Consider the following 55866-nt stretch of genomic DNA (forward strand, 5'->3'; position numbering starts at 1 on the left):
GCGTGATGAACCCCTGGAGGCTGCGCCTGCTGAGCCAGCTGGACACGCTGGGCACCGTCCGCGCGGTCGCCCAGGCCGCCAACCTGAGCCCGTCCAGCGTCTCCCAGCAGCTGGCGGCCCTGGAGGCCGAGACCCGCACCCAGCTCCTGGAGCGGACCGGGCGGCGGGTGCGGCTCACCTCGGCCGGGCTGATCCTGGCGCGGCGGGCGCGGGCGATCCTGGACCAGATGGAGGGCGTGGAGGCGGAGCTGCGCGGGTTCGGCGAGGAACCGGCCGGGCTGGTGCGCCTGGGATGCTTCCAGAGCGCGATCCACACCATGGCGGTGCCGGCGGTGAGCCGGCTGGCCCGCGCGCACCCGCACCTGGACATCGAGCTGCTGCAGCTGGAGCCGCACGAGAGCATGCCGGCCCTGCGCGTCGGCGACGTGGACATCATCATCACCACCACCGACTTCGACGCCCTGCCGCTGGGCCCCGACCTCGACCTCGTGCCGCTGGCCACCGACCCGGTCCTGCTGGTGCTCCCGCCCGGACACCCCGCCGCCGGGCGCGGCGCCGTGGACCTCGCGGCGCTGGCCGACGAGCCGTGGACGTTCGACATGCCGCAGACCTACATGGCCAACCTCGCGCTGCGGCTGTGCCGCCAGGCCGGGTTCGAACCGCGGGTGGTGGGCCGGTTCGGCAACTACATGATGACCCTGCAGCACGTGGAGGCCGGCCTGTCGATCGCGCTGCTGCCGGGACTCGCGGTGGACCGGCGCTACCGCGTCGCCACCCGGGAGCTGCCGGCCGCAGTGACGCGCACGATCACGGCGGCGATCCGCCGCGGCTCACCGCCGCGCGCCGCGGTGCGCGCCGTGCTGGACGCGCTGCGCCGCCATCCCGAGCTGCCGCTGCCCGACGCCGGGTGACCGCCGGGCCGCCCGCCCCTCGTACGGGGCGGGGCTCAGTGCGGCCGGTGGCCGGTGCGGGACTCGGCCGCCTTCTTCAGGTCCGCCAGCCAGCCCTCCAGGCCCTGGCCGAGGAGCTCGGTGGCGGCGGGCACGTGCGCGTCGACCTGCGGGCCGGTGTGGGTCTCCTCGGTGCGCACCAGGACACCGCCCTTGACCCGGGTGAAGTTCCAGACGTGGACGCCGTCGATGCGCAGCCCCTCCCCCACCGCCGGGCCGGTCCAGCGGATGCAGGAGCCGTGCACGAGCTGGCGGACGGTGGAGGTGATGTCCAGCCGGGTGGCGGGGCTCGCGGGGTTGGGCGGCACCGGGGTCGCCCACCGGAATGCCGAGCCCGCCCGTAGCGGACCGTGCCCCAGGCGCTCGACGTCCTGGACGTGGGCCTGCCAGGACGGCCAGCGCTCCACGTCGGCCTGCAGCTTCCACACGGTGTCCGGCGAGGCGCGGATCAGGGTCTGGGTGCGGTAGCGGACCCGGGCGTCGGGGTCGACGCCCTGGCCGCGGCAGGTGAGGGACCCGCCGGGGTGCGGGGCGGCCCCGGCGGGCACGGCGGCGGTGCCCAGGACGCCCGCGACGACGAGCGGGAGGGCGAGCAGGGCGGTGCGGACGCCGGTGCGGCGGGTGCGGGACATGGCGGTTCCCTTCGTCGAATACCGTTCGGCAGAGCCTCTGCCGTTCGTTATAAGTTGTAACCACAGGGGCGGGCGCCGTCAAGAACGTGCGTGATAGCGTCTAACTAATCCTTGATTATGTAGCGATGCAGGTGCGGAGAGAGGCGGCAGCCCATGGCGGACACGGGTACGAGGACTCCGCGCGAGCGCTACCGCGCCCAGGTGCGCACCGAGATCAAGGAGCGCGCCTGGGGGCAGATCGCCGCGGCCGGGGCCTCCGCGCTCTCCCTGAACGCCATCGCCAAGCAGATGGGCCTGAGCGGCCCCGCGCTCTACCGCTACTACGCCGGGCGCGACGAGCTGATCACCGAGCTCATCCGGGACGCCTACCGCAGTCTGGCCGACACCTTCGCCGCCGCGGCCGCCCCCGGCCCCGACCCGGCCGCCCTGGCGCACGCGCTGCGCACCTGGGCGCTCGCCGACCCCCAGCGCTACTTCCTCCTGTACGGCACCCCCGTCCCCGGCTATCACGCGCCCGGCGACACCACCGCCATCTCGCAGGAGATCATGGCGGTCCTGCTCGACGCCTGCGCCGCCGCCGTACCGCCCGGCGCGGAGGCCACACCGTTCGCCGCCCACCTGGACACGCACCGGCAGTGGGCACAGGGCCACGACGCCCCGCCCGCAGCCCTGCACCGGGCCCTGTCCTTCTGGACGCGGCTGCACGGCCTGCTGTCCCTGGAACTCGCGGGCCACTTCACCGGCATGGGCTTCGACGCCGAACAGTTCTACGCGGCCGAGCTCGCGGACCTCACCCGCGCCTGAGCGCACGGCTAAACCCGCGCCCGGGCACATCCTTCCGGCGCCCGCCCCCGGAGCGGGCCGGACGCGGCGCCGGTGGCTGAATGCGGCGGCGCGCCGGGCACCGGCCGCCGCGGCCCCGGCCCGGGCAGGCGAAGGCGGGCCGGCGAGGCCCGGCCCGAGGGCGCGCACGGCACGGCACACCGCCGGGCACGGCCACGGTTCCCGCAGGTCGGGGCACTTCCCGGGCAGCGCCGGGACTCCCGGGGGCGGGTGAGCCAGGGGGCACGCGGGGCGCCTCCCGCCGCCCCGGAGGGGTGATCGTCGACGGCCTCCGCGACGGCAAGCGCTCTCCGGAAAAAACGGGCATAACGCAATTGCACGAAATCTGGAGAGGTCTCTGTTCATGGCGTAATCTCGTGATACTCTCGTCACATTATGCGCTTCGTTCCGGGGGAGGAGAAGCAGCGTGATCGGAATGCCAGGGGAGGCCGCCCCTGGGGGGGAACTCCCGAGAGATCATTTATGTCGACCCGTCGGGCCTGACCGATCGACTGAAGTCTCTGCTTCAATCACTCTCTTACCGATCAACGCACTCCGTGACGCCGATTCCCCCCGGCTGGCCATTGATCAGAATCATGTACGCGCCTTGGCCGCGTGTACGGATAAACTCCCGCCGATCATCGTGCACCGCTCGACCATGAAGGTCATCGACGGAATGCACCGGCTGCAGGCGGCCCGTCTGAACGGGCAGGAAGCCTTAGAGGTCCGCTACTTCGAAGGATCGGACCGGGAATCATTCCTCTTGGCCGTCGAGTTAAACATGAAAAATGGCCTGGCACTGACGCTCTCCGACCGCAAGAAGTCGGCGATGAAAATTCTGGAAATTTTTCCCGAGTGGTCGGACCGGGCCGTCGCCATGAACACCGGCCTTTCCGGCAAGACCGTCGGAGTGTTACGCCGCAAATTCGCGGGAAAGATCGCCCAGGCCCCCCTACGGGTCGGGCGCGACGGCCGGGTCAGGCCACTGAATTCCCACAAAGAACGGCAGAAGAACTCCGGAATTCCCTCCGAAGGGCCGGACATTCTCGCGCGGGAGACCGCGGGGGCGGCCGGAACGCCCGGGCCGGGCGCCCGGGACATGCAGAAACGATTGGGCATGGACGAGGGACCCCCGCCCGCAGGGGCCGCCAAGGCCCAGGCCGCGCAGCCGGGCATGGAGGCGATGGGCTCGCTCGTCGACCTTCTGACCCAGCTCGAGTCGCTGAAGCGGGACCCCGCCATGAAGTACAGCAACGACGGCCGGGAGATGATCCGCTGGCTCGAGGCCCGCATCATCCGCAGGACCGACCCCGGCCTGGTACTGCAGGCGCCCGCCCATCAGGCGAGGAAGATAGCCGCCCTGGCCCGCGCGTGCGCGGCGCAGTGGAACTGCATAGCTACGCGCATGGAACTCGTCTGCGACGAGTGCTCGCCGGCGTCCAACTGAGGAAATTCCGCAGTCGACCGCATCTGGCGCGGCCGCCGGGCCGCGCCGTGCCGGGCCGACCGCGGGCACGGACCTGCCGGTCCCGCCGGCCTCACCGGTCCTGTCTGCCCTGTGTCCTGCCTGTCCTGCGTCCTGCCTGTCCTGTCTGTCCTGCGTCCTGCCTGTCCCGAGGGGCCGTGCTGTTCCGTCCTGACGACGTGGGCGGCATCCTCCGGGAGGCATCGCGCTCCTCGGGGATCTGCAGATGCCGCCGACGACACCGCGTGGTGCCCGCTCAGCTCGCGTAGCGGTCGAACGTGGACGAGGGCCGGGGGCCTGCGATCACGTCCAGGCGCGGGTCGACCGCGAGGATCGCCTCGTGCAGCCGCTGTAACTGCGGTTGCGGCTCCACTCCCAGATCCTCGATCAGCCGGGCCCGCAGGCGCTGGTAGACGTCCAGCGCCGAGGCCTGCCGGCCCGAGCGGTACAGCGCCACCATGGCCTGCGCGTGCAGCCCCTCGTGCCGGGGATGGCGCGCGATCAGGTCGGTGAGCTCGGCGATGAACTCGCAGTGGCGGCCCAGGCGCAGCTCGGCGTCGATCCGCCGCTCCAGGGTGACCAGCCGGCTCTCCTCCAGGCGGGTCGCCTCGATCTCCAGCACGCCGCCCATGCGCACGTCGACCAGGGCCGATCCGTCCCACAGGTCAAGCGCCCGCCGGTAGAGGGTGGCCGCCGCCAGGTCGTCGCCGCTGCCGAACGCGCGCTGGCCCGCGACCACGAGCCGCTCGTACTCGTGGACGTCCACCTGCTCGGGAGGGATCTGGAGGAGGTATCCGCCGTACCGGGTGACCAGGACGTCCTTGGCGCTGCCCGCGGCCTCCGGCCCCATCGCCGTGCCCAGGCGCCGCCGCAGCTGGAGGATGTACGTCTGCAGGGTGGTCATGGCGCTCACGGGCAGATCGACCCCCCAGATTTCCTCCATGAGCGTCGAGATCGGCACGACCCTCCTGGGATAGAGGGCCAAAAGGGCCAGGATCTGCCGGGGCTTGCTTGCGGTTGGCACAACATTCACACCGTTAACATCGGCACCAAGCGGGCCGAGGACCTTTACCCTCACAGATTCCTCCTAGAATCCGGCGGCTGCGCGTTTGCGAGCCGGCACCGAATCTGATCTGCAGCGCGTGTCTCATGGCAGACTCCGCAGCCTCTCTCTGCTGAAAGATCCGTCACGTGTGCCGGCCGCTGACGGGCAGCCCGGATCCGCAGAAAAAACCACCGCTTTTCAGGTATCCCTCTGATGTCACTTTTGCCGTTGTCCACCGGTAACTCGTGGGCCAGCAGGATTGTGGCGAGTCATTGGCGGATGCGGCAAGTGCTTCCCTGGCGAACGAGCGGGTCCGGTTCGGTTGAAGCGGAGTAAATACCTCCGCCTGCCTTCCGCGCAGAGGGTCTCCCCTCCCGCTCGCGCGTGTAATAAGGTCTGCGGGATTGTGATCTGTCCGCCGTGCCGGACGGAGCAGCGCCGTCGTGGCGCCATGCCCTCATTCACGCGTTCCGCCGCCCCCGCACACCCGCGGGCGGCGTTTCGATATCGGCGTGAGAGCGGCCCGGACCGTGCCGCGAAATGCGGCCCCTCCCCCTCTTCACCTGCCGGGTCATCCCCTGTTTCGGGTCCCCTTCCGCGCGCGCCCCGCGTGCCGCTCCCGCCGGGGCCGGCGGCTGGCTTGTTCGTCACCGCGGCTCACTCCGGCCTCAGGTCGGACGCGAGTCCTGGTTGAGCAGGGCTCCTGACCCCGTCGGGACTGTGGGGGCGCACCGCCCGGCGGTTGCTCTCAGGCCGGTGTGCCCTCCCCGACAAGGAGAACGCGACCATGCCCACAGGACCCCTAGTTCACGACGTTGCGCCCGGTGGCGCGCCTTGGTGAGCGCCCGACGTATTGAGGTGTGCCTGATCGGGGCAGGACCGCGCGGGTTCTCCCTGCTCGAACGGCTCTGCGCGCAGGAGCGCAAGTCCCCGCTGTGGGACCGCGTGGGCGTGCACGTCGTCGATCCCGAGCCGCCCGGCGCGGGCCGCGTGTGGCGGCTCTCGCAGTCACCCCACCTGCTGATGAACACCGTCGCCTCGCAGGTCACGGTGTACACCGACGGCAGCGTCGACATCCGCGGCCCGCTGGAGGAGGGGCCGAGCCTGTACGAGTGGGCCAGGTCGCTGGGCCGTGGCTCGCTGCCGCCCGGTCCCGCCACTCCGCGCGAGGAGGACGTGCTGGCCGAGGCGCGGGCGCTGGGGCCGGACACCTATCCCACCCGCGCCCTGTACGGGCGGTATCTGACCTGGGCGTTCCAGCAGGTCCTCGCGAACGCGCCGGAGCATGTGGTGATCCGTGCGCACCGGGGGCGGGCCGTGGCGCTGGAGGAGGAGAGGGCCGGTGCCGGGGCGCCGCGCGGTGCCGGGGCGCAGGTGGTGGTGCTCGAGGACGGCACGCGGCTGACGGGGCTGTCCGCGGTGGTCCTGGCGCAGGGGCACGTGCCCGCCCGGCCGGGACGCGAGGAGCGCGGTCTTGCCGAGTTCGCCGCCCGGCACGGCCTCGTCTACGTTCCCCCGGCCAACCCCGCCGATGTGGACCTGTCGCACATCGCCCCGGGCCAGGACGTGTTGCTGCGCGGGCTCGGCCTGAACTTCTTCGATTACATGTCGCTGTTCACCCATGCCCGGGGCGGCAGGTTCGAGCGGGTGGGGGGCCGGCTCGTCTACCGGCCCTCGGGGCAGGAGCCGCGGATGCACGCCGGTTCGCGGCGCGGGGTGCCCTATCACTCCCGCGGCGACAACGAGAAGGGTGCCCACGGCCGGCACCGGCCGCGGCTGCTGACCGTCGAGTACGTGGCGGGGCTGCGGGCGGCGGGCCGCGGGCCGCTGCGGTTCGGCACCGACCTGTGGCCGCTGATCTCCAAGGAGGTGCGCGGCGTCTACTACGAGGCGCTGCTGGCCGCGCGGGGCGAGGACGCCGGCGCCGTGGCCGGGTTCGTCACGCGTTTCCTGTCCGCCGCGCCGGGGGCCGGCGAGGAGGAGGTCCTTGCGGCGGCCGGGATCGCTCCGCGGGAGCACTGGGACTGGGACGCCGTCGCCGACCCGTGTGCCTCCCGGGACTTCGGCGACCTGGCCCAGTTCCGCTCCTGGCTGCGCGACCACTTGGCCCGTGACGTCGTGGAGGCGCGCCGGGGGAACGTGCGCGGGCCGCTCAAGGCCGCGCTGGACGTCCTGCGCGACCTGCGCAACGAGATCCGGCTGGCCGTCGACCACGGCGGGCTCGACGCCGCCTCGCACCGCGACGAGCTGGAGCGGTGGTACACGCCGCTCAACGCCTACTTGTCCATCGGCCCGCCCGCGGGGCGCGTGGAGGAGATGCTCGCGCTCATGGAGGCCGGGGTGCTGGACGTGTCCTGTCCCGGCATCCGCGTGACCACCACCACCGGCGGCGACGGTGAGCAGGGGGCGGGCTTCGTGGGCACGTCGGCGCGGATACCGGGCGTGCGGGTGCGGGCCACCGCGCTGATCGAGGCCCGGCTGCCCGAGATCGACCTGCGCCGCACCGGCGACCCGCTGATGCGCCGGCTGCTGGAGACGGGGCAGTGCCGCCCCTATCGCATCGGCGGCCACGAGACGGGCGGGCTGGCGGTGGCACGGTCGTTCCACCTGCTCGACGCGTCCGGAGTCACGCATCCGCGGCGCTTCGCGTACGGGGTGCCCACCGAGTCGGTGCACTGGGTGACCGCGGCGGGGATCCGGCCCGGGGTGGGGTCGGTGACGCTGGAGGACTCCGACGCCATCGCGGGGGCGGTGCTGGCGCTGCCCGCGCCGGCGCTGCCCTCCTCCCCCGCCGCCCTCGCGGAGCCGGCTCCCCTCGCGGAGCCGCCCGCCCGCACGGCAGGGGCGGCGGAGGCGGCGGGCGGGGCGGCGGCCGGTCTGGCGCTGGCTCCCGGCCCCGGGGAGGTGCAGCCGTGAGCACGCTGCGCGGCAACCCGGCCGGGCCGGGTCCCGCGCAGCCGGATGCCGGGCTGCTCTCGCCGGTCCGGGTGGGCACGGACGTGGAGGCCGCGGTCGGCGACACCGCCTGGCTGCAGGCCCTGCTGGACGCGGAGGCGGCCCTGGCGCGGGCCCAGGCACGCTGTGGCACGGTGCCCGCCGAGGCCGCCGAGGCGATCACCGCGGCCGCCCGGGCCGAGCACTTCGACGTACGGGAACTGGCCCTGGCCGCCCGCCGGACGGCGAACCCGGTGGTCGGCCTGGTGGCCGCGCTGACCCGGCTGGTCGGCCGGCAGGCGCCCCAGGCCGCCGAGTACGTGCACCGCGGCTCCACCAGCCAGGACGTCTTCGACACCGGCGCGATGCTGGTGGCCGCGCGTGCCCTGCGCCTGATCCTGGCCGATCTGCGGGCCACGGCCGCCTCCCTGGCGTCGCTGGCCGCCGCCCACCGCGACACGGTGACGGCCGCACGCACCCTGGGCCTGCACGCCGTGCCCACCACGTTCGGGCTCCGGGCGGCCGGCTGGCGCCACCTGGTGCTGGAGTCGGCCGCGCGGCTGCAGCGGGTCGCCGACCAGGAGCTCGTGGTGTCGCTGGGCGGCGCGGCCGGCACCCTGGCCGGCTACCTCCAGTACGCCGCGCAGGCCCCGGCGGGCGCCGCGGGGCGCGGTGCGCGGGAGGTGGTGGACGAGCTGACCGCGGCGTTCGCCGCCGAGACGGGCCTGGGCCGGCCGGTGCTGCCCTGGCACGCCCTGCGCACCCCGGTCACCGACCTGGGCGCCGCCCTGGCCCACACCGCCGGTGCCCTGGGCAAGATGGCGGCGGACGTGCAGGTGATGGCCCGTACCGAGATCGGTGAGGTGGCCGAGCCCGCCGGTCCCGGCCAGGGCGCCTCCTCGGCGATGCCCCACAAGCAGAACCCGGTCCTTGCGACCCTGATCCGCTCGGCGGCCGTCCAGGTGCCCGCGCTGAGCTCCGTCCTGGCGCAGTGCCTGCCCACGGAGGACGAGCGCTCGGCGGGGCTGTGGCACGCCGAGTGGCAGCCGCTGCGCGAGTGCCTGCGGCTGACCGGGGGTGCCGCCCGTGCGGCGGCCGAGCTGGCGGCGGGGCTGCGCGTGCACCCCGAACGGATGCGCGCCAACCTCGATCTGACGGGGGGCCAGGTGGTCTCCGAGCGCCTCTCGGCGTATCTGGCGCCCCGGCTCGGCAGGACCGCGGCCAAGGAGCTGCTCGCCCAGGCCTCGGAACAGGCGCGGCTGCGCGGCCGTCCGCTGGGCGAGGTGCTGGGCGAACTGCCCGCGCTCAAGGGCGTGCTGGGCGGCGCGGAGCTGGCGGGGCTGCTCGATCCGCGGCAGTACACCGGTGCGGCGGGGCTCCTGGTGGACCGTGCGCTGCGCGGGTGACGCCCCTCTCCCTTCTCCCTCCTGCCCTTCGGTCCCTCTGTCCCCCGCCGCCCCTTCTTCCTCTCTTCCCTTCTTCCCGTCCCTTCTTCGAGGCAGGTGAACACCCGTCGCCCATCGAGACACCGTCCAGGCCCGCCCGTTCGCAACCGCCAAGCCGTCGCCCAGCCATCGCCCAGCCGGAGGAATGTCATGCCGCCACTGCCGCCCGCCCGTGTCGTCCGCGCCGTCGAGAGCGTGCGCACCGCTCTGCAGAAGCTGACCCGCGCCCTTGCGCCGCCGCCGTTCGCCCTGCTCGAACTCGTCCAGGGGGCCATGGTCAGCCAGGCCATCTACGTGGCCGCCGAACTGCGCGTCGCGGAGAGCCTCGTGGACGGCCCGCTCAAGCCCGGGCAGATCGCCGAGAAGGTCGGCGCCGACCCCGACGCGCTGCACCGCCTGGTGCGGCTGCTGGCCACCTACGGCATCTTCGCCGAGCAGAAGGACGGGCGGTTCAAGCTGACCCCGATGGCCCGGGCGCTGCTCAAGGACCACCCGATGTCCATGCACGGCATCGCCCACCTGATGGGCCACCCCATCCACTGGGAGGACTGGGGCCACCTGGTCGACGCGGTGCGCACCGGCGAGCCGAGCCTGCCCAAGCTGCGCGGCATGGGTGCCTTCGAGTACCTGGAGGCCAACGCGGAGTACGGGGAGATCTTCATCGGCGGCATGGGCTCGATGTCGAGCACGGAGACCGAACCGCTGCTGGCCGCCTACGACTTCGCGCGCTACGCCACCGTGGTGGACTTCTGCGGCGGCCGGGGCGACCTGCTGGCCGGGATCCTGAACAAGACGCCCTCGGCGCGCGGCATCCTCTCCGACCCCCGGGTGGGCACCAACGGCGCCGGTGCCTTCCTGGCGGAGCAGGGCGTGTCCGGGCGGTGCACGATCGCGGACGGCGGGCTGTTCGACGCGGTGCCCGAGGGCGGCGACGCCTACCTCCTCAAGCACATCCTCCACGACTGGCCCGAGCCGCAGGCCCTGGAGATCCTGCGCAACGTCCGCAAGGCGATGAACCCCGGCGGCCGGCTGCTGGTGATGGAGATGGTCATCCCCGACAAGATCAACGGCCCGCACTCGGGCAAGCTGGTCGACCTGTGGCTGATGCTGCTGGTGGGCGGCAAGGAGCGCACCCGCGACCAGTACGCCGAGCTGCTGGCCAAGGCGGGCTTCCAGCTGGAGCGCGTGGTGCAGACCCCGGCGGCGATCTCGATCGTCGAGGCGAGCCCGCGCTGAGGACACCCCGTGCGCCCGCCGGCGCCGCGGCCCTTCCCGGGCCGCGGCGCCGGCCGCATTTCAGGGCTGCTGCTTTTCAGGGCTGCTGCTTGTCCTGCTTGTGCTGCCTGCGGGCGGCCCGCAGGGGGACCTCGCGGACCAGGAGCGCGGCCGCCAGCGACAGGCCCGCGGCCACCGAGGCCAGCAGGAAGGCGCCCTGGACGCCCTGGGCGACGGCGCCGCGGTACACGCTGCGCACACCGGCCGCCATCCGGCCCATGCCCTCGGCGTCCAGGCGGGTGTCGGACAGGACGGTGGAGCCGTGGGTCCGCTCGCTCATCACCTCGCGCACCCGGTGGTTGAAGAAGGTGCCCATGACGGCGACGCCGACCGACTGGCCCAGCGTGCGAAAGAGCGTCATCGCGGCGGAGGCCACGCCCACTTCCTGGGCGCCGACGCTGTTCTGCGCGACGGTCATCACGTTCTGCCCGAGGAAGCCCATGCCGGCCCCCAGCAGGGCCATGAAGAGCGCGGCGGCCGGCCGTGAGGTGCCGGTGTCCAGACCGGACAGCAGCAGCGTGCCCGCGAACATGGCGGCCGCGCCGCCGGCCTGGAGCGCCTTGTAGCGGCCGGTGCCGGCCACGATGCGCCCCGACAGCTGGGAGGCCAGCACCAGGGCGCCGAGCATCGGCATCAGCAGCAGGCCGGAGCCGGTCGCCGAGACGCCGTGCACGGCCTGCTGGTACAGCGGCAGGTAGAGGACCGCGCCGAACATCACGAAGCCGTTGGTGAAGCTGAGCACGGCCATCAGCGAGAAGTTGCGGCTGCGGAACAGGTGCGGGGGCAGGACCGGTTCGGCGGCCCGGGACTGGGCGTGCACGAAGCCGGCCAGGGCCGCGGCGGACAGGACGGCCAGGGCCACGATCGTGCCCGAGCCCCAGGCGTAGCGGACGCCGCCCCAGGTGACGACCAGGACGAAGGACACGATGCACACGACCAGGAGCAGCGCCCCGACGTAGTCGATGTGGGCCTTCTTGGGCCGGTCGGGCACTCGCACCAGGCGGGCGATCAGGATCAGGGCGAGGGCGCCGACCGGCAGGTTGACCAGGAAGGCCCAGCGCCAGCCGACGAAGTCGGTGATGCCGCCGCCGATCAGCGGTCCCACGATCATGGAGAACACCATGACGCTGGTGATCATGCCTTGGTAGCGGCCGCGTTCGCGGGGCGGGATCAGCTCGCCGATGACCGACATGACGCCGACCGCGAGCCCTCCCCCGCCCAGGCCCTGGACCGTGCGGGCGCCGATCAGCTCGCCCATGTCCTGGGTCAGTCCGCACAGCAGGGAGCCGGCCAGGAAGACCGCCATCGCCACGACGAGCCACCGCTTGCGCCCGTACATGTCGCCGAGCTTTCCCCAGATGGGGATGGAGGCCGCGGCGGCCAGCGTGTAGGAGGTGACCGCCCAGGACAGGTAGGTGACGCCGCCCAGTTCACCGGCGATCGTCGGCATCGAGGTCGCGACGATCGTGGTGCCCAGCGAGGAGGGCAGCATCGCGAGGAGCAGGGGTATCAGCGCGAGGCGCACGCTGCGCCGGCGGGGGCCGCTCCTGGTCCCCTCGGCTTCGCCCGTCGGCGCGTCCACGGGCTCCTCCTTGTGGCCGGGGCGCGTCATCTGATGCGCATCGTGGCCATCATGCCCCGCACGCCGTGCTCGAACATGTGGCAGTGGTAGAGGTAGTCGCCGCGGTAGCGGTCGAAGACGGCCTGGAGTTGGACGGTTTCGCCCGGGGCGAGGAAGACGGTGTCCTTCAGGCCGCTCTCGCCCGGCCCGGGGGGCCGTCCGCCGCGTTCCAGGATCCGGAACTGCACCAGGTGCAGGTGGAAGTTGTGTTCGGCCCGCGCGTTGGCGTTGGTGACCGTCCAGACCTCGCTGGTGCCGAACTTGACGTGGGCGTCGATGCGTTCGGGGTCGAAGACCTTCTCGTCGATGTAGGCGCCGGGGTGTTCGCCGCCCTCGTCCATGCGCAGCACCACCTCGCGTCGCACGTCGGGGCGGGGCAGCGGCGGCAGGGTGCGCAGCCGGGCGGGTATCTCGCTGGGGTCCGGTGCGGTGCGTACCACGTCGAAGCGCATCACCTCGCCGATCGCCTCGGCGGGTCCGGTGCCCGCGGTGTTGCGCAGCACCACGCTGCTGCCGACGGGGTAGCGGGAGAAGTCGACGACGAGGTCGGCGCGTTCGCCGGCGCTGAGCATGACGCGGTCGGTGGTGTGGGGGGCGGTGAGCAGGCCGCCGTCGGAGCCGATCTGGACGAGCGGGTCGTCCTGGCCCAGGCGCAGTTCGAAGCGGCGCTGGTTGGAGGAGTTGAGCAGGCGCAGCCGGTACTTGCGGGCGGCGACCTGGAAGTAGGGGTAGGGGACGCCGTTGGCCAGCAGGGTGTTGCGTTCGCGGTCGCCCATCGCGTAGGCGAGCTGGCCCTGTTCGTCCAGGCGGGCGTCGCGCAGGGCGATGACGACCTCGTAGCGTCCGGCGGGCAGCGGCAGGGAGCGTTCGGTGTCGTCGGTGAGCAGGTAGGAGCCGGACAGGCCGCGGTAGGTGTTCTCCGCCTCGAGGTGGTGGGTGTGGTCGTGGAACCACAGCGGGGCGTGCGGCTGCCGGTTGGGGTAGTGGTAGACGCGGTCCGTGCCGGGTTCGATGACGTGCATCGGGTCGCCGTCGCTGGCGGGGCGTACCGCGGCGCCGTGCAGGTGCACGGAGGTGGGCACGGTGAGGCGGTTGCGCTGCTGGATGATCACGGGGTGGCCGGTGCGGGCCCGGATGAGGGGGCCGGGGAAGTGCCCGTCGTAGGTGAGGACGTCGCTGGGCAGGCCGGGCAGGATCTCCACGCGGGCGGGCTTCATGGTCATCACGTACACGTCGGACTTGCCGGTGCGGGCCACGGGTTTCTTCACGGGCAGCAGCGGCATCGGGCGGCGGAACTTCTCCGGTGTCCCGGCCGGCGCGGGGGCGGCCGCGCCGCGGGGTCTGGCGCGTACGTGTGCGGCGACCAGCGGGGTCAGGCCGGCGCCGGTCAGGGCCACTCCGCCGGTGGCGAGGGTGGCGCTCAGGGCACTGCGTCGGGTGATCATCGGTTCTCCAGGGCTCGGGTGCGGTGCGTGCGTCGGGGGTGCCGGGTGCGGGCGCCGGCCGCTCAGCCGGTGCCCAGCTTGAATCCCACTCCGCGCACGGTGACGACCCATCCGCTGGCGCCGAGCTTGCCGCGCAGGCTGCTGACGTGCGTGTCGATGGTGCGGCGGGACCAGGAGTCGCCCCAGACCTGCTGCAGGAGCTGTTTGCGCGGGACGACCGTGTCGGGCTGGGAGGCCAGCAGGTACAGCAGGTCGAACTCCTTGCGGGTCAGGGCGACGGGCCGGCCGTCCACGGTGACCTGGCGGGAGTCGACGTCGATGCGCAGCCGGCCGTGGTCCAGTTCGCGGGCGGCGGCGGGCTGCCAGCGGGTGCGGCGCATCACCGCCTCGATACGGGCGACGAGTTCGCGCAGTCCGTACGGTTTGGTGACGTAGTCGTCGGCGCCGGCGTGCAGGGCGAGCACGCAGTCGAGTTCGGACCGGCGGGCGGTGACGATGATGATGGGGATCCTGCTGACCTCGCGGATCGCGCGGCACACTTCCAGGCCGTCGAGGTCGGGCAGGTCGAGGTCGAGCAGGACCATCTCGACGTCCTCGTAGGCCTTGAGGGCGGCGCTGCCGTGCCGGACGCCGACCGGGTCGTGGCCGTGGCGGCGCAGTTGGGCGGTGAGGGATCCGGTCAGGGCGGCGTCGCCGTCGACGACCAGGATGCGCTGGCCGGTGGGTGCCCGGGCGGGCGCGGGTGTGCCCGGTTCGGCGGGCCGGGCGGCCTCGGGCAGCAGCGGGACGGGCTCCAGCAGTGCCGGTGACGGTATGTGGCTCATGCCTCCCCCGTGGAGTGTGCTGTGCCCGGTGGGGGCGCCGGCCCGCGGGTGCGGGCCGGTGTCCCGGTGACGCGTGGGTGGGGTCCGCTCAGGTGTCCTGGGGCGGTCCCTGCAGCGGCAGGCCGGGGCCAAGGACCCAGGCCGATTCGTGCCGGGTGAAGCCCAGGCGCGGGTAGTAGCCGGTGGCGGCGGGGGCCGACAGGAGCACGATCTTGGCGTCGGGGGCCTCACGGCGGGTGGCTTCCATGAGGGCGGTGCCCACGCCCGAGCGCTGGTGGGCGGCGATCACGGCGATGTCGCTGAGGTAGGTGACGTAGGAGAAGTCGGAGATGCTGCGGGCGATGCCGATGAGGGTGTGGTCCGTGTCGCGGGCGACGACCAGGAGGTTGGCCTCGCGGATCATCGCGGCCATCCGGTCGCGGTCCTCGACGGGGCGGCGTTCGCCCAGGCCCGAGGCGTGGTAGACGGCCAGGACCTCGTCCAGGTCGAGGTCGGCGCCGTGGACGCGTTCAGTCTTCCAGCTCATCGAGCTTCTCCAATCGCTGCCGGATGACGTCGTGGTGGAGGAGGAAGCGCTCGGGGCGCGGTTCCTCGCGCAGGGTGACGCCCTCGTCTGCCAGGGTGTCCACGAACGGGGTGCCGGTGGCCGCGGTGCGGTTCGCGGCGGCCTGCGCCGAGCGGTAGGCGTGCTCGCGTTCGGTGCCGTCGCCCAGCAGTTCCACCAGGACCGCCGAACTGTAGATGAGGCCGTGGGTGCGGTCGAGGGCGGTGCGCATCCGGTCGGGGTGAACACGCAGGCAGGAGATGAGCTCTTCGGCCTTGGTGGCCTGGAAGTGGGCGACGCTGAGGCTGTCGGGCAGGATGACCCGTTCCACCGACTGGTGGGCCAGGTCCCGTTCGTGCCACAGGGCGACGTCTTCCAGGGCGGTGGTGGCGTAGCCGCGCAGCAGGCGGGCCAGGCCGCACAGGCGCTCGCTGGTGGTGGGGTTGCGTTTGTGGGGCATGGCGCTGGAGCCCTGGTAGGCGCTGGCGCGCTGTTCCTCGACCTCGGCGACCTCGGTGCGCTGCAGCAGGCGCAGTTCCAGGGCGATCTGTTCGACGCAGGCGCCCATGGCGGCGACGGCCTGGACCAGTTGGGCGTGCCGGTCGCGGGCGACGACCTGGCTGGGGGCCGGTTCGATGCCCAGGCCCAGGGCCTGGCACACGTGCTGTTCCACGGCCGGGTCGATGAGCGCGTAGGTGCCCACCGAGCCGGAGATGGTGCCCACGGCGACGGCCCGGCGGGCCGCGGCCAGGCGTTCCAGGGAGCGGTCGACGGCGAAGGCGTAGCCGGCGAGTTTGTGCCCGAAGGTGGTGGGTTCGGCGTGCACGCCGTGGGTGCGGCCGACCATGAGGGTGTCGAAGTGCTCCAGGGCCCGGGCGACCAGGGTGCGGCGCAGGCGCCGGCCGGCGGCCGTCAGCAGGTCGCAGGCCCGGGCCAGGGTGTGGCCCAGGGCGGTGTCGACCAGGTCGTAGCTGGTCATGCCGAGGTGGACCCAGCGGGCGGAGGACTCGGGGATGTCCTCGCAGTAGGCGGCGAGGAAGGAGAGGACTTCGTGGTCGCGTTCCTTCTCGATCTCCGCGACGCGGGGGGCGAGCGGCACGGGGGCGCGGCGCATGTCGTGCAGGGCGTCCTCGGGGACGTGGCCCAGGCGTACCTGTGCCTCGGTGGCGAGGATCTCGACGCGGACCCAGGTGGCGTAGCGCGACTGGTCGGAGAAGAGGTCGGCCATCTCGGGCAGGGTGTATCGGGGAATCATGCAACGTCCTCTGTTCTGCGGTGGTCAGTACGCCTGTGCGGTGGTCAGTACGCCTCGAAGTACTCGCGCTGCTCCCATTCGGTGACCTGTCCGTCGTCGGCTCCGGTGGTGGCGCGCCAGGTCTCGTAGCGCCGCAGTTCGCTCTCCTTGAGCTTGGTCAGGCAGGCGGTGAGCGGGCGGCCCAGGAGCTGTTCGGCGCGGCCGGTGCGGAAGGCGTCCAGGGAGTGGGCCAGGGACTGCGGCACGTGCTGGGTGGCGGCGTCGGGGGGTGCGCCGTTGTCCGGGGCGGTGGTGCCGCCCAGGCCTTCCAGGCCGGCGAACAGCTGGGCGGCGATGGCCAGGTAGGGGTTGGCGCAGGGTTCGGCGCTGCGGTTCTCGATGTGGGCGCCGGTGCCGCCGCCGACCATGCGGAGCATGACGCTGCGGTCCTCCACGCTCCAGTCCATGCGGGTGGGGGCCAGGGCGTGGCGGGAGTTGAGCCTGCGGTAGCCGTTGACGGTGGGCACCGAGAGCAGGAACAGTTCCCGGCTCCAGGCCAGCAGGCCGTCGGCGTAGGCCTTGGCGTGGGCGGAGGGGCCGTTGGAGGGGCCTTCGGCGGCGAAGAGGTTGCGTCCGGTGGCGTTGTCCCGCACGGACTGGTGCAGGTGCCAGCCGCTGGGGTCGAAGGCGGCCAGGCGCGGCTGGGACATGAAGGAGGCGTGGTGGCCGCGCTGGGCGCACCAGCGTTTGGTGGTGGTGCGGAACAGCAGCATGGCGTCGGCGGTGTCCAGGGCGGACATCGGGCTGAAGGTGGATTCGACCTGGCCGGGGCCCGATTCGTGTTCCATCGAGCGCAGGGGCAGGCCCAGTGCGCTCAGGTGCTGGGCGAGGGGGTCGGTGATGTGGGCCACGGAGTCGTAGCGGGCGTCGAGGTTGAACTGGTAGCCGGCGTTGAGGGGGGCCACCTTGGGGGCGCTGCCCTGCAGTCCGAAGCCGTTGCCCTCGTTGCCGGGTTCGTCCTCGAGCAGGCGGGTGAGGTACCACTCGACTTCCAGGCCGATGACCGGGGAGTAGCCCTGGGCGGTGTAGGCGGCGTCCAGGCGGCGCAGTACGGCGCGGGAGGACAGCGGGTGGGCGGTGCCTTCGCGCAGGTATTCGTCGCCGATGACCCAGGCGGTGCGCGGCTGGGTGCCGGGCAGGAGCTGGAAGGTCAGCGGGTCGGGCACCAGGATGAAGTTGCCCGCGCCGGCGAGTTCTTCCACGCCCAGGCCGGGGTCGCCCAGGAAGTCGACGGCGATGGCGTGTCCGGTGTCGAAGAGGAAGGGGCCCGGGCTGAAGTTCATGCCGTTGCGCAGCACCGAGCGGAAGGTGTCGGCGGTCAGCGTCTTGGAGCGGGCCAGGCCGTGCGGGTCGGGGAAGACCAGGCGGACGAAGTCGATGTGTTCGAGGTCGGCCTCGATCTGTTCGGCGGCGGCGAACTGCTCCTGGCTCCACAGTCCGTGGTCGGAGACGAAGGAGGGGGTGCCGACGGCGTCCTGGGCGGAGACGGCGCGCCATGACCGGGTGTACATGGGTTCAGGGGGTCCTTTCGGTGGCGGGGACGAGCGCGTGCTGCGGGCGGGGCGGGGGCGGCGGTCCCAGCTCCGTCTCCAGCCGGTGGGCCACCGTCAGGACCAGGTCGTCGGCCCCGACGGGGCCCACGAGCTGGATCCCGGCGGGCAGTCCTGAGCCGGTCAGGCCGGCCGGGAGGGTCACGGCGGGCTGGCCGGTCATGTTGAAGGGGTAGGAGGCGGGCGACCAGGCCAGCCAGAGCAGGTCGCGGGGGTCGGCCGCCCAGGGCGGGCCGATGGCGCCGAGGTCGAAGGGTTCGATGGGCACGGTGGCCATGGCCAGCAGGCTGTAGCGGCGCATCACCGAGCGCAGGCGGGTGCGCAGTTGCTGGCGGACGCCTTCGGCGCGCAGGAGGGCGGCGGCGCTCAGGGTGCGGCCGTAGCGGACGATGTCCAGGCGGCCGGGGTCGCAGCGTTCCTCGTCCTGGGGCGGGGTGCCGGCCGCTTCGGCGGCGGCGAGGATGTCGACGAGGGCGGGGTAGAGGTCCTGGCAGCGCACCTGGGTGCGTTCGACCTGGTGTCCCTGGTCCCTGAGGGCGGCCATCGCCTGTTCGGTCACCTTGCGGATCTCGTCGCTGGTGCCCTCGTACTCGATCCATCCGATGGGCCGGGCGCGGCTGTCGTGGCTGTCCGGGGGCCGGTCGATGGAGCCGAGGCCGGAGTCGGGGTCGCCGGGGTGGGGTCCGGCGATGACGTCGGCCAGGGCGGCGGCGTCGGCGACGGTGCGGGCCAGGGTGCCCTGGTGGGCGAGGCGTTCGACGCCGTTGGGCACGTAGGGCACCCGCCCGTAGGAGGGTTTGTAGCCGACGACCGCGCAGAACGCGGCGGGGATGCGGATGGAGCCGGCGCCGTCGGTGGCCAGGGCTCCTTCGCCCAGGCCGGTGGCGACCGCGGCGGCGGCCCCGCCGCTGGATCCGCCCGCGGTGAGGTGGGGGGCGTAGGGGTTGGCGGTGGGCGGGGTGACCTGGCCCAGGGTGGAGGCGCTCCAGCCGTATTCGGAGGTGGTCGTCTTGCCGATGACGACGGCGCCGGCCGCGCGCAGCCGGGCGACGGCCGGGGCGTCCTGGCGCGGGCGCCGGTTCGTCAGCCGGGAGCCGCGGGTGGTGGGCAGGTCGCGGGTCTGCAGCAGGTCCTTGACGGAGACGGTGACGCCCAGCAGCGGGGCGCCGCGCCAGGCGTCGGGGCCGCGTTCGCGGATGCGCCGGTCGACCTGTTCGGCGGCCCGCAGGGCCTCGTCGCCGGCCGCGGTGACGAAGGCGCCCAGTGTGTCCTTGGTGCGTACGGCGTGCAGGACGGACTGGACGTGTTCGGTGGCGGTGGTCTGTCCCTGGCGCAGCCGTTGGGTGAGGTCGCCGATTCCCGGGGCGGTCATCGTGGGGTGCCCAGGGGGTCGGGGCGGGTGGCGTCGGGGCCGGCCGCGGTGTGCCAGTGCCAGGCGGCGTCGAACGCGGTGACCTTCAGGGGGGCGCCGGCCAGGGCCAGTTCGGCGGCCAGGCCGGTGGCGCGGGCCACGAAGCGCGACACCCGGTGGGCGGCGAGCAGGTCGGCCTCCTCGAAGGGGGTGCCCGCGCAGCGCAGCAGGCGCAGGTCGACGAAGCCGTTGAAGGTGCGTCCGGCCACCTCGACGGCCTGCGGGGAGCGGATGGAGAAGCGCACCTTGTTGGAGACGTGGCCGTGGTGGTGCTGGTCGGAGAAGAACGCGATGTCGGGGATGGTCGGCGGGACGAAGTGGTCGCGGGCCACGACGGCGGGGTGGCGGGGCAGGTTGCCGGGCACGAAGTGCCAGGAGTTGTACTGCATGCGCGAGGACATCGCCCAGGCCGCGTCCGCCATCGCCTGGCGGGAGCCGCCGAAGTGGGCGGCCGCCTGCGGGCGGGGCACCACGCAGCAGAAGTAGTGGGTGATGTCCCAGCCGCAGATCTCCGCCCAGCTCTCCGTGCGCAGGGCGTCGATCAGGGCGGGCAGGTCGCGCATGCCGCGGCTCATGGCGAAGTCGGTGGTGAAGACGTCGGCGACGGCGGCCACGCTCTCGTGGACGAGGGCTTCCAGGCCGGTGCCGTAGGGGCCGTGCGGCTGGGCGAGCCACTGGGGGCGGGCGGCGGCGCTGTGGCCCAGTTCGTCCAGGGTGGTGCCGCTCAGCGGGAGGCGCTGGGCCAGCCGGCGGCTGACCTCCTCGTCGCGGCGGCGGGCCCCTTGGGTGTCGGCGGCGATGCGTTCCACCTTGTGCATCAGGGTGCCGTGGATCTCGCGGTAGAGCGGGACCTGGCGGATCACCTGCCGGCGGCGGGTGCCCAGGGCCTCGGCGAGGGTCTTGAGGTCTTCCATGCCGTGCGTGGCGGCGGGCGCGACCGGTTCGCCGGGCACGCTGTTGTAGGAGCGGCGGATGCGTTCCAGCATGGCCGCGACGTGCTCGATGCTCAACTGCGTACCGTTGGCCTCCTCGATGCGGCCGAAGCCGGCCGAGCGGATGAGCAGGGTCAGGCCTGCCACCAGCTGGACGTCGTGGTCGGACCAGAGTTCCAGGGGCAGTTGCTGCAGGCTGCTCAGAACGCAGTCGGGGTGGCCGGGCCACAGGGTCTTGCCGGTGAGGCTGTTCTGCTCGCGGAAGTTGGTGTACTGCCGGTGTTCCTGGTAGAGCACGAACGGGGCGGTGCGCAGGGCCGCTTCCTTGGCCTGTTCCAGGAGTTCGTCGCGGCCCTTCTCGCCCTGGCGCTCCAGCCAGGCGCGGCAGTCGGCGACGGTGCGGGCGGTGCGGTCGGCGGCCCGGCCCATCGTGGCGTGGTAGGCGCGGGCGGCCTGCAGGGACCAGGGCACGCGCACGACTCCGCCGACCAGGTCGCGCCGGTCCAGGGGGCCCTGGGCGGGTCCGCGCAGGACGATGCGGCCGCTGGTGGCCAGGGCCAGTTCGCCGGTGAACACGGGTTCCTCGGCGGCCGCCTCGATGTGGTCGACGGCGCTCTCAAGGGCGGTGTCGGGCACATCGGTGGCGTCCTCGCGCCAGGTCAGGGCCCACAGCGCGCGCAGGGCGGCTTCGTCGGAGGTGCTCAGGGCCCGCAGCTGTACGTCGGGGGGCACGTGTCCGTCGAGGCTGAGCAGGATCTGTACGCAGGAGCGCGGGTCGGCGGCGGTCCTGGCCCGTTCCCAGACCCGTTCGAGGAGTGCGGGGAACCCGGCGCCCGCCTCGCGGGTGCGGTCGGGTCCCGGCGCGGTGCCCGCGGGGGTGCCCAGGCGGCTGGGGCGGCGGCTGATCCGCTTGCGCGCGTTGGCGGCGCGGCGGTTCTCGCGCTCGGCCGGCCCGCTCATGAGGTGCCCGCGGACAGGTCGATGTGGCTCCACAGGCCGGGGTCGGTGGGGTCCCAGTCCTCGTCGACGTAGATGCAGTCGACGGGGCACTCCAGCACGCAGGCGGGGCAGCCCGAGCACAGTTCGGGAATGATGATGACGTCGAGACCGCGGTCGAATATGGCGCCGAACTCCTCGGGGCAGCCGCGCAGACAGCTGTCGCAGGTGATGCACTCCGAGGTCTCTATGCGGCGCGGTGGCTTCTTCCAGTTCTCGCCGCGAGTTCGCGCGGCGATCCGCTCGGAACGGGCGGATTTCGCCGCCGGCAATGCGTTCTCGCTCACGGAACACTCACCCTTCGGGTCGGTTCGAGACGCCCACATCGTTACGACGGGGTCTCGACCTCTCCATGAGCTTCGGTGGTGGCTTGCTCGACTGGTTTGTTCAACCGGAGAAATGCTCAGTTGAACGGTGATGATCGGCCGATACCGGTGCTCCGGGAAATATTCTGGGCCCCCGACCACGACAGGAGCAGCCACGATGCCTGCGACACCGGCGCCGAAACTGATGACGTTCCTGACCTTCAGGAGGGAGGCCGAGGAGGCTCTGCAGTTCTACGTCTCGCTCTTCGACAACTCCGAGGTGCACCGGATGATCCGGGCGCGGGCCGGGGAGGCGGGGTGGGAGGAAGGGACGCTGCAGCACGCCGTCTTTACACTCGACGGGCAAATGTTCATGTGCACGAACATGCCTCCGCCCGGGGCCGTTGGATATGATCTTGCCCCGTGGGATTCGTACGACTTCTCCCCCGCGACCGCGATATACGTGCAGTGCGAATCGGAAAGTGAATTCGATCGTTTCTACACGGCGCTTTCCGAGAAGGGAGAGGTCATCATGCCGGCGGGCGGGTACGAATTCAGTGCCCGGTTCGCGTGGCTGACCGACCGGTTCGGGGTGTCGTGGCGCATCAATCTCGTGCCGGCCAGGGGTGCCCGCAGGCGGTGAGCGGTACGCAGAAACGGCTGAGGCCGGCCCGCCGGGGAGGGGGCCGGCCTCAGCCGTGTCCGGGTCGGTCAGCCCCAGGCGCCGGCCACTGCCTTGGTGGTGACGTTGAGGCGGTTGAAGAAGTTGGTCAGGGCGATCATCAGGGTCAGTGCCGCCAGACCCTTCTCGTCGTAGTGGGCGGAGACCCGCTCCCACACGTCGTCCGGCACCGGGTCGGAGCGGTCGGACAGCCGGGTGGCGGTCTCGGACAGCTCCAGTGCGGCGCGCTCGGCGTCGGTGAAGTAGGTCGTCTCGCGCCAGGCGGCGACGGCGAACAGGCGCTCCTCGGTCTCGCCGCCCTTGCGGGCACCACGGGCCCCGGAGTCCACACAGGGGCTGCAGCCGTTGATCTGGCTCGCGCGCAGGTGGACCAGGTCCAGGGTCGTCTTTGGGACACCACCGGAGTAGATCGCCTTGTACAGGTCCTGCACAGACTGGGTGGCGTCAAGGATCATCGCCGGGTTCTGCAGGCGCGCTTCCATGGTTCTTCCTCTCTTCGATCAACTTCTGACGCCGCTGTGGGGCAGCGTCACTTCTATGACGAACGGGATCGGGCATGTGTGACAGCGGCAGGCCCGCGGGTCTGCGGGGGCCTGGGGGCCGGGGGTGTGGGCGCCGCGTCGCGGGGGATTCGACGCGGCGCCCCTTCCGTCCGGCGCGTCGGTCAGGTGCCGACGTCGACGCGGGCGGTCTGTGACGGGCGCTCGCTGGGCTGCGGCGCCTCGTCCTCGGGATGGCCCGGGCGCCAGATGCGCGGGCCGATGCTGAGCGAGAGGGCGGGGATGAGCAGGCTGCGCACCAGGAAGGTGTCCAGGAGGATGCCGATCGCGATGAGCAGGCCCTGCTGCAGCGAGGACACGGTGGGGATCGCGGCCAGGACGCAGAAGGTGGCCGCCAGCACGACGCCCGCGGACGTGATGACCCCGCCGGTGACGGTCAGGCCGGTCAGGGTGCCCTGGCGGTGGCCGCGCAGCTTGACCTCTTCGCGGACCCGGGCCATCAGGAAGATGGTGTAGTCCACGCCGAGGGCGACCAGGAACAGGAAGCCGATCAGCAGCAGCCCCCGGTCGATGCGCGGGTGGTCGATGGCGTGGAAGAGCAGTGAGGCCGCGCCGACCGCGGAGGCGTAGGAGACCACCACCGAGGCGAGCAGGACCAGCGGGGCGACCACCGCGCGCAGCACCAGGACCAGCATGAGGAAGACGACGGCGAGGATCAGCGGGATCAGCAGCATCTCCTCGTCCTTCTGGGCGTCGGAGGTGTCCAGGACGATCGCGGTCTGGCCGCCCACGACGGCCCGGGCGCTGTCCCCTTCGCTCTTGTCCAGGGCCGTGCGCATCCGGTCGACGGTGTCCTTGGCCGCCGCGGTGTCGGGGGCGTCCTGGAACACGGCGGTCAGGTGGGTCCAGCCGTCCGCGGTGCGTCCGGTGTCGGCGGACTCCACGCCGGGCACGTCCTGGACGGTGCGCAGTGCGGTGTCGGCGCCGGCGGCGGGCACGTAGATGTCGGCGGGTGCCGCCGAGCCCGCGGGGAAGTGCTTGGTGAGCAGTTGCTGGCCCTCGACGGAGTCGACGCTCTTGGTGAACTGTTCGGCCTGGGTCTGGCCGGTCTCCACGGTGGTGGTGCCCAGCGCCAGCAGGGCCAGGACGGCCAGGGAGGCGGCCCAGATCACGCGGGGCCTGCGGCCCACGGCCTGTGCCACGCGGGCCCAGGCGCCGTGCTCCTTCTCGGCGCTGGCGTCGTAGCCGGGGGTGTGGCGCGGCACGAAGGGCCAGAACGTCCAGCGGCCCAGGATGACGAGCAGGGCGGGCAGCAGCGAGGTCATCGCCAGGAAGACCACCGCGATGCCGATGGCCACGACCGGGCCCAGGCCCTGGGTGGAGTTCATGCTGCCGAAGACGAGGCAGAGCGTGGCCACGCCCACGGTGGCCGCGGAGGCGGCCAGTGCCGGCAGGGAGCGGCCCACGGCGATCTGCATCGCCTCGTGCCGGTCCTCGTGGCGGTGCAGTTCCTCGCGGTAGCGGGCGATGAGCAGCAGGGCGTAGTCGGTGCCGACGCCCACGCACAGGATCATCAGGATGTACGCGCTGAGGCCGTTGACGAGCAGGCCGGCGTGTTTGGCCAGGAGGTAGACGACGCCGCTGGCGACCTGGCTGGCCAAAAAGACGGTCAGCAGCGGGATCAGCCACAGGACGGGGCTGCGGTAGGTGAGCAGGAGCAGCAGCGCGACGACGCCGAGGGCGGCGCCGAGGAGCGCTCCGTCCATGCCGCTGTAGACGTCGGCGAAGTCGCGGACGCTGCCGGCCTCGCCGGCGATGCGGATCTCGAGGCCGTCGGGTGCGCCCTTCTTGACGATGTCCTCGGAGTCGCTCACGGCGTCGGTGAGCACGCCGTTGTCGCTGGGGCTGGTGCGCAGCGGGTAGCTGAGGAAGGCGGCCTTGCCGTCCTCGGAGATCCGGGCCTTGGCGACGTCGCCGACGGCGACGTCGTCCTGGAGGGTGGTGCGGTCCGCCGCGATCTTGGTCCGGTCGGCGTCGGTGAGTCCGCCGCCGCGGGCGTAGATGATGATGGCGGTGCTGCTGTCCTTGTCGGCGAAGTGCTCCTCGGCCAGCTTGACCGCCTGGGTGGACTGGGCGCTGGAGGGCAGCCACGTCTCGGGGTCGTTGTCCTGTACGTCTCCCAGCTTGGCCGCAAGGGATCCGCCGGCCGAGATCAGCACCAGCCAGATCACGAGTACGGCCCACTTGGAGCGGCGGCCGCTGACCATTCGGGCATAGCGGGTCAAGAACCCGGCTCCGGCGCCTGGACTGTCACTGTGGGTGTCTGGTCGACGTCGTAGCGTTGTCATGGATGCTCGCAAAGGGTCAGGGAGCCTGCTCTCGACAGCTCCGGTCTGTGTCCGGGAGAGAGCGCGACCAGGGCGCGGCGCCCTGCGCAAACCGTCGGCTGCCGCATCCCGTCACACGCGGGTGGTCCCGTTCGTCACTGCTATGACGCCCGGCAGCGCGAAGATGTGACAGGCGTTTGTCACACACCGACCGGGATCGAAGGGGACGACGGTGGTCATGCAGGAAAACGAACGACTGGCTCGCGCGTTCGAGGAGAAGCGTCCGCGGCTGCAAGCCGTGGCCCACCGCATGCTCGGGTCGACCGACGAGGCCGAGGACGCCGTCCAGGAGGCCTGGATCCGGCTGCACCGCAGTGAGACCGACAGCGTGGAGAACCTCGACGGCTGGCTGACCACCGTGGTGGGCCGGGTCTGCCTGGACATGCTGCGTGCCCGCAGCCGCCGCGAGGAGTTCCTGGCCGAACACGCCGAACCCTCGGGCGAGCCCCGCACCGAGGAGACCTCCGACCCCGAGCAGGCGGCCGTGCTGGCCGACTCCGTGGGCCTGGCGATGCTGGTGGTCCTGGACACCCTCGACCCGGACGAGCGGCTCGCCTTCGTGCTGCACGACACGTTCGCCGTGCCGTTCGCCGACATCGCCGCGATCATCGGGCGCAGTCCCGCGGCCACCCGCCAGCTGGCCAGCCGGGCCCGCCGGCGCGTGCACGGCGCCTCTCCCCTGCCCGACCTGCAGCGTCAGCACAAGCTCGTGGACGCCTTCCTCACCGCCGCCCGCAGCGGCGAGTTCGAGCGGCTGCTGACCCTGCTGGCCCCGGACGCCACCATGCACGCCGACGACACGGCGGTCCGCATCGGCGCGGCGCCGCTGACCGAGGGCGCCCGGGGTGTGGCCAGCATCTTCTCCGGCGGCGCCGAGGCCGCCCGCATCGCGCTCATCGACGGGTCGGTGGGAGCCGTCTGGCAGTCCAAGAAGCGTCCGATCGTGGTCTTCAACTTCACCATCGAGGACGGGAGGATCGCCGCGATCGACCTGGTGGCCGGGCCCGAGCGGCTGCGGGAGCTGGACATCGTGGTGCTGGACGCCTGAGCGGCGCCGGCGCGCTCAGCTCCCGGCGCCGCCGTGCGCGGCGGCGCCCGGGGGCAGGCACTCCTCCAGGAAGGCCAGGGCCCGCAGGTGGTAGGCGCGGGCCGCCCAGCCCAGGCTGATGTTGTGGCCCGCGCCCTCCTGGCGTTCCAGCAGGACCCGGGGACAGGCGGTGAAGGCGGCGGCCAGGGCGGCCAGTTCGCTGTCCTCGTGCCGCCACCACAGCTCGTGCTCGGCGAAGGTGACCCGGACCGGTACCCGCACCCGGGGGGCGATCGCGGCGAACAGCCCCGGCCAGGACGCCAGGTCGGCCATCTCCTGCGCGGGCATGGGCGTCATCATGCCCGCGCCGTCGCGGAAGGTGCCCGGCGGGTACAGCCGCAGCGGCCCCCAGTGCCGGCGCCGGCCGCCGGGGCGGCCGTGGCGCACGTCGTCCTCGGCGTCCGGCGCGTAGCGGCGCCCGCAGCCCGAGACGTCCACACCGAGCAGCCGGTCGCCGCCCTCGGCCTGCGCGGCCAGCGACAGGGCCAGCTTGCCGCCGAAGGAGTGCGCAAGGAGCAGGACGCCCGCGCCCACCGGGTGGCGGCGGGCGAAGCCGGCGAGGGCGGCGCGCAGCAGCGGGGTCTGTTCCGCCACCCGCAGGCCGCCCGGCAGCGCGGCGGCGGACCTGCCGTAGCCGGGCCGGTCCACCGCAAGGACGCTGTATCCCAGGCGGGCCCCGAGGCGCAGCAGGGACAGGTCCGGGCGGGCCTGCCCGTGGAAGTACCCGGCGCGCATGCCGCCGCCGTGCACCGCCACGATCAACGCGCGCGGGGCGGCGGCGGGTTCGCACAGCAGGGCGGACAGGGCCGGGCCGCCCGTGTCCAGGACGATCTCACGGACCTGGCCCGCACCGTCCTCGCCCGGTTGGCCCGCACCGTCCTCGCCCGGTTGGCCCGCGCCGTTCTGGGCAGCGCCCTCGTGGCCCGCGCCCTCTTGGCCCGGGCTGTTCCGGCGCGGGGCGACGGCCGTGGCCGGGCGGGAGGCCGTCGCCACTACGCCGCTCGTTCCGGGCCGAACCACCGCTCCAGCGCGGCATCCAGGCCGTGCGCGGAGCCCGTGCCCGTCCACGCCACGTGGCCGTCGGGCCGTACCAGGACCGCGTCCAGGCCGGCCAGGACGTCGGTGGCGCCCTCGACCGGTTTGGCGGCGGCGGTCACCGTGTCGACGCGGCCGGCCCAGCGGGCGCCGGCGGTGCGCACCCGCGCGTCGTCGGCCAGATCCAGCAGGACGCCGCGGGCCGGGTGCAGCAGGCGTGCGGTGTCGCTCTCGCCGTCGGCGCCGCTCAGCGGGCGCTTGGCCAGGCGGCGGCCGAGCAGGGGGTGGGCGGGGGCGGCGGGGGTGTCGAGGTCGTAGCGGATGTCGAGGTGGCTGACGATTCCGGCGAGGTGCTTCTTGACCTCGTCGTGCTCGATGAGTTCGGCGAACAGGGCGCGCAGCGGGTCGGACTGCTCGCCGCCCAGGAAGACGATGCCCTGGGCGCGGGTGTTCATCATCAGCCGCTGTCCGACCGGGTGGCGTTCGCCGTGGTAGGTGTCCAGCAGGCCCTGGGGCGCGGTGCCGCGCACCGTGGCGGCCAGCTTCCAGCCGAGGTTGACCGCGTCCTGCACGCCGGTGCTCAGTCCCTGGCCGCCGGCCGGCAGGTGGATGTGGGCCGCGTCGCCCGCCAGCAGGACCCGGCCGCGCCGGTAGGTGTCGACCTGGCGGGTGGCGTCGCTGAAGGAGCTGACCCATGCGGCGCTGCCGGCGCTGATGTCCTCGCCGGTGATGTGCTGCCAGGCGGCGGCGACCTCGGCGAAGGTGATGTCGTCGTCGCGGTCGCGGGCCGGGGTGCCGTGCGGGCAGACGATGATGCGGTCCACGCCGGGCGCCAGGGGGGCCGCCATCACCATGCCGCCCGGCAGGCGTTCGCCCAGGAAGCGGGGTTCGAGCCCGCAGCCCACCACGTCGGCCAGGAACATCGTGCGGCTGGCGGGCAGGCCGGGGAAGCCGAAGCCGGCCGCCCTGCGGACGGCGCTCTGCCCGCCGTCGCAGCCCACCAGGTAGGCGGCGCGCAGCCGCCGGGTGCCGTGCGGGGTGGCGACGCTCACCTCGACGTGGTCGCCGTCCAGGAAGCCCTGGTGCAGCTCCTGTACCTCCCAGCCGCGCCGGATGTCCGCGCCGAGTTCCAGCGCCCACTCCTCCAGGACGGTCTCGGTCTCGTTCTGCGGGATGCCGCGGGCCCCGAAGTGCGCGTCCTCCAGGGCGGTGTAGTCGAACTGCACGCCGCCGAAGTGGCCCATGGGGCTGACCGCCAGGGTCTCGCCCTGCCCGAACCGCGGCAGCAGTCCGCGCTGGTCGAAGACCTCCATGGCCCGGGCGGTGAAGCCCAGGCCCCGGGACTGCCCGGTCGGCTCGGCGAGCCGCTCCAGGACGGTGACCCGGGCCCCGCCCAGGCGCAGTTCGCCCGCGAGCATCAGCCCCGCCGGTCCGGCGCCGACCACGATGACGTCGGTGTCCACCGCTGTTGCTGCCATGATGTCCTGCCTCTCCTTGCTCGGATGGGATCTGCTGGTTCGGCGGTGCTCGTGCGGCAGGGCGGTGGCGGCGGGTCAGGAGGGGGCCGCGGGTCAGCGGGGAGCGCCGAACCAGCGCTCCAGGACGGCGGCCAGTTGCCCGGTGCCGCCGGGGTCCTGGCTCGCCCCCGCCCAGACGACGTAGCCGTCCGGGCGCACCGCCACGGCGCTCACCTTGTCCAGCTCGCCGGGGTCGCTGTCGGGCTCGGGGCGGGCCACCACCAGGTCGATGCGGTCGGCCCACCGCTCCCCCACCGCCGGCACCCGGCCGTCCAGGCCCAGCAGCAACCCGCGCCCGGACCTGAGCAGTTCGAGGGTGGTGCAGGTGGCGCTGCCCACCCGGACCCGGGCGTGCGGCAGGCGCAGTCCGACCAGTGGGTGGCCCGTCCCGCAGGTGCCGTAGCGGATGTCCAGGCCGCTGATCATCGAGGCCAGGCGGGTGCGGGTCTGCTCCTGGGACATCAGCTCGGCGAGGACCGCGCGCAGCGGTTCCACCTCGGCGCTGCCCAGCAGCAGCATCGCCTGGGCGCGGATGTTGGCGAGCACGGCGCTGCCCACCGCGTGGCGTTCGTCGTGGTAGGTGTCCAGCAGGTCCTTGGGGGCGTGGCCGGCCAGGACGGCGGCGAGTTTCCAGCCGAGGTTGAAGGCGTCCTGCAGGCCCAGGTTCAGGGCCTGCCCGCCGATGGGCATCTGGCGGTGCGCGGCGTCGCCCGCGTAGAGCACGCGGCCGTGCCGGTAGTGGGTGAGCTGGCGGTTGGCGTCGTCGAAGTGGTTCACCCACAGCGGGGTGCCGGCGCTGATGTCCTCGCCGGTCACCCGCTGCCAGGCGGCGGACATCTCCGCGAACTGCGGGGGCTGGGTGCGCCGGCGTACGGCCGCGCCGAATTCGTGGACCATCACCCGGGTCACGCCGTCCGGGCGGCGGGCGGCGATGGCCAGGCCGCCGGGCAGCCGCTCGAAGCGGCGGTCCCGGATGTCGATGCCCTCGACGTCGGCGCGCAGCAGTTCGCGGGCGGCGCGCTGGCCGGGGAAGTCGGCCCCGGTCAGCCGGCGCACCGTGGAGTCCTGGCCGTCGCAGGCCACCAGGTAGCGGCCGCGCAGCCGCACCGGCCGCCCGTCGCGGCCCACCGCCTCGGCCTCGACGGCCTCGCCGTCCTGGACCAGGTCGAGCAGTTGCAGCCGGTGGCCGCAGTGGATGTCCGCGCCCAGCGAGAGCGCCCACTCCTCCAGCACCGACTCCGTCTTGGTCTGGGGCACCTTGTGCTGGCCGGGGTAGGCGCCGGGCAGGGTGAGGTCCAGGGGCAGGCCGCCGAAGTGTCCGCGGGGTTCGGTGGGCGCCCTGCCCAGGTCGGTCAGCAGGCCGCGGCTGTCGAAGAGCTCCATGGTGCGGGCGTGCAGGGTGGAGGCCCGGGACTCCTTGGTGGGGCGGTGGCGCTGCTCGACGACGGCCACCTGGATGCCGTGCAGGCACAGTTCGGCGGTGAGCAGCAGTCCCACGGGGCCGGCCCCGACGACGATGACCTGGGTCTCCAGGACGTCGCCGGTGCGGCCCGGGCCGGCCCGGCGGGTGTGCTGCGCGTCCTGCGCGGCCATGTCAGTGCTTCCGCTCCGCGTAGTCCTTGGCATGCCCCAGCGTGGCGCGGCTGTTGGTGCTCAGCGCGCTGTGCACGTACGCGCGGGCGTCGGCGACCGTGGCCTGGTCGCCGAGCACCTTGGCGATGCTGGCGGTGTTGAGGGAGACGGTGTGCTGCGAGCTCGCCTCGGTGGTGCCCCGGCCGGTCTCGGTGAACGTCCACACCCCGGTGTGCAGGGTCATCAGGGCGGGCAGCGTGACCTGCTTGTAGGCGATCTTCCGGGAGTCGAGGGCGACCCGGTAGGACTTGGTGGTGTGCACCGAGCCGTCCTTGGCGCGGGTGTCCATCTCCAGGGTCTGCAGGCCCGGGGTGGGCTCCTCGAAGCGTACGGTGGCCACGTGCGGCAGCCGTTCGGGCCAGCGGCCGGCCTCGTTGACGAAGTCGAAGAGGTCCTGGGCCGCGCCGTGGACCTCCACGGTGTCGGTGAAGGAGAAGACCAGGTCCTCGGTCTCGGCGGCGTGGGCGCGCTTGACGTTCTCCTCCAGGGCGGCCAGCTCCGAGGTGCTGTTGGTGTCCACGGCCTTGTCGATCCACTGCAGGTCCTGCGGGTCGTCGTCGATGGCCCGGTAGTCGTGCAGCAGCCGGACCCGGGAGCGGTCGGGGCCCAGCGGCTCGACGATCCAGGTGCCGCCCATCGCGGCGACCGGGGCGGTGGTGATCTCCTGGCGGAAGTCGATGCGCAGGCCCTGGGGGTCCAGGGTGCGGCGCGAGGTCCAGTTCTTGGCCTCGCCGTTGGCGGTGGCCCAGATGTGGATGCGCTCCTGGTTCTCGCCCGTCTCCTGGCGTTCGACGTGGATGGTGGGCGGGAAGATCTGCGGCCAGTGGCTCACGTCCGCCAGCAGGCGGTAGATCGTGGCCGCGGGCGCGCCGATGGTGATCTCGTGCTCGACCTGACGCGTCGTCATGAGTGCTGCTCCTTGTCGGGGGCGGTCAGAAGTTGCCGAGTCCGCCGCAGACGTTGAGCGCCTGGGAGGTGATGGAGGCGGCGGTGTCCGAGGCGAGGTAGCCGATCAGGCCGGCGACCTCCTCGGGGGTGCTGTAGCGGCCGAGCGGGATCTTGGCCTGGAACTTGGTGAGGATGGCGTCCTCGGTGGTCTCGTAGGCGGCGGCGTAGCCCTGGCGCACCCGCTGGGCCATCGGCGTCTCCACGTAGCCGGGGCAGACGGCGTTGACGGTGATGCCGGTGGGGGCGAGCTCGTTGCCCAGTGCCTTGGTGAAGCCGACGACGCCGTGCTTGGAGGCGGAGTAGGGGGCGCCGAGTACGACGCCCTGTTTGCCGGCGGTGGAGGCGACGTTGATGATGCGGCCGCGGCCCTGGTCGCGCATGCCGCCGGTGGTGAGGACCTCGCGGGTCATGCGGAAGACGCTGTTGAGGTTGGTGGCGATGACGTCGTCCCACAGCTCGTCGGCGATGTCGGCGGTGACCCCGCCGCCGGAGCGGCCGGCGTTGTTGACCAGGACGTCGACGGGGCCGTAGCGCTCGACGGCGGCCCGCACGAAGGACGTGACGGAGGCGCCGTCGCGTACGTCGAGGGCGGCGCCGTCGACGTCAAGGCCCTCCTCGCGCAGGGCCTTGACGGTCGAGGCGACGTTCTCCGCGGTGCGGGCGCCGAGGAACACCTGGTGTCCCTGGCCGGCCAGGAGCCGGGCCGCGGCCAGGCCGATGCCGCTGGTGGCGCCCGTGACGAGCGCGACGCGGGGGGTGGTCTGGGTCATGTCGGGTGTCCTTTCAGGCCACGCGGGCGGCGGCCAGCCGCTCGTTGACGGTGTGGATCAGTTCCCGGGGCGTGACGGCGTCGGTCAGCGCGTCGTCGTCCAGGCAGATGTCGTACTCGCGCTCGATACAGCCGCCGGTCTCCAGCAGGGCGAGCGACTCGTAGCCCAGCTGCCCGAACGTGGTGTCCAGGACGTCCTGGTCGGGGTTGCCTGCCTCGTCGGCGCCCGCGGCCTCCAGGAGGATGCGCTTGAGGTCGTCGAGGGTGAAGCGGGGGTCCGTCATGTCGGTCTGCTTCCTTCGTCTCGGGCTCGGTCGGCGCGGCGGTGCTGCGCCGTGGGTGCGGCCGCGGGTGGGGTGCTCTCGGGTGGGTGGCGCCCGGTTCACTGCCCGCCGCGCACGACCATCGCGGAGTTGAATCCGCCGTGGCCGCGGGCCAGCACCAGCGCGGTGCGCAGCGTGGCCGGGCGCACCTGGTAGAGCACCAGGTCCAGGTCGTACTCGGGGCAGGGGTCGATGTGGACGGTGGGCGGGATGACGCCGGCCCGCATCGCGAGGAGCGCGCAGGCCACGTCCAGGGGTGCGGCGCCGGAGTGCAGGCGGCCGGTCATCGTCTTGGGCACGGTGACCGGGACCCGGCCGGAGCCGAAGACCTCGCTGATCGCCTCGGCCTCGGCCCGGTCCAGTTCGGGTACGCCCGCGCCGTCGGCGAAGACCACGTCGATGTCCTGGGGGGCGGCGTCCGCGTCGTCCAGGGCGATGCGGATGGCGGTGCGCAGGCTGGAGGGGCGGCCGCTGCCGGGCGGCGGGTCGAAGGTCGCCCCGTAGCCGGAGATCTCGCCGTACACCTGCGCGCCGCGGTCGCGGGCCGAGGCGGCGGATTCCATGATGAAGATCGCCCCGCCCTCGCCGGGCACGTAGCCGCGGGCGTCGCGGTCGAAGGGCAGGTAGGCGCGGGTGGGTTCGTCGCTGTCGCTGAGGTGGCCGCCCGCGAGCTGGGCCACCCAGCCCCAGGGGCAGACCGAGGCGTCGACGGCGCCGCACACCATCAGTGGGGTGCCCTTGCGCACCAGCCGCCGGGCCTGGGCCAGCGCGTCCAGGCCGCCGGCCTGGTCGCTGACGACGACGCCGCTGGGGCCCTTCATGCCGTGCCGGATGGAGATCTGGCCGCTGTTGACCGCGTAGAACCAGGCGAAGGACTGGTAGGCGGAGACGAACTGGCTGCCCTTGGACCACAGTTTCTGCAGCTCGTCCTGGCCGAACTCGAAGCCTCCGGCGTGGCTGGCGGTGACGACGCCCATGTCCAGCGCGTCGAAGGAGTCCGGGGCCACGCCCGCGTCGGCCAGTGCCCAGTCCGCCGCGGCCAGCGAGAGCCGGGTGACCCGGTCGGTCTGGGCGAGGAGGCGGCCGGGCAGGTGCTCGGCGGCCTCGAAGCCCGGTATCTCCCCGGCCAGTTGGGCGGGGTAGCCGGAGGGGTCGAAGCGGGTGATGCGGCCGATGCCGCTCTTGGCGCCCAGCGTGGAGGCCCAGTAGTCGGCGGCGCCCAGGCCGTTGGGGGCGGCGATGCCCATGCCGGTGACCGCGACCGCAGTCATACGGTGCTCCTTTGCGCGGAGGTGAGCACCATGGCGCTCTGGAATCCGCCGAAGCCGCTGCCGACCGTCAGCACGGAGTCGACCCGCTGGTCGCGGGCCGTCAACGGGACGTAGTCCAGGTCGCATTCGGGGTCCGGCGTGTGGAGGTTGGCGGTGGGCGGCACGACGTCGTACTCCATCGCCAGGGCGGAGGCGGCGATCTCGATGGAGCCGATGGCGCCCAGCGAGTGGCCCACCATCGACTTGATCGAGCTGACCGGCGTGCGGTAGGCGTGCTCGCCCAGGGCCCTTTTGAACGCGGCGGTCTCGTGCCGGTCGTTCTGCTTGGTGCCCGAGCCGTGGGCGTTGATGTAGTCGATGGCCGTGGGGTTCATCCGGGCCTCGTCCAGGGCCAGGCGGATGGCCTCGGCCATCTCCGCGCCGTCCGTGCGCAGTCCGGTCATGTGGTAGGCGTTGGAGCGGGTGGCGTAGCCGGCGATCTCGGCGTAGATGTGCGCGCCCCGGGCCCTGGCGCTCTCCAGTTCCTCCAGGACGAAGAAGGCGGCGCCCTCGCCGAGCACGAAGCCGTTGCGGGTGCTGTCGAAGGGGCGCGAGGCCCGCTCGGGTGCGTCGTGGCGGGGCGTGGTGGCCTTGATCGCGTCGAAGCAGGCCATGGTGATGGGTGAGATGGGTGCGTCCGAGGCACCGGCGACCATGAGGTCGACGCTGCCCTCGCGCACCAGCTCGACGGCGTAGCCGACCGCGTCGATGCCGGAGGTGCAGCCGGTGGAGACGACGGTGGAGGGTCCCTCGGCGCCGACCGCCCAGGCCACCTCCGCCGCGAAGGAGCTGGGCACCAGGTAGTTGTACAGGTGCGGCACGGCGTAGCGGTGGTCGACCAGGTCCAGGCGGCCGCCGTCGCTGACGACGCGGTATTCGGTGTCCAGGCCCATGGTGGCGCCGACCGCGCTGCCCACCACGACGCCGATGCGGTGGCGTTCGTGTGCGGCCAGTTCGGCGCCGCTGTCCTGGACCGCGCTGCGGGCGGTGACCACGGCGAACTGTGCGGCGCGGTCCATGCGGCGCACTTCCTGGGGGGTCAGGCCGTGTTCGAGGCCGCAGAAGTCGGCCTCGGCCGCCACCCGGGAGCGGAACGGCGCGGGGTCGAAGAAGGTGATGCCGCGGGTCGCGGTGCGCCCCTCGCTGATGAGCTGCCAGAACTCCTTGCGGCCCAGGCCGCCGGGGGCCAGGACCTCCAGGCCGGTGATGACGACGCGGCGCTGTGTCATGCGCCGGCCTCCCAGGTGTAGAAGCGCCGGGCCATGGCGTCGGCCGGGGAGCGCCAGGTCGCCGGGTCGTAGGCCTCGATGTGCGGCTTGAGGTCGTCGCTGATCCTGACGAAGCGCGGGTCGTCCTTGGCCAGCTCGATCCGCTCGCCTCCGTCGTCGCTGTCGAAGTCCTGGAGGTGGAAGTAGAGGCCGCGGTAGGCGAAGAGTTGGCGGCGCCGGGTCCCCATCCGGTGGGGCATGTCCGTGGCGTCGAAGTCGGTGAACAGGTCGGCGACGCTGCGGCTGGAGTCGATCGCCATCCGGGCCACGATCAGCGTGCTGTGCATACCTCGCTCCTTGCGGTGGGCGCCGGGCGCTGGGCACGACAGGGGGGCGGGGCCGGCGGGCCGGCGTCGAGCGGGGCCCGGCGCCGGGCGCCGGGTGTGCTCGCGGGCCTGCCCGCACGGCCGGGGCGGGTGGTCTCAGGCGCCGGCGGCGCGGCTGTGGACCACCCGGTAGGAGTTCCAGTCGCTCTCGGTCTTCAGGGCGTTGATGCGCGCCTCGGACTTCTGGCGGGTCTCGGACTGCTGGGCGGCGGCCTGGTGGCGGTGGGCGTCGTACTGCTCCTTGTCGGCCCACTGCGAGTAGACGACGACGAAGGGGCCGTCCAGGAAGCGGGCGCGCAGCCCCTTGAAGACGCTGTGCGAGCGGTAGCCGGGCACGTCCAGGAGCCAGGACTGGCCCTCGCCCAGTTCCGCGATCAGCTCGTCCTGGTTGCCCTCGGCGACCTTGAAGATCTCGATGACGGTGTGGTCGTCGCGGTCGGGCGAGACCTCGGTGCGTCCGCCCTGGGAGGGGTGGCGCTGGGTGTGCACGATCTCGCTCTGCAGCAGCCGGATCGAGGTCGTGATGTCCTGGAAGACGGGCAGCGTGCGGTGCTTGAACTCCTCGCCCGCGTACCGCTTCTCCAGGTCCTCGCCGCTGCGCCACTGGATGAAGTTGGCGGTGCCGGGGCTGTCCTGGCCGGCGTGCACGGTGGAGGAGATCCAGCCCTCGAAGGCCGCGGTGTCGACGATCTTGCGCATCTCCTGCAGGAGCTTGTCCTGCTTGTCGGGCTGGTCGGTGGTGAACAGGTTGAGGACGGTCAGGTGCTTGTCCTGCGTGGAGATGTACGGCATGGCGGGGTGTCACTTCCTGTCAGGGGTGGACTCAGGAGTGGGGTCGTGGGGTGGTGCGGGGGGGGCGCGGGCGGCGCCGCGGGGATCAGGCGGCGGGGCCGAACCAGCGCTCCAGGGCCTGGGGCAGGGAGCTCGCGTCCTGGTCGGGCGAGATCCAGGCGATGTAGCCGTCGGGGCGCAGCAGGATGCCCTCGGCGTCGGGGAGGTCCTCGCCGCGCTCGGCCTCGACGATGTCGACGCGGTCCGACCAGGGCTTGGCGGTGTCCAGCAGCGGCCGTTCGCCGCCGAGGTCGAGCAGGACCCCGCGGCCGCCGTGCAGCAGGGGGTAGAGGGTGGTGCGCTGCCCGTCGCGGGTCAGCGAGCCGTCCTCCAGGCGCCGGCCGAGCAGCGGGTGCCCGCCCGCGCCCACCTCGTGGCGGATGTCGAGTCCGGTGACCATGCCCACGAGGTGGCGCTGCACCGAATCGAACTGCGTGAGCTCGGTGAAGACGTCGAGCAGCGGGGTGATCTCCTCGCCGCCCAGGTAGAGGATGCGCTGCGCCAGGGTGTTGGTGAGGATGCGGGCGCCGACCGGGTGGCGCTCGCTGTGGTAGGTGTCCAGCAGGTCCTGGGGGGCCAGGCCCTTGAGGACCAGGGCGAGCTTCCAGCCGAGGTTGACCGCGTCCTGCACGCCGGCGCTCATGCCCTGGGCGCCGATGGGCAGGTGGATGTGGGCGGCGTCGCCCGCCAGGAACACCCGGCCGCGCCGGTACTGGGCGGCCTGCCGGCTCACGTCGGTGGTCGAGGACACCCACAGCGGGGTGGCCGCGTGGATGTCCTCGCCCGACAGCTTCTGGAAGGTGTCGGCGACCTCCTCGAAGGTGATCGGGTCCGCGCTCTGGCGCAGCGGTTCGCTGCGGTCGTAGTAGATGATGCGGCTGCGGTCCGGGCCCAGCGGCAGCACCATGATCATGCCGTCGGGCACCCGCTCCCCGGCGAAGCGCGGCCGCAGCCGTACTCCGGCGACATCGGCGAAGCGCAGCTCGATGGCCGGCTCGGTGCCGGGAAAGTCGATCCCGGCGGCCGTGCGGACCGCGCTGCGGGCGCCGTCGCAGCCGATGACGTAGCGGGCGCGCAGGGGGGTGCTGTCGTCGCCCGAGATCTGCAGGCTCACCCCGTCGTCGTCCTGGGTCAGGCCGGTGACCTCGACGGACCGGCGGATGCGGGCGCCCTGTTCGGTGGCCCAGCCGGCCAGCATCGCCTCGGTGCGGGACTGGGGTATGCCGCGTGCGCCGTACGAACCGCCGCTGAGCACCCGGTAGTCGAGCGGCACCCCGCCGAAGTGGCCGCCCGGGATGACGTCGACGTCGCCCAGGCGGGCCAGCAGTCCGCGCTGACCGAATTCCTCGATGGTGCGCGCGGAGAATCCCAGGGCGCGTGACTGCTGCATCGGCTCGGCGAGCCTGTCGAGCACAAGAACGGAAATTCCCTGCAGTCCGAACTCGCCCGCCAGCATGAGTCCCGTGGGGCCCGAACCTACGATGATCACGTCCGCGTCATAGTTTTCCATCGTCGCCCATCCGCCCTCTTCTGGTTGATGTGCCATGAGTATGGACAGCAGCGGAGCGGGCGGTAAAGGGACATCGGTACAGGGCTTCTACAGCCCGGTACAGAAACGTGCGGAGAATGTCAGATCTTCTACAGGCGGGGTTGGTGGGGCGCCTTTTGGGGCCCATTCTCAAGCATGACCTCGACTGAAGCTGAATCCATCACTCCGGACACGGCCATGGTGGACGCCTTTACCGTGCGCGGGCTACTGGACCGCTATCTGCTGGCGTTGGACACCGAAAAGCTGGACGACGCGTGGGCGCACACGCTGTTCACCGCGGACGCGGTGGTGGCGTTCCCGCTGAGCCAGCACGAGGGAAGGGAGGGCCTCGCGGAATGGCACCGCAGCGCGCTGGCCCATTTCGCCCGTACCCAGCACCTGAACTCGCCCGCGGTGGTGGACTGCGCCGGCGACGAGGCGACGCTGCGCGCCAACCTCGTCTCCACGCACGTGCACCATCCCGGCGGCGAGGGGCCGGAGTTGTTCACCACCGGCACCTCGGTGAGCGGCGCGGCCCGCCGCACCCCGCGGGGCTGGCGGCTGACGCGGCTCGCGTTCGGGCTGATCTGGGTGGACGGCGTGCCGCCCGGCGCGCGCGGCTGATGGCCCGCGGGCCCGCCGCCGGCGCGGCCGGCACGAAGGGGTCAGCAGTTGAGGCTGAGCACCCGGTCGATGCCGATCTCCACGACCACGCGTCCCGGCGGGTTCGGCGGCCCGGAGAAGTAGCGCTCGCTGTAGCGGCGCACGCCCTCGGCGACGCGCCGGGGGTCGTCGGACACCCGGGCGGTGCCCTCCAGGGCGACCCAGGCGAAGCCGTCCACCTGGCAGAGCGCCACGCGTGCGTCCGGGGTGGCCAGCACGTTCTTGACCTTGCGTGTGGTGTTCACGGTCAGCACGCGGACCAGGCCGGCGCGGGGGTCCCAGGTGAACCGCACGGGTGTCAGGTGCGGCGAACCGTCGGGGCGCAGCGTGGTCAGCACGGCGGTGTGCGGGGCCGCCAGGAACGCGGCCGCCGAGGGGGACATCGCCGTCGTGCGGCCGCGCTGCGGGGAGAGCGTCATCGTTTGTGGACTCCTCGTTCCGTCACCGGCGCAACGCGCCCTGGCACACCACCGTCGCGGCTCGCGGACCGTGCCGGGAAGGGGGTCGGTCAGTCGATCCCGCGGATCACGTTCAACTCCCCGGGGTCGTCCTCGTCGTCGTCCACCCCGGCCAGCCGCAGCACCGGCGCGCGCCCTTCGGCGCCGCGTACCTGCCGTTCACGTTCGGCCTCGTCCATGGACTTCTCCTCCCGCGACCGCGCGCCCGGGGCCGTGCCCTGCGGGCCGCGGAGCCCGATTGCTCCACCCGCCCACGTTGGCAAGGCCCTCTTGAGGCCGGGCGGAGGGGCGGCTCGAGTCCGCCTCGACACCGCGTCGACCTGCCGGTCGGCCGGGCCCGCGCCGGGTCCGGGGAGCGCCGCGGCGCTTGAGTCAGCTTCGAATCCGGTTCGACCAACGGCCCGCACAGTGACGGCTCCCGGCGTACCGCAGCCGCCGCGCCCACCGCGGCCACGTCCCTCGGAGGGATCTCTCATGGCCAGCTTGATCAGGCGTTTGTGGCGCGAGATGTACACGGCCCTGCAGGCCTACGGCTCCCTCTACGTGTCGGGGCCCTGGCATCCCGCGGACGCCGCGCCCGCACGGCGGCCCGCGGCGGGCCAGGAGCCCCCCGGCCGGGTCCCGGTGCGGCTGCAGGGCCCGCCCCGGGCGCATCCGGAGCGGCTGTGCCCCGAGATCGCCCTGTCCCCGGTGGAGCAGGCACTGAACCGGCAGCTGAAGGCCGGGTCCTGAGGGTCCGGCACTCCCCCGGCCCCGCCGGCTGCCGGCGGGGCCTCAGACCGCTTCCTGCCGGCTGCGCAGCCGCTCGGCGAACAGGCCCCATTCCTTGCTGAGGCTCTCCGCGATGGGGGCGATGACGCCCAGCCAGTGCGCCGGGACGGTGTTGACCAGTTCCTGCCAGCCGTCCGGGTCGCCCGCGTGCAGCGCCATCCACTGCAGGAACTTCTTGCCGCCCTCGGTGTAGCGCAGGCAGGGGTCGCCGGCGACCTTGGCCGCCACCGCCTCCCAGGCGGGCGGCTCGTCGCCGGGGTGGGCGGCCCGCAGCGGCGTGCCCTCGGGGTCCGGTTCCCGGGCGGGGGCGGCGGGCGGGGCGTCCGGGGCCTGGTCGGCGGGGTGCAGGGTCAGCCGCGGGCCGGGCCCGCGCAGGCCGTTGCACTCGGGGCTGACGCCGCGGCGCAGCCGGGCGCTGACGTCGTGGACGGTGCCCAGGGACACCTCGGTCTCGCGGGCGACTTCCCTGAGCGTGGCCTCGGGGTGGGCGGTGATGTAGGCGGCGGCGCGGCGCCGTCCCTCACCGGCGGTGACCGAGCGCAGTTTGCCGTCCAGGCCCAGGCGCTGGCCGCCGGGCGGGGTGGCGCAGGCGGAGCGGTCGCGCAGGGCGGCGATCGTCTTGGCGCTCAGTCCGGTGACGCTCGCGATGGCGCGGTCGGACCATTCGGGGTGGGCCATGAGGACGCGTTCGGCGCCGGAGACGCGGTCGGCCCTCGACAGGGGAAGTCCGTGCGCGCTGTTGGCCTTCATGGCCAGGACGAGCGCTTCGGCGTCCGTGCAGTCGACGAGGCGGGCTTTTATGCTGTGGTCGCCGCGGAGCTTTGCGGCCTCCAGCCTGTGCAGCCCGTCGATGATTCGCCAGCCGTCTTTCTGGACGAGGACGGGCGGTAATTCGCAACGGCCCGACGCGTCGACGAGCAGTTGGAGATATGCGGTGTTGATTCCGCCCTGGCGCAGGCGCAGTCCGGGCGACAACGCGTGGACCGGGAGTTCCTGTTCCGGGGTTTTCTCCATGTTTTCGGGGCCGATTCCGTGGTCGGCCACCGATTCTTCGCACCTTAATCTGGTGGAACTCAAGCCGTCTGCGATCACCGTAGCCCGCCCGTCGTTGAAAGCCGTCCGGTGTGCCGTTTTGTGCTGCATTCCGGGTGAGCGTCGCAGCGGATTCTCTAGCCCCGGTCGAGGGTGAGTTGACGTTCGTCGGACCGTGGCGGGGCGGGCGCGGGCGGGTGGTTTCAGTCCCTGACCAGCAGGCCGCGGCTGCGCAGCACCCACCGCTCCAGGGGGCTGAACAGGAGCAGGTCGATGGCGACGCCGACCAGCAGGATCAGCCCGATGGCCTCGAAGACCATGGCCATGTCGCTGGCGTTGCGGCCGTTCTCCAGGAGCTGGCCGAGGCCGAGCCCGAGGTCGGGGTAGGAGGCGATGATCTCGGCGGCCATGAGCGAGCGCCAGGAGAACGCCCAGCCCTGTTTGAGTCCGGCGACGTAGCCGGGCAGTGCGGCCGGCAGCAGGACGTGCCAGGTGCCGCTCAGGCCGGTGGCGCCCATGGTGCGCCCGGCCCGCAGGAACAGCGGTGAGACCTGGTCGACGCCGGAGACCAGGCCGTTGGCGATGGAGGGGACCGCGCCGAGCAGGATCACCGCGTACATCATGGAGTTGTTCAGGCCCAGCCAGATCACCGCGGGCGGCACCCAGGCCACCGAGGGCAGGGACTGCAGGCCGGAGAGGATCGGGCCGAGCGCGGCGCGCAGGAACTTCAGCCGGGCCACCAGCAGGCCCAGCGGGGTGCCGATGAGCAGGGCCAGGCCAAAGCCGAGCAGGCCGCGCGAGACGCTGGTCCAGATGTAGCCGAGGAGTTCGCCCTCCAGCCACGCCTGCCACACCACGTCCCACACCGCGCCGGGCGCGGGCAGCCGGCTGGGGTCGTCGACGACGTGGAAGGAGGTCAGCGCCTGCCACACGGCCAGGACGAGGGTGACGGCGCTCAGCGGCGGCAGGACCTTCTCGCGCAGGGTGAGCGTGAGGGGCTTGCGGATCTGCTGCGGGGTCTCCAGGGCGTCCAGGCCCGCCAGGTCGTGGCCCTCGCGGACGGTGGTCGTCTCAGTACTGGCCATGTCGGCGGATCTCCCCCCGCAGTTGTTCGGTGATCTCGATGGACAGTTCGGCGACGTCGGCGTCCTCGATGCGGCGCGGCTGGGGGATGTCCACGGTCCACTCGCGGGCGATGCGCCCGGGGCGGGAGGACAGCAGGATCACGCGCTGGGCCAGCCGGACGGCCTCGCGCACGTTGTGGGTGACGAACAGGACCGACAGCTGGGTCTGGCTCCAGATGCGGGTGAGCTCGTCGTGCAGCACGTCGCGGGTGATGGCGTCCAGGGCGGCGAAGGGTTCGTCCATCAGCAGCAGGCGGCTCTCCTGGGCCAGGGCGCGGGCCAGGGCGACCCGCTGGCGCATGCCTCCGGACAGCTCGTGCACCCGCTTGCCGTGGGCGTCCTTGAGGCGGACGAGCGCCAGGAGTTCCTCGGCGCGTTCGCGGCGGGCCGGGCGGGGCACGCCGCGCAGTCTGAGGGCGAGTTCGATGTTCTTGCCCGCGGTCAGCCAGGGGAAGAGGGCGTGTTCCTGGAACAGCAGCGCGGGCCGGCCGTCGGTGGTGATCTCGCCGGCGGTGGGCCGGTCCAGGCCCGCGACGAGGTTGAGCAGGGTCGACTTGCCGCAGCCCGAGGCCCCCAGGAGGGTGACGAACTCGCCGGGGGCGACATCGAGGCTGATGTCGTCCAGGACGAGCTGCTGCCCGGCGGGGCCCGGGAACGACTTCGAGACGTGCTCGATGCGGGCGGCGTGGTGGGCCGGCGCGGTGTGGTCACCGGCCTCGGCGAGGGTGGTGGCCATGGTCGTCACCTCCTGGGGGCTCATCGTCGGCTACCTGACGCCCAGTCCGGCGTCGTGGACGGGGCTGTTTCCTGCGGCCTTGAGGACCTTGTTCAGGACGCTGAGGTCGTAGATGCCGCTCAGGTCGGGCTTCTCCAGCAGGCCGGCCTTGACGGCGTGCTCCGCCTCGGTGCCGAGGGTGGCGGCCAGCGGGTCGTCGGTGAAGTCGATGGACTTCCATGCCGGGTCCAGGACGTCCTCGGGCAGCGCCTTGCCGGCGTCGGCCGCCAGCTGCTTGTTGGCCGCGGCCTTGGCCAGGTCGGGGTGGTCGTTGATCCACTTGTTGGTGTCCACCGACACCTTCAGGACCGCTTCGACGACCTTGGGGTGCTCGGCCAGGAACTTCTGCGACACGATGATGTTGGTGATGACGAACTTGCCGCCGGGCCACAGCGTCTTCTCGTCCAGCAGGACCTTGCCGCCCTGGGCGACGAGCTTGGAGGCGGTCGGCTCGGGCACCCACGCGCCGTCGATGGAACCGGCCTTGTAGGCGTCGGGGGTGACCTTGTTGTCGCTGCGCACCACGGTCACGTCGCCCTTGCCGCTCTGCGGGTCGACCTTCCAGCCCTGCTCGGCGGCCCAGTTGAGGAAGGCCACGTCCTGGGTGTTGCCGAGCTGCGGGGTGGCGATCTTCTTGCCCTCGACGTCCTTGAGTGAGGTGATCTTCTTGGGGTCGACGACCAGCTTCACGCCGCCGGACGCCGAACCGCCGATGATCCGCAGGTTCTTGCCCCTGGACTTGGTGAACCCGTTGATCGCCGGGGACGGGCCGATCCAGCCGATGTCGATGGAGCCGGAGTTCAGTGCCTCGATCTCGGAGGGTCCGGCGTTGAAGGTGGCGTACTTGGCCTTCGTGGCGCCCAGCGCCTTTTGGAAGAAGCCCTTCTGGTGGCCCACCAGCGCGGTCGCATGGGTCAGGTTGGGGAAGTAGCCGATGCGCACGGAGTCCAGGCCGTCGGTCTTCTTGGCGCCGGCGGCGACCTTGACGGTGTCCTCGTCCTTGGCCTGGGAGCCGTAGCTGCAGGCGGCGGCGGTGAGCAGGCACAGCACGGCCAGGGCAGGCGCGGCGCGGCGCGGCAGGGTGGAGCGGTGGTCGGGCATGGGGAGGTTCCTCTCGTGGGCTGGGTCCCCGGCTGCCGCGAGCGCCGCCGCCGGGACGTTCACCCTGGGGCGGGCCGGGCGATGGGGGGCGGGCTCAGAAGTCCCACCCGTCGTCGTCGGTGTTGGCCGGGTCGGGGGAGGCGAAGGACTCGCCGACCATGCCGGCGGTGAGCGTGGTGCCGTCGTGCGGATCGATCAGGATGAACGAGCCGGTGCGCCGGGAGGCGGCGTAGGAGTCGACCGGCAGCGGTTCCGCGGTGCGCAGGGTGACCCGGCCGATGTCGTTGGCCAGGAGCTGTCCGGGGTGCGGGTACAGGGACAGGTCGTCCAGGGTGAGGCGGGAGGGGATGTCCTTGACGATCGCCTTGACGGTGCGGGTGCCGTGTTTGAGCAGGACCCGGTGGCCGGGGGTGAGCGGCTGGTCGGCGACGTGGCACACGGTGGCCTCCACCTCGCGGGTGGTGGCCGGTGCGTCCTTGGCGGGCACGATCAGGTCGCCGCGTGAGACGTCGAGGTCGTCGGCGAGCAGGACGGTCACCGACTGCAGGGTGCCCGCCGACTCGACGGGGGTGCCCAGCAGGTCGATGCCGGCGATGCGGGTGGTGCGGCCGCCGGGCAGCACGCTCACCTGTTGCCCGACGCGGAAGGTGCCCTCGGCGATCCGGCCGGCGTAGCCGCGGTAGTCGGGGTGCTCTCGGGTCTGCGGGCGGATCACGTACTGCACGGGCAGGCGGGCCGGGCAGGGTGCCAGGTGGTGGCTGACGGGCACGGTCTCCAGGTGTTCCAGGACGGTGGGGCCGCCGTACCAGTCCATGTGCGTGGAGGGCTCCACGACGTTGTCGCCGGCCAGTGCGGAGATGGGGATGACGGTGACCTCCGGTCCGCCCAGCTCCTTGACGTAGGCGGTGTACTCCTCGGCGATCTCCGCGAAGACGCTCTCCTGGTAGGCGACGAGGTCCATCTTGTTGACGGCCAGGACGACGTGCGGGACGCGCAGCAGGGCGGCGATGGCGGTGTGGCGGCGGGTCTGTTCGACCACGCCGTTGCGGGCGTCGACCAGGATGACGGTGAGCTCGGCGGTGGAGGCGCCGGTGACCATGTTGCGGGTGTACTGCACGTGTCCGGGGGTGTCGGCGAGGATGAACCGGCGGCGCGGGGTGGCGAAGTAGCGGTAGGCGACGTCGATGGTGATGCCCTGTTCGCGTTCGGCGCGCAGGCCGTCGGTGAGCAGCGCGAGGTCGGGGGTGTCCTGGCCGCGGTTGCGGGAGGCGTGGGCGACGGCTTCCAGTTGGTCGGCCAGGACCGACTTGGAGTCGTGGAGCAGGCGGCCCACCAGGGTGGACTTGCCGTCGTCCACGGAGCCGGCGGTGGCGAAGCGCAGTGTGTCGGCGGTGGTGTCGCTCAGTACGGTCATCAGAAGTACCCCTCGCGCTTGCGGTCTTCCATGGCGGCCTCGGAGAGTTTGTCGTCGGCCCGGGTCGCGCCGCGCTCGGTCAGCCGGGATGCGGCGATCTCCGTGATGACCTTCTCGATGGTGTCGGCGTCGGAGTCGACGGCGCCGGTGCAGGACATGTCGCCGACCGTGCGGTAGCGCACCCGGCGCTTCTCGGTGCGTTCGCCGTCCCTGGGGCCGCCCCAGTCGCCCGCGGTCAGCCACATGTGGTTGCGCGCGAAGACCTCGCGTTCGTGGGCGAAGTAGATGTCGGGCAGTTCGATGCCCTCGCGGGCGATGTACTGCCACACGTCCAGCTCGGTCCAGTTGGAGAGCGGGAAGACGCGGACGTGCTCGCGGGGCAGGTGCCGGCCGTTGTACAGGTTCCACAGTTCGGGGCGCTGGCGGCGCGGGTCCCACTGGGAGAACTCGTCGCGCAGCGAGAACACCCGTTCCTTGGCGCGGGCCTTCTCCTCGTCGCGGCGGCCGCCGCCGAACACGGCGTCGAAGCCCTGCTGTTGGATGGTGTCGGTCAGCGGGCGGGTCTGCAGCGGGTTGCGGGTGCCGTCGGGGCGCTCCTTGAGCACGCCGCCGTCGATGTAGTCCTGCACGGAGGCCACGTGCAGGCGCAGCCCGTGCCGGGCCACCGTGCGGTCGCGGAAGGCCAGGACTTCGGGGAAGTTGTGCCCGGTGTCCACGTGCAGCAGCGCGAAGGGCACCGGTGCGGGGGTGAACGCCTTCAGCGCCAGGTGCAGCATGACGATGGAGTCCTTGCCGCCGGAGAAGAGGATCACCGGCTTCTCGAACTCGCCCGCCACCTCGCGCAGGATGTGCACCGCCTCCGACTCCAGCGCGTCCGGGTGGGAGAGGGCGCAGGGGGTCTCCCTGCCCCCGTGGCCTCCCGTCACCGGGTCGAGGGTCGGTGTCATAACAGTCCCCTTTCGGTGAGCACGGCGTACACCGCGGCGGCGGACTCCTGGACGGTCTGATGCTGCGATGCGATGCGCAGGTCCGGTGCGGTGGGCTCCTGGTAGGGGTCGTCCACCCCGGTCAGGCCGGTGAGCCGGCCGGCGGCCTGTTTGGCGTACAGGCCCTTGACGTCGCGGGCGCTGCACACCTCGAGGGGGGTGGCGACGTGCACCTCGATGTAGGGGGTGGCGTTGCTGTCGTGGCGCTTGCGGACGGCCTCGCGGCTGTCGGTGTAGGGCGCGATGACCGGGGCCAGGGCCACCACGCCGTTGCGGGCCAGGAGTTCGGCGACGAAGCCGATGCGCTGCACGTTGGTGTCGCGGTCGGCGCGGGAGAAGCCGAGGCCGGCCGAGAGGGCCTCGCGGATCTCGTCGCCGTCCAGGACCTCCACGCGGTGGCCGTCCGCGCGCAGCCGGGCGGCCAGCTCGTAGGCGATGGTGGTCTTGCCGGCGCTCGGCAGTCCGGTGAGCCAGACGGTGACTCCGCTCATCACGTCTCTCCTGGGGGTCGGGGGGTGGTCGTGCGCGCGGCGCGGGGGGGCTGTCAGGCCGGGCGGGCGGCGGCCGTGGTGGTGCGGGGGGCGCCGAACCAGTGGTCCAGGACGTCGCGCAGGTCGCTGTCGCTGCCCGGGGAGGTCCAGGCGACGTAGCCGTCGGGGCGGATGAGGACCGCCTCCAGGGCCGGGCCGGGGTCTTTGGCCCAGGTGCCGGTGACGAGGTCGATGTGCTCGGCCCGCTCCTCGGCGAGGCGGGCGGCCTTGCCCGCGCCGCCCGCGCCGCCGGTGTCGATCAGCACGCCGTGCGCGGTGTGCAGGAGCTCGGCGATGCGGGTGCGGGTGCCGTCGGCGCGCAGCAGTTCGAGGTCGGGCGGCATGCGCCGGCCCAGCAGGGGGTGCTCGCCCGGGCCCATGTCGTAGGTGATGCCCAGGCCGCTGAGGAGGCCGGCCAGGTGGGTGGCGGCGTCCTTGTCCCGCATGAGTTCGCCCAGCATGTCGCGCAGCGGGGCCATCTCCTGTCCGGTCAGGCGCAGTTCGATGGCGGCGCGGGCGTTGCGGGCCAACTGCGCGCCGATCGGGTGGCGTTCGACGTGGTAGGTGTCCAGGAGCGCCTCGGGGGCGCGGCCGGCCAGGACGGCCGCCAGCTTCCAGCCGAGGTTGACCGCGTCCTGCACGCCCACGCTCAGCCCCTGGGCCATGGCCGGGGGCTGGACGTGGGTGGCGTCGCCGGCCAGGAACACGCGGCCGCGCCGGTAGTGGGCGGCCACCCGGGAGGCGTCGGTGAAGCAGCTGATCCACCGGCACTGGCCGTGGTGGATGGACTCGCCGGTCAACCGCTGCCAGGCGTCGGCGAGTTCAGTGTAGGAGAGCGCGTCGCGGTCCTTGGGGCGTGCGCCGCGTTCGTAGGCGACGACGCGGGTGACGCCGTTCTCCAGGTCCATCGCCATGATCATGCTGCCGTCGGGGAGGTTCTCGCCGATGCGGCGGCGGCGGGTCTCGATGCCGGTGACGTCGGCGGTGTAGAAGCCGCGGGTGGGTTCGGGGCCGGTGAAGTCGATGCCGGCCAGGCGGCGTACGGTGCTGCGGCCGCCGTCGCAGCCGATGAGGTAGCGGGCGCTGTCGTGGCCGGGGCCCTGGGGTCCCTGGAAGGTGACGTGGAGGGCGTCGGGCCGTTCGCTCAGCCCGGTGACCTCGTACCCGCGGCGGACCGGGACGCCGAGGTCGCCCGCCCAGTCCTCCAGCATCCGCTCGGTGCGGAACTGGGAGACGCCGCGGGCGCCGGAGTGGTCCTCCTCCAGGAGGGTGAGGTCGATGGGTACGCCCCCGAAGTGGCTGTCGGCGGGCTCGGTCGCGCCGAGCCGGTCGAGCAGTCCGCGCTGGTCGAAGCTCTCGACCGCGCGCCGGGTGAGGCTGGCGCCGCGCGATTCGCGGGCCGGGGCGGGCAGCTTCTCGTAGACGACGACGTCGACGCCGGCCAGGCGCAGTTCGCCGGCCATCATGAGCCCGACCGGGCCCGCGCCGACGACTATCACGTCCCTGGTCATCCTCGTGCTCCTGTCGGCCGGGGGGTGCGGGGGGTGCCGAACCAGTGGTCCAGGACGTCGCGCAGGTCGCTGTCGCTGCCCGGGGAGGTCCAGGCGACGTAGCCGTCGGGGCGGATGAGGACCGCCTCCAGGGCCGGGTCGGGTCCCTGCGGCCAGCTGCCGGTGACGAGGTCGATGCGTTCGGCCCAGTCCTCGGCCAGGTGGGCGGCCTTGCCCGCGCCGCCCGCGCCGCCGGTGTCGATCAGCACGCCGTGCGCGGTGTGCAGGAGCTCGGCGATGCGGATACGGGTGCCGTCGGCGCGCAGCAGTTCGCGGTCGAGCGGCATGCGCCGGCCCAGCAGGGGGTGCTCCCCCGGGCCCATGTCGTAGGTGATGCCCAGGCCGCTGACGATGCCGGCGAGCTGTCCTGCGGCGTCCTTGTGCGTCATCAGTTCGCCCAGCACGCCGCGCAGCGGGTCGATGTCGGCGTCGCCGAGGTAGAGCAGGGAGGCGGCCTGGGCGTTGCGGATCAGGTGCTCGCCGACCGGGTGGCGTTCGGCGTGGTAGGTGTCCAGGAGTGCCTCGGGGGCGCGGCCGGCCAGGACGGCCGCCAGTTTCCAGCCGAGGTTGGCCGCGTCCTGCAGGCCGGCGCTCAGTCCCCAGGCGGCCAGCGGCGGGATCGCGTGCGCGGCGTCCCCGGCCAGCAGGATGCGCCCGCGCCGGTAGTCCTGGGCCAGCAGGGCCGCGTTGTTGCAGGACCACATCCAGTGCGCCCGGGCCTGGTGCACGGATTCGCCGGTCAACCGCTGCCAGGCGTCCGCAATCTGAGGGAACGTCAGGGTGTCGGGGTCCTGGTGCGGGGTGAGGGTCCTGTCGTGGACGACGATGCGGTAGCGGCCCTCGCCCAGCGGGGTGCACACCACCATGTGGCCGCCGGGCAGGCGTTCGCCGATGGGGCGCGGGCGCAGGGTGATGCCGGTGATCTCGGCGGTGTACATGCCGCGGCTGGCCTCCCACCGGCGGGCGGGGATGCCGGCGGCGGTGCGGATCGTGCTGTGCGGGCCGTCGCAGCCCACCACGTAGCGGGCGCTGTCCCGGCCGGGGCCCTCGGGTCCTTCGAAGGTGATGTCCACGCCGTCGGGGCGCTCGCTCAGGCCGGTGACCTCGTATCCGCAGCGGACCGGTACCCCGAGGTCGGCCAGCCAGCCGCCCAGCATGTCCTCGGTGCGGGCCTGGGACAGGCCAAGGACGCCGCTGTGGTCCTCCTCCAGCATGCCGAGGTCGAAGCGGACGCCGCCGAAGTGCCCCATCGGGCCCCACCGGAAGGTGCCGAGCCGGGGCAGCAGTCCGCGCTGATCGAATGATTCGGCTGCCCGCCGGTTGAAGCCGAGTGCGCGGGATTCGCCGGAGGGGGCGGGGAGCTTGTCGAAGACGGTGACATTCACACCGGCCAAGTGGAGTTCTCCGGCCAGCATCAATCCGACCGGCCCGGCACCGACAATTATTACGCCAGTTTCCATTGTTGACCTTCCACGCGGGGCGGCTGAGGAATCGTCGATGCAAAACTACACATCGCCCTGTTCGGCTGCAATGACGGTGGTGAATTCATAAGCCGGGCCGGTTGTTTGGGCGTTCAACCGCGGATTTCGCGCGGCTGAACGCGGGCGGCTGTTTCGGGGTGGGCGGCCCTCAGGGGGTGGGCACCGGTGCCGGGTTGGCCTGGCAGGTGGCGTCGGCGCCCTTGCCGGGCGCCGGGCGGGTGCCGTCCTTGAGGTAGGCGCCGACCAGGGCGTTGATGCAGGTGTTGGCGTTGCGGGACAGGGACGTCTCGTGCTCGTAGCCGCCCCGCTCCAGCAGCAGGCGGGAGTTGGGGAAGCGGCGGTGGATGTCGTAGGCGCCGGCCAGCGGGGATCCGGCGACGTGCTCGCCCTCGACCACCAGGACGTCGACGTTCTTGGCGCCGATCTTCTGCGGGGTGCCCGCGGCGGCCGGCCAGTACGCGCACGGCGCGTTGTACCAGGCGTTGTACCAGGTCAGGAAGGTGGTGCCGGTGCGGTGCTGGCGGGTGTAGTCCTTGTGCCAGCGCTGCCAGTCGCGGGGCCAGGGCGAGTCGGTGCACTGCACCGCGTTGTACATGGCCTGCTTGTTCTGGGTGGGGAAGCCGGGGTCGTTGAAGTTGGCCTTCAGGCCGGCGGGGTCGCCCCGCAGCACCCAGTCGGCCAGGGCCTTGGTGTGGCCGGTCCAGGAAGAGCGGCGGTAGAGGTTGACCAGGAACACCTCGGTGTACTCGGCCGGGCCGATGCGGCCGTCGACGGGTGCCTTGCGGAGCTTGGCCATGCCCTCGTAGTACTTCGCCTCGACCGCGGCCCCGGTGGTGCCCAGGTGGTAGGTCGCGTCGTTGTCGGCGATCCAGGAGAAGTAGTTCTCGGCGCTCTTCTGGTAGGTCACGTTCTGTTCGAGGACGTCCTTGTACCAGCCGTCGGCGGGCTGCACGACGGTGTCCAGGACCATGCGGCGCACCCGCTGGGGGTACAGGGAGGCGTAGACCGAGCCGAGGTAGGTGCCGTAGTCCCAGCCGAAGTAGGTGAGCCGGTCCTGGTCCAGCGCCCGGCGGATCAGGTCCAGGTCGCGGGCGGCGTCCTTGGTGCTCAGAAAGTCCAGGACGTCGCCGTGGGCGCGGCCGCAGCTGGCGGCGAAGTCGCGGGCCCTGGTGCGCCAGGCCTTCTCCTCGGCGGCGGTGGCCGGGACCAGGTCGGCGCGCGCCTTGCCGGGCCAGACGTAGCTGGGGTCGCACGTCAGGGCCGGTTCGCTGGCGCCGGTGCCGCGCGGGTCGAAGCCGATCCAGTCGTAGGTGGCGCCGACGGCCGGGGAGAGTCCGGAGGTGCCCTTGGCGAAGCGGGTGGGCAGGTCGCGGCCGAACTGGCCGGGCCACTGGCCGCGGTTGAGCAGCGCGATGCCCTGGTACTGCTCGTCGGGTGCGGTGTGCCGGGCGCGGGTCAGCGCCAGTTTTATCGTCCGGCCCTGGGGGCGGGTGTGGTCCAGCGGGACGTCGAGGGAGCCGCACTCCAGGCCTTTGAGGAGGGCTCCGAGGACGGGGTCGCTGTCCGGGCAGGGCGACCAGGCGATGGTGGCCGCGGGCCGGTCGGGCCGGTCGGGCCCGGGCTTCGCCGGTGCCGCGGCGACCGTTCCGGCCAGGGCGGTGACGGCCGCCGCCGTAATTGCTAGGAACTTCCTCACGTAATCCCCTTCTTGAGGCAGGTCTGCTCGCCGGGCCGATTCACGGGCAGGACGGCGAAGCCGATATTCACGGGCAGGTCCAGGGGGCGGCGAGAGACTATCGGGTGCGGGAAGTGGCGTGAAAACAACTACGGTTGAACAATGGCTGCCCCTCGAGCGGGGGTGGAATTCCGGTGCCGGGCCGGTGCGGTAAACGCGGAAAACCCCGCGGAGCAGCCGGGAATTCGGCTCTCCGCGGGGTGGGGAAGAAAAGGAGGAGGGGGGTGTCAGCGGCCTGCGCCGGGCGGGCCGCCGGCGGCCATCTGCTGCATCCGCTCGCGCATGTTCGCGGTGGTGTTGGCGTGCGGGAATGCCTGGGTCGGGGCGTCGGTGCCCAGGAACGCGCACAGCGGCTCCCAGCCGTCCTTGACGTCGTAGACCAGGAGGTTGTCCGCGGGCACCGCGTCGATGATCTGCTGGTTGCGCCGGTGGTAGACCTCGATGGCGTGGTCCTTGTCGGAGAAGCGGCCCTTGAACAGCCCCTCCCATGTCATGACGTTGGTCATGCGGAAGACCCGGGCCTGGCGGGTGCCCTGCTCGGGAGGGGTCTCCTTGTTCTTCAGGACGAACTGGTAGAGCGTGTTGTACGTGCTCTCGTACCAGCCGTCGGCGTCGCGGACCGTCAGGACGACCTTGGCCTCGGGGAAGGTCGTGAGGATCTGGTCGTAGTAGAAGGAGGGCGGGCCGTCCACCGCGGAGGTGTATCCGTCGAACACCGCGTGCCAGTCGGGCTGTCGGCCCTCGCAGATGATGTCCTCCCACTGCTGAAGACGCTTCTCATCACCGACGATGTCGAACATGTGGTAGCAGGGGCCGTAGCCGAGCTGTTCCAGCGCCACCTGCAGTGACGTGGTCCCGGTCCTGCCTAAACCGGCGTTGATGAGCTTCAACACGGTGAGGTTCCTTCCCTCCGGCTGGGTGGTCAGGTGGGTGCATGGGGGTGCGCACGGGCGCGGCGTCCCGCGAGGCCTGCGGCTGCCGCGTCCCGTCCGGGGCGAGGTGGTGGTCCCGGTCGTCACTGCTATGACGCCCGGCGGCGTGCAGATGTGACAGGCGCTCGTCACGGCACGGGCCGGGCCCGACGGGGACGGGGCGCTTCAGCGCCAGGCGGCGGGCACCTGGCGGGTGGAGACGTTGATGCGGTTCCAGAGGTTGACCAGGCCGATGTGGATGACCAGGGAGGCCAGTTCCTCCTCGGTGTAGTGCCCGGCCGCCTCCTGCCAGACCTCGTCGGGCACCGCGTCCTCGCGGCCGCTGAGTTCGGTGACGTCCTCGGCCAGCGCCAGTGCGGCGCGCTCGGCGGGACTGAAGACGCCGGCCTCGCGCCAGTCGGCCACCTGCGGCAGGCGCTCGTCGGCGGCCGCCTGCCCCAGGTCGTCGGGGATCGTGTAGATGCGGCCGTTGATCTGGCTCACCCGCAGCCGGATGAGGTCGAGCGTCCGTTGGGGGACGCCGACCTTGCCGATGACCTGGGTCAGGTCGAGCAGCGGCTGCAGGGCGTCGGGGACGACCAGCGAGGGGTTGTTCATCCGGGGTGGCATCGGAGCGCCTCCTGTGAGTCGGGCCCGCGCCGTCGCGGCTGCGGCGCCCGGCGCGGAGCGCGGGGCGCGGGACAGAGCGGGGCGGGCGGCCGGCGAGTGCCGGTGCACCAGGCTGCCGCCGTGCCGTCCGTCCTGCAAGGGGTCGGCGAACGGCGCGGCCCGGCGCGGGTGTTCGACCGCGCAGTTCCCGCAGTTGAACACCCCGTTCACGGCCGCGCCCGGCCCGGCGCGCGAACTGTGTGAGTCTTCGATGCGTTGCGACACGCGTGAGCCACCCTCCCCCTGACGACAGAAGGGACGACCAACGTGCCGGTCGAGAAGATCGCGCTCATCACGGGCGCCAACAAGGGCATCGGGCAGGAGACAGCACGGCAGTTGGGCGAGCGGGGGGTGCTCGTCCTGGTCGGCGCCCGCGACGAGGGGCGCGGCAAGCAGGCCGCCGACCTGCTGGCGGAGGCCGGCATCAGCGCGGTGGCGCTGCGCCTGGACGTGCGGGACGCGGCCTGCGTGGCCGAGGCCGCCGCCTGGATCGAGCAGCGCTACGGCCGGCTGGACATCCTGGTCAACAACGCGGGCATCGCCGGGAGTTTCACCGGGGCGCCCAGCCAGGCGGCCGCGGGCGACCTGCGGGAGGTGTACGAGACCAACGTCTTCGGCGTGGTGACGGTGACCAACGCGATGCTGCCCCTGCTGCGCCGCTCCGCGGCCGGACGGGTCGTCAACATGTCCAGCCATCTGGCCTCGCTGGCCCTCAACGCCGATCCGGCCTCCCCCATGGCCCACGTCAACATGCTCGCGTACCAGTCCTCCAAGACCGCGCTCAATGCGCTCACGCTCGCCTACGCCAAGGAGCTGCGGGAGACGCCGATCAAGGTGAACGCGGCCCATCCGGGGGTGGTGGCCACGGACATCAACGGCCACCGGGGGCAGCGCACGCCCGCCCAGGGCGCCGTGATCGCGGTCCGGCTCGCCCTGCTGGACGCGGCGGGCCCCTCGGGGGCCTCGCTGTCGGAGGACGGCCCGGTGCCCTGGTAGCGGCCCGGCACGTCCGCCCGCCCCGGCGGCGGGCGGCGGGCGCCCTGCTGCGGGCGCTCCGATGAACCTCGTCCTGTGCTCGGCCCATCCTCAAGAGCCGGGCCAGAGCGTGACTCCCGGCGCGTGAGGTCCGGGAGATTCCGGACCCGATGCGGGAGGAGAGCGGCAGCCATGAGCTTCATCAAGGTGTGTCCGGTGGACAAGATCCCGGCCGAGGGCGCGATCGCGGTGGAGGTCGGCGACGCGCCGGTCGCCCTGGTGCGCAGGGACGACACGGTGTACGCGGTCAGCGACCTGTGTTCGCACGCCGAGGTCTCCCTCGCCGAGGGGGAGGTCTACGGCACCACGATCGAGTGCTGGCTGCACGGGTCGTGCTTCGACCTGCGCACCGGCCGGCCCGTCAATCCGCCGGCGACCCGGCCGATCGCCACCTACCGGGTGAAGGTCGAGGACGGCTTCGTCCATGTGTCGCCGGACCCCAACGACTAGGGACAGGTGGTCATGAAGTCAGCGCAGTCAGCCAGGCCGGCGGGCGGAGGTCCTGCCCGGCCGCCGGTGATCGGGATCACCGCACGCACGGTCCCGGTCACCATCCAGGGCGCCCAGATGGTGGTGAGCCTCTCGCTCCAGTCGCACGTGGACTTCCTGGCCGCCGCGGGCTGCATCCCGGTGGTGATCCCGCTGCGGCCGGGCAACGAGGAGATCCTCGGCAGCCTGCAGGGCCTGCTCGTACCGGGCGGCCCGGACATCGACCCGGAGCTGTACGGGCAGCACCGCCACCCCACCACGCACGGCGGCAGTCCGGGCATGGACCGCGCCGAACTCGCCCTGATCGGGGCGGCGTTGGCGGGCGGTCTGCCGCTGCTGGCCATCTGCCGCGGCATGCAGCTGCTCAACGTGCAGTGCGGGGGCACCCTGCACCAGCATCTGCCGGAGGTCACCGGCAGCGACGGCCACCGCCCGCAGGGCGACACCTTCGAGTTCGGCCGGCACGCCCTGGAGCTGCACGAGGGCAGTCACATCGCCCGGATCTTCGGCGACGACACCCCCAAGACGGCCTGCCACCACCACCAGGCCGTCGACCAGGTCGGCACCGGCCTGACCGTGACCGCCCGCACACCGGACGGCGTCGTCGAGGTCGTCGAGGCGGCCGGGCACCCCTTCGCCGTCGGCGTGCAGTGGGAGGCCGGCCAGACCGAGGACGACCGCCTGCACCGGGCGCTCGCCGACGCCGCACGGCGCCTTTGACCCACCCGGCGGGATCCACCCGTCATCGACCGGGACTAAAGAGTTGCTGGTCACGCTTCGAAAAAAGCTCCACCGCACGCTGCACGACCGAGCACGGCACATTCTGAGTCCCTTTCATTCCCGGCACATTCGGCAGTCCCCATGAGCGTGAGACTGTCACCTTCCGGAAGGACAAAAATGGGAGCAGTCGAGGTTCCGGTTCTTATCGTGGGCGGTGGCGGATGCGGTCTGGCCGCCTCCAACTTCCTGTCCGACCACGGTGTGGACCATCTGCTCGTCGAACGGCACGCGGACACCGCGCACGTGCCGAAGGCGCACTACCTCAACCAGCGCACGATGGAGATCTTCCGTCAGCACGGCCTGGACGGGCCGATGGTCGAACAGGGCGCGCCCCTGGAGCTGTTCGGGAAGCTGCGCTGGCTGACCTCGCTGGCCGGCGACCAGCCGATGGACGGGCAGATGATCCACGAGATCGACGCGTTCGGGGGCGGCTCGCTGCGCGAGCGGTATGCGGCGGCCGGGCCCGTCATGCCGGTCAAGCTGCCGCAGGTGCGCCTGGAGCCGCTGCTGCGCCGCACCGCGCAGGAACGCAACCCCGGGCGCGTCCTGTTCGGCCACGAGATGACCGGCTTCAGCGACGAGGGCGACCGGGTGGTCGCCGAGGTCCGCGAGCGGGCCACCGGGGAGATCACCACGGTCACCGCGCAGTACCTGCTGGGCGCGGACGGCGGGCGCACGGTGGGTGAGGCGCTGGGCATCGAGATGCAGGGCGTGCACGGCCTGCTCGAC

Annotated in this window: 52 protein-coding genes (1 of these 52 running past the window's edge); 14 read left to right on the forward strand and 38 right to left on the reverse strand. The window is 72.4% G+C overall.

Annotation, left to right across the window (positions count from 1 at the left end):
• Positions 1-2: 2 nt before the first annotated feature.
• Entirely contained in the window at positions 3-911 is a 909-nt protein-coding gene (locus ACFYXE_RS35985; RefSeq protein WP_389320054.1) for a LysR family transcriptional regulator, read from the forward strand.
• 35 nt (positions 912-946) lie between these two features.
• Here ACFYXE_RS35985 and ACFYXE_RS35990 read toward each other — a convergent pair whose 3' ends face one another.
• Positions 947-1582 carry an SRPBCC family protein gene (locus ACFYXE_RS35990; protein ID WP_389320057.1) on the reverse strand — a complete coding sequence of 212 codons (636 nt, stop codon included), beginning with the start codon at positions 1580-1582 and terminating at the stop codon, positions 947-949.
• Between the two features lie 153 nt (positions 1583-1735).
• Between ACFYXE_RS35990 and ACFYXE_RS35995 the strand changes: the two genes are divergently transcribed.
• Both ACFYXE_RS35995 and ACFYXE_RS36000 read left to right on the forward strand, forming a co-directional pair.
• Positions 1736-2386, forward strand: a complete 651-nt coding sequence (locus ACFYXE_RS35995; protein WP_389320060.1) for a TetR-like C-terminal domain-containing protein — start codon at positions 1736-1738, stop codon at positions 2384-2386.
• Between the two features lie 454 nt (positions 2387-2840).
• Positions 2841-3851, forward strand: a complete 1011-nt coding sequence (locus ACFYXE_RS36000) for a ParB/RepB/Spo0J family partition protein (protein ID WP_389320219.1) — start codon at positions 2841-2843, stop codon at positions 3849-3851.
• Positions 3852-4125: 274 nt separating this feature from the next.
• On the opposite strand, the gene ACFYXE_RS36005 is transcribed toward ACFYXE_RS36000, so the two are convergent.
• Positions 4126-4947 carry an AfsR/SARP family transcriptional regulator gene (locus ACFYXE_RS36005; protein WP_361166828.1) on the reverse strand — a complete coding sequence of 274 codons (822 nt, stop codon included), beginning with the start codon at positions 4945-4947 and terminating at the stop codon, positions 4126-4128.
• An 804-nt stretch (positions 4948-5751) separates the two neighbouring features.
• On the opposite strand from ACFYXE_RS36005, the gene ACFYXE_RS36010 reads away from it, so the two are divergent.
• From ACFYXE_RS36010 to ACFYXE_RS36020, 3 genes are all read left to right on the forward strand, one after another.
• Complete coding sequence (locus tag ACFYXE_RS36010) at positions 5752-7830, forward strand: FAD/NAD(P)-binding protein (RefSeq protein ID WP_389320064.1); 2079 nt, start codon at positions 5752-5754, stop codon at positions 7828-7830.
• Entirely contained in the window at positions 7827-9254 is a 1428-nt protein-coding gene (pcaB, locus tag ACFYXE_RS36015) for a 3-carboxy-cis,cis-muconate cycloisomerase (protein WP_389320067.1), read from the forward strand. The genes ACFYXE_RS36010 and pcaB overlap by 4 nt, the downstream gene beginning before the upstream one ends.
• 189 nt (positions 9255-9443) lie before the next feature.
• Positions 9444-10529, forward strand: a complete 1086-nt coding sequence (locus ACFYXE_RS36020; protein ID WP_389320070.1) for a methyltransferase — start codon at positions 9444-9446, stop codon at positions 10527-10529.
• A gap of 76 nt (positions 10530-10605) precedes the next feature.
• Here the strand turns inward: ACFYXE_RS36020 and ACFYXE_RS36025 are convergent, their stop codons facing one another.
• The 9 genes from ACFYXE_RS36025 to ACFYXE_RS36065 form a co-directional block, all read right to left on the reverse strand.
• Entirely contained in the window at positions 10606-12150 is a 1545-nt protein-coding gene (locus tag ACFYXE_RS36025) for an MDR family MFS transporter (RefSeq protein WP_389320073.1), read from the reverse strand.
• Between the two features lie 26 nt (positions 12151-12176).
• Positions 12177-13634 carry a multicopper oxidase family protein gene (locus ACFYXE_RS36030; RefSeq protein WP_389320076.1) on the reverse strand — a complete coding sequence of 486 codons (1458 nt, stop codon included), beginning with the start codon at positions 13632-13634 and terminating at the stop codon, positions 12177-12179.
• 62 nt (positions 13635-13696) lie between these two features.
• Positions 13697-14458 carry a response regulator transcription factor gene (locus ACFYXE_RS36035; protein WP_389320079.1) on the reverse strand — a complete coding sequence of 254 codons (762 nt, stop codon included), beginning with the start codon at positions 14456-14458 and terminating at the stop codon, positions 13697-13699.
• A gap of 88 nt (positions 14459-14546) precedes the next feature.
• The gene (locus ACFYXE_RS36040) at positions 14547-14984 is read right to left on the reverse strand and encodes a GNAT family N-acetyltransferase (RefSeq protein ID WP_361166806.1); all 438 of its coding nucleotides are present in this window, start codon (positions 14982-14984) and stop codon (positions 14547-14549) included.
• Positions 14968-16257 carry an adenylosuccinate lyase gene (purB, locus tag ACFYXE_RS36045; RefSeq protein WP_361166803.1) on the reverse strand — a complete coding sequence of 430 codons (1290 nt, stop codon included), beginning with the start codon at positions 16255-16257 and terminating at the stop codon, positions 14968-14970. Before purB ends, ACFYXE_RS36040 begins: the two co-directional genes overlap by 17 nt.
• A gap of 44 nt (positions 16258-16301) precedes the next feature.
• Positions 16302-17807 (reverse strand): glutamine synthetase family protein, encoded by a 1506-nt coding sequence (locus ACFYXE_RS36050; RefSeq protein WP_389320084.1) that lies wholly within the window; start codon positions 17805-17807, stop codon positions 16302-16304.
• Between the two features lie 4 nt (positions 17808-17811).
• Entirely contained in the window at positions 17812-19218 is a 1407-nt protein-coding gene (locus tag ACFYXE_RS36055; protein ID WP_389320087.1) for an amidase, read from the reverse strand.
• Positions 19215-21149, reverse strand: a complete 1935-nt coding sequence (locus tag ACFYXE_RS36060) for a hypothetical protein (protein WP_389320090.1) — start codon at positions 21147-21149, stop codon at positions 19215-19217. Before ACFYXE_RS36060 ends, ACFYXE_RS36055 begins: the two co-directional genes overlap by 4 nt.
• Positions 21146-21472, reverse strand: a complete 327-nt coding sequence (locus tag ACFYXE_RS36065) for a 4Fe-4S ferredoxin (RefSeq protein ID WP_389320093.1) — start codon at positions 21470-21472, stop codon at positions 21146-21148. Before ACFYXE_RS36065 ends, ACFYXE_RS36060 begins: the two co-directional genes overlap by 4 nt.
• Before the next feature lie 196 nt (positions 21473-21668).
• On the opposite strand from ACFYXE_RS36065, the gene ACFYXE_RS36070 reads away from it, so the two are divergent.
• Positions 21669-22133 carry a VOC family protein gene (locus ACFYXE_RS36070; protein ID WP_361166788.1) on the forward strand — a complete coding sequence of 155 codons (465 nt, stop codon included), beginning with the start codon at positions 21669-21671 and terminating at the stop codon, positions 22131-22133.
• Positions 22134-22201: 68 nt separating this feature from the next.
• On the opposite strand, the gene ACFYXE_RS36075 is transcribed toward ACFYXE_RS36070, so the two are convergent.
• Positions 22202-22654 (reverse strand): carboxymuconolactone decarboxylase family protein, encoded by a 453-nt coding sequence (locus ACFYXE_RS36075; protein ID WP_361166785.1) that lies wholly within the window; start codon positions 22652-22654, stop codon positions 22202-22204.
• Positions 22655-22836: 182 nt separating this feature from the next.
• Complete coding sequence (locus ACFYXE_RS36080) at positions 22837-24957, reverse strand: MMPL family transporter (RefSeq protein WP_389320098.1); 2121 nt, start codon at positions 24955-24957, stop codon at positions 22837-22839.
• A 280-nt stretch (positions 24958-25237) separates the two neighbouring features.
• Between ACFYXE_RS36080 and ACFYXE_RS36085 the strand changes: the two genes are divergently transcribed.
• Complete coding sequence (locus tag ACFYXE_RS36085) at positions 25238-26107, forward strand: sigma-70 family RNA polymerase sigma factor (RefSeq protein ID WP_389320222.1); 870 nt, start codon at positions 25238-25240, stop codon at positions 26105-26107.
• Positions 26108-26122: 15 nt separating this feature from the next.
• Here ACFYXE_RS36085 and ACFYXE_RS36090 read toward each other — a convergent pair whose 3' ends face one another.
• The 11 genes from ACFYXE_RS36090 to ACFYXE_RS36140 all read right to left on the reverse strand — a co-directional run bounded on the left by ACFYXE_RS36090 (position 26123) and on the right by ACFYXE_RS36140 (position 37615).
• Positions 26123-26977: an alpha/beta hydrolase gene (locus ACFYXE_RS36090; RefSeq protein WP_389320225.1), complete on the reverse strand. Its 855-nt coding sequence runs from the start codon at positions 26975-26977 to the stop codon at positions 26123-26125.
• Positions 26978-27138: 161 nt separating this feature from the next.
• Positions 27139-28659, reverse strand: a complete 1521-nt coding sequence (locus ACFYXE_RS36095) for an FAD-dependent monooxygenase (RefSeq protein ID WP_389320101.1) — start codon at positions 28657-28659, stop codon at positions 27139-27141.
• A gap of 93 nt (positions 28660-28752) precedes the next feature.
• Positions 28753-30291 (reverse strand): FAD-dependent monooxygenase, encoded by a 1539-nt coding sequence (locus tag ACFYXE_RS36100; protein ID WP_389320104.1) that lies wholly within the window; start codon positions 30289-30291, stop codon positions 28753-28755.
• Between the two features lies 1 nt (position 30292).
• Positions 30293-31237 carry an aromatase/cyclase gene (locus ACFYXE_RS36105; RefSeq protein WP_389320106.1) on the reverse strand — a complete coding sequence of 315 codons (945 nt, stop codon included), beginning with the start codon at positions 31235-31237 and terminating at the stop codon, positions 30293-30295.
• A gap of 25 nt (positions 31238-31262) precedes the next feature.
• On the reverse strand, positions 31263-32048 hold the full coding sequence (fabG, locus tag ACFYXE_RS36110; RefSeq protein WP_361166770.1) for a 3-oxoacyl-ACP reductase FabG: 786 nt from the start codon (positions 32046-32048) through the stop codon (positions 31263-31265).
• 13 nt (positions 32049-32061) lie between these two features.
• Positions 32062-32331 (reverse strand): acyl carrier protein, encoded by a 270-nt coding sequence (locus ACFYXE_RS36115; RefSeq protein ID WP_361166767.1) that lies wholly within the window; start codon positions 32329-32331, stop codon positions 32062-32064.
• 98 nt (positions 32332-32429) lie between these two features.
• Positions 32430-33641, reverse strand: a complete 1212-nt coding sequence (locus ACFYXE_RS36120) for a ketosynthase chain-length factor (RefSeq protein ID WP_389320110.1) — start codon at positions 33639-33641, stop codon at positions 32430-32432.
• Positions 33638-34909, reverse strand: coding sequence for a beta-ketoacyl-[acyl-carrier-protein] synthase family protein (locus ACFYXE_RS36125; RefSeq protein ID WP_361166761.1), 1272 nt, complete (start codon positions 34907-34909; stop codon positions 33638-33640). The genes ACFYXE_RS36120 and ACFYXE_RS36125 overlap by 4 nt, the downstream gene beginning before the upstream one ends.
• A complete protein-coding gene (locus ACFYXE_RS36130) occupies positions 34906-35235 on the reverse strand; it encodes a TcmI family type II polyketide cyclase (protein WP_361166758.1) in 330 nt (109 codons plus the stop codon). The genes ACFYXE_RS36125 and ACFYXE_RS36130 overlap by 4 nt, the downstream gene beginning before the upstream one ends.
• A gap of 135 nt (positions 35236-35370) precedes the next feature.
• The gene (locus ACFYXE_RS36135; RefSeq protein ID WP_361166755.1) at positions 35371-36066 is read right to left on the reverse strand and encodes an antibiotic biosynthesis monooxygenase family protein; all 696 of its coding nucleotides are present in this window, start codon (positions 36064-36066) and stop codon (positions 35371-35373) included.
• Between the two features lie 85 nt (positions 36067-36151).
• Positions 36152-37615 (reverse strand): FAD-dependent monooxygenase, encoded by a 1464-nt coding sequence (locus ACFYXE_RS36140; RefSeq protein ID WP_389320115.1) that lies wholly within the window; start codon positions 37613-37615, stop codon positions 36152-36154.
• 216 nt (positions 37616-37831) lie between these two features.
• Between ACFYXE_RS36140 and ACFYXE_RS36145 the strand changes: the two genes are divergently transcribed.
• The gene (locus tag ACFYXE_RS36145) at positions 37832-38257 is read left to right on the forward strand and encodes a nuclear transport factor 2 family protein (RefSeq protein ID WP_389320118.1); all 426 of its coding nucleotides are present in this window, start codon (positions 37832-37834) and stop codon (positions 38255-38257) included.
• 41 nt (positions 38258-38298) lie between these two features.
• Here ACFYXE_RS36145 and ACFYXE_RS36150 read toward each other — a convergent pair whose 3' ends face one another.
• On the reverse strand, positions 38299-38715 hold the full coding sequence (locus ACFYXE_RS36150; protein ID WP_389320121.1) for a pyridoxamine 5'-phosphate oxidase family protein: 417 nt from the start codon (positions 38713-38715) through the stop codon (positions 38299-38301).
• Positions 38716-38804: 89 nt separating this feature from the next.
• Positions 38805-38933, reverse strand: coding sequence for a hypothetical protein (locus ACFYXE_RS36155; RefSeq protein ID WP_361166747.1), 129 nt, complete (start codon positions 38931-38933; stop codon positions 38805-38807).
• Positions 38934-39228: 295 nt separating this feature from the next.
• Here ACFYXE_RS36155 and ACFYXE_RS36160 point away from each other — a divergent pair, with 295 nt between their 5' ends.
• Positions 39229-39486, forward strand: coding sequence for a DUF6059 family protein (locus ACFYXE_RS36160; RefSeq protein WP_389320124.1), 258 nt, complete (start codon positions 39229-39231; stop codon positions 39484-39486).
• A gap of 42 nt (positions 39487-39528) precedes the next feature.
• Here the strand turns inward: ACFYXE_RS36160 and ACFYXE_RS36165 are convergent, their stop codons facing one another.
• The 12 genes from ACFYXE_RS36165 to ACFYXE_RS36220 all read right to left on the reverse strand — a co-directional run bounded on the left by ACFYXE_RS36165 (position 39529) and on the right by ACFYXE_RS36220 (position 52794).
• Entirely contained in the window at positions 39529-40569 is a 1041-nt protein-coding gene (locus tag ACFYXE_RS36165; protein WP_361166741.1) for a ParB N-terminal domain-containing protein, read from the reverse strand.
• Positions 40570-40760: 191 nt separating this feature from the next.
• A complete protein-coding gene (locus ACFYXE_RS36170) occupies positions 40761-41642 on the reverse strand; it encodes an ABC transporter permease (RefSeq protein WP_389320129.1) in 882 nt (293 codons plus the stop codon).
• The gene (locus ACFYXE_RS36175) at positions 41629-42417 is read right to left on the reverse strand and encodes an ABC transporter ATP-binding protein (protein ID WP_361166881.1); all 789 of its coding nucleotides are present in this window, start codon (positions 42415-42417) and stop codon (positions 41629-41631) included. The genes ACFYXE_RS36170 and ACFYXE_RS36175 overlap by 14 nt, the downstream gene beginning before the upstream one ends.
• A 30-nt stretch (positions 42418-42447) precedes the next feature.
• Complete coding sequence (locus tag ACFYXE_RS36180) at positions 42448-43557, reverse strand: aliphatic sulfonate ABC transporter substrate-binding protein (RefSeq protein WP_389320132.1); 1110 nt, start codon at positions 43555-43557, stop codon at positions 42448-42450.
• A 94-nt stretch (positions 43558-43651) separates the two neighbouring features.
• Entirely contained in the window at positions 43652-44971 is a 1320-nt protein-coding gene (locus ACFYXE_RS36185) for a sulfate adenylyltransferase subunit 1 (RefSeq protein ID WP_389320135.1), read from the reverse strand.
• Entirely contained in the window at positions 44971-45918 is a 948-nt protein-coding gene (gene cysD / locus ACFYXE_RS36190) for a sulfate adenylyltransferase subunit CysD (RefSeq protein ID WP_389320138.1), read from the reverse strand. The genes ACFYXE_RS36185 and cysD overlap by 1 nt, the downstream gene beginning before the upstream one ends.
• Complete coding sequence (cysC, locus tag ACFYXE_RS36195) at positions 45915-46451, reverse strand: adenylyl-sulfate kinase (protein ID WP_361166729.1); 537 nt, start codon at positions 46449-46451, stop codon at positions 45915-45917. The genes cysD and cysC overlap by 4 nt, the downstream gene beginning before the upstream one ends.
• A gap of 50 nt (positions 46452-46501) precedes the next feature.
• The gene (locus tag ACFYXE_RS36200; RefSeq protein WP_389320142.1) at positions 46502-47998 is read right to left on the reverse strand and encodes an FAD-dependent monooxygenase; all 1497 of its coding nucleotides are present in this window, start codon (positions 47996-47998) and stop codon (positions 46502-46504) included.
• Positions 47995-49497: an FAD-dependent monooxygenase gene (locus ACFYXE_RS36205; protein WP_389320145.1), complete on the reverse strand. Its 1503-nt coding sequence runs from the start codon at positions 49495-49497 to the stop codon at positions 47995-47997. The genes ACFYXE_RS36200 and ACFYXE_RS36205 overlap by 4 nt, the downstream gene beginning before the upstream one ends.
• 169 nt (positions 49498-49666) lie before the next feature.
• Complete coding sequence (locus ACFYXE_RS36210; RefSeq protein ID WP_389320148.1) at positions 49667-51214, reverse strand: alpha/beta fold hydrolase; 1548 nt, start codon at positions 51212-51214, stop codon at positions 49667-49669.
• A 266-nt stretch (positions 51215-51480) separates the two neighbouring features.
• Positions 51481-52146 carry a sulfotransferase family protein gene (locus ACFYXE_RS36215; RefSeq protein WP_361166717.1) on the reverse strand — a complete coding sequence of 222 codons (666 nt, stop codon included), beginning with the start codon at positions 52144-52146 and terminating at the stop codon, positions 51481-51483.
• A gap of 204 nt (positions 52147-52350) precedes the next feature.
• On the reverse strand, positions 52351-52794 hold the full coding sequence (locus ACFYXE_RS36220) for a carboxymuconolactone decarboxylase family protein (RefSeq protein WP_389320152.1): 444 nt from the start codon (positions 52792-52794) through the stop codon (positions 52351-52353).
• A gap of 306 nt (positions 52795-53100) precedes the next feature.
• On the opposite strand from ACFYXE_RS36220, the gene ACFYXE_RS36225 reads away from it, so the two are divergent.
• The 4 genes from ACFYXE_RS36225 to ACFYXE_RS36240 all read left to right on the forward strand — a co-directional run.
• Positions 53101-53829 carry an SDR family oxidoreductase gene (locus ACFYXE_RS36225; RefSeq protein ID WP_361166711.1) on the forward strand — a complete coding sequence of 243 codons (729 nt, stop codon included), beginning with the start codon at positions 53101-53103 and terminating at the stop codon, positions 53827-53829.
• A gap of 171 nt (positions 53830-54000) precedes the next feature.
• Complete coding sequence (locus ACFYXE_RS36230) at positions 54001-54318, forward strand: non-heme iron oxygenase ferredoxin subunit (protein WP_361166708.1); 318 nt, start codon at positions 54001-54003, stop codon at positions 54316-54318.
• 12 nt (positions 54319-54330) lie between these two features.
• Positions 54331-55077, forward strand: a complete 747-nt coding sequence (locus ACFYXE_RS36235) for a gamma-glutamyl-gamma-aminobutyrate hydrolase family protein (protein ID WP_389320158.1) — start codon at positions 54331-54333, stop codon at positions 55075-55077.
• A 177-nt stretch (positions 55078-55254) separates the two neighbouring features.
• Positions 55255-55866, forward strand: the 5' end (the start) of a protein-coding gene (locus tag ACFYXE_RS36240; RefSeq protein ID WP_389320161.1) for an FAD-dependent monooxygenase. The gene runs 1167 nt beyond the window's last position; the window shows 612 of its 1779 coding nt (coding positions 1-612); the start codon lies at positions 55255-55257; its stop codon lies beyond the right edge, outside the window.

The sequence above is a fragment of the Streptomyces sp. NPDC002564 genome (assembly GCF_042889645.1).
In the GTDB taxonomy this organism is placed as follows: domain Bacteria; phylum Actinomycetota; class Actinomycetes; order Streptomycetales; family Streptomycetaceae; genus Streptomyces.

Coding starts and splice junctions, on each gene's coding strand:
- ACFYXE_RS35990 (WP_389320057.1), bottom strand. CDS start 1,582: ATGTCCCGCACCCGCCGCACCGGCGTCCGCACCGCCCTGCTCGCCCTC.
- ACFYXE_RS35995 (WP_389320060.1), top strand. CDS start 1,736: ATGGCGGACACGGGTACGAGGACTCCGCGCGAGCGCTACCGCGCCCAG.
- ACFYXE_RS36000 (WP_389320219.1), top strand. CDS start 2,841: ATGCCAGGGGAGGCCGCCCCTGGGGGGGAACTCCCGAGAGATCATTTA.
- ACFYXE_RS36020 (WP_389320070.1), top strand. CDS start 9,444: ATGCCGCCACTGCCGCCCGCCCGTGTCGTCCGCGCCGTCGAGAGCGTG.
- ACFYXE_RS36030 (WP_389320076.1), bottom strand. CDS start 13,634: ATGATCACCCGACGCAGTGCCCTGAGCGCCACCCTCGCCACCGGCGGA.
- ACFYXE_RS36035 (WP_389320079.1), bottom strand. CDS start 14,458: ATGAGCCACATACCGTCACCGGCACTGCTGGAGCCCGTCCCGCTGCTG.
- ACFYXE_RS36040 (WP_361166806.1), bottom strand. CDS start 14,984: ATGAGCTGGAAGACTGAACGCGTCCACGGCGCCGACCTCGACCTGGAC.
- purB (WP_361166803.1), bottom strand. CDS start 16,257: ATGATTCCCCGATACACCCTGCCCGAGATGGCCGACCTCTTCTCCGAC.
- ACFYXE_RS36050 (WP_389320084.1), bottom strand. CDS start 17,807: ATGTACACCCGGTCATGGCGCGCCGTCTCCGCCCAGGACGCCGTCGGC.
- ACFYXE_RS36055 (WP_389320087.1), bottom strand. CDS start 19,218: ATGACCGCCCCGGGAATCGGCGACCTCACCCAACGGCTGCGCCAGGGA.
- ACFYXE_RS36060 (WP_389320090.1), bottom strand. CDS start 21,149: ATGAGCGGGCCGGCCGAGCGCGAGAACCGCCGCGCCGCCAACGCGCGC.
- ACFYXE_RS36070 (WP_361166788.1), top strand. CDS start 21,669: ATGCCTGCGACACCGGCGCCGAAACTGATGACGTTCCTGACCTTCAGG.
- ACFYXE_RS36075 (WP_361166785.1), bottom strand. CDS start 22,654: ATGGAAGCGCGCCTGCAGAACCCGGCGATGATCCTTGACGCCACCCAG.
- ACFYXE_RS36085 (WP_389320222.1), top strand. CDS start 25,238: ATGCAGGAAAACGAACGACTGGCTCGCGCGTTCGAGGAGAAGCGTCCG.
- ACFYXE_RS36095 (WP_389320101.1), bottom strand. CDS start 28,659: ATGGCAGCAACAGCGGTGGACACCGACGTCATCGTGGTCGGCGCCGGA.
- ACFYXE_RS36100 (WP_389320104.1), bottom strand. CDS start 30,291: ATGGCCGCGCAGGACGCGCAGCACACCCGCCGGGCCGGCCCGGGCCGC.
- ACFYXE_RS36105 (WP_389320106.1), bottom strand. CDS start 31,237: ATGACGACGCGTCAGGTCGAGCACGAGATCACCATCGGCGCGCCCGCG.
- fabG (WP_361166770.1), bottom strand. CDS start 32,048: ATGACCCAGACCACCCCCCGCGTCGCGCTCGTCACGGGCGCCACCAGC.
- ACFYXE_RS36115 (WP_361166767.1), bottom strand. CDS start 32,331: ATGACGGACCCCCGCTTCACCCTCGACGACCTCAAGCGCATCCTCCTG.
- ACFYXE_RS36120 (WP_389320110.1), bottom strand. CDS start 33,641: ATGACTGCGGTCGCGGTCACCGGCATGGGCATCGCCGCCCCCAACGGC.
- ACFYXE_RS36125 (WP_361166761.1), bottom strand. CDS start 34,909: ATGACACAGCGCCGCGTCGTCATCACCGGCCTGGAGGTCCTGGCCCCC.
- ACFYXE_RS36130 (WP_361166758.1), bottom strand. CDS start 35,235: ATGCACAGCACGCTGATCGTGGCCCGGATGGCGATCGACTCCAGCCGC.
- ACFYXE_RS36135 (WP_361166755.1), bottom strand. CDS start 36,066: ATGCCGTACATCTCCACGCAGGACAAGCACCTGACCGTCCTCAACCTG.
- ACFYXE_RS36140 (WP_389320115.1), bottom strand. CDS start 37,615: ATGGAAAACTATGACGCGGACGTGATCATCGTAGGTTCGGGCCCCACG.
- ACFYXE_RS36145 (WP_389320118.1), top strand. CDS start 37,832: ATGGTGGACGCCTTTACCGTGCGCGGGCTACTGGACCGCTATCTGCTG.
- ACFYXE_RS36150 (WP_389320121.1), bottom strand. CDS start 38,715: ATGACGCTCTCCCCGCAGCGCGGCCGCACGACGGCGATGTCCCCCTCG.
- ACFYXE_RS36155 (WP_361166747.1), bottom strand. CDS start 38,933: ATGGACGAGGCCGAACGTGAACGGCAGGTACGCGGCGCCGAAGGGCGC.
- ACFYXE_RS36160 (WP_389320124.1), top strand. CDS start 39,229: ATGGCCAGCTTGATCAGGCGTTTGTGGCGCGAGATGTACACGGCCCTG.
- ACFYXE_RS36170 (WP_389320129.1), bottom strand. CDS start 41,642: ATGGCCAGTACTGAGACGACCACCGTCCGCGAGGGCCACGACCTGGCG.
- ACFYXE_RS36175 (WP_361166881.1), bottom strand. CDS start 42,417: ATGGCCACCACCCTCGCCGAGGCCGGTGACCACACCGCGCCGGCCCAC.
- ACFYXE_RS36180 (WP_389320132.1), bottom strand. CDS start 43,557: ATGCCCGACCACCGCTCCACCCTGCCGCGCCGCGCCGCGCCTGCCCTG.
- ACFYXE_RS36185 (WP_389320135.1), bottom strand. CDS start 44,971: ATGACCGTACTGAGCGACACCACCGCCGACACACTGCGCTTCGCCACC.
- cysD (WP_389320138.1), bottom strand. CDS start 45,918: ATGACACCGACCCTCGACCCGGTGACGGGAGGCCACGGGGGCAGGGAG.
- ACFYXE_RS36200 (WP_389320142.1), bottom strand. CDS start 47,998: ATGACCAGGGACGTGATAGTCGTCGGCGCGGGCCCGGTCGGGCTCATG.
- ACFYXE_RS36205 (WP_389320145.1), bottom strand. CDS start 49,497: ATGGAAACTGGCGTAATAATTGTCGGTGCCGGGCCGGTCGGATTGATG.
- ACFYXE_RS36220 (WP_389320152.1), bottom strand. CDS start 52,794: ATGCCACCCCGGATGAACAACCCCTCGCTGGTCGTCCCCGACGCCCTG.
- ACFYXE_RS36230 (WP_361166708.1), top strand. CDS start 54,001: ATGAGCTTCATCAAGGTGTGTCCGGTGGACAAGATCCCGGCCGAGGGC.
- ACFYXE_RS36235 (WP_389320158.1), top strand. CDS start 54,331: ATGAAGTCAGCGCAGTCAGCCAGGCCGGCGGGCGGAGGTCCTGCCCGG.